This window comes from Streptomyces sp. NPDC030809 (assembly GCF_055572195.1).
This window is the reverse complement of record NZ_JBVIDV010000021.1, coordinates 114,888-169,917: the sequence shown is the minus strand read 5'-3', so window position 1 is coordinate 169,917 and position 55,030 is coordinate 114,888. Positions and strand designations below refer to the sequence as shown.

The 55,030-nt window shown below is 73.2% G+C and carries 52 protein-coding genes, 1 tRNA gene and 2 pseudogenes (1 of these 55 running past the window's edge); 23 read left to right on the top strand and 32 right to left on the bottom strand.

Translation table 11 applies throughout. The features are described from left to right. Positions 1–143: 143 nt before the first annotated feature. Together ACZ407_RS26255 and ACZ407_RS26250 are read left to right on the top strand one after the other, a co-directional pair. Entirely contained in the window at positions 144–428 is a 285-nt protein-coding gene (locus ACZ407_RS26255; protein WP_468132335.1) for a hypothetical protein, read from the top strand. Continuing rightward, positions 425–814 carry a PIN domain-containing protein gene (locus ACZ407_RS26250; RefSeq protein ID WP_468132333.1) on the top strand — a complete coding sequence of 130 codons (390 nt, stop codon included), beginning with the start codon at positions 425–427 and terminating at the stop codon, positions 812–814. Before ACZ407_RS26255 ends, ACZ407_RS26250 begins: the two co-directional genes overlap by 4 nt. A gap of 47 nt (positions 815–861) precedes the next feature. Here the strand turns inward: ACZ407_RS26250 and ACZ407_RS26245 are convergent, their stop codons facing one another. The 3 genes from ACZ407_RS26245 to ACZ407_RS26235 form a co-directional block, all read right to left on the bottom strand. After that, positions 862–1,308: a hypothetical protein gene (locus ACZ407_RS26245; RefSeq protein WP_468132331.1), complete on the bottom strand. Its 447-nt coding sequence runs from the start codon at positions 1,306–1,308 to the stop codon at positions 862–864. Between the two features lie 115 nt (positions 1,309–1,423). After that, entirely contained in the window at positions 1,424–2,425 is a 1,002-nt protein-coding gene (locus ACZ407_RS26240; RefSeq protein ID WP_468132329.1) for a hypothetical protein, read from the bottom strand. A gap of 20 nt (positions 2,426–2,445) precedes the next feature. After that, the gene (locus ACZ407_RS26235) at positions 2,446–3,318 is read right to left on the bottom strand and encodes a papain-like cysteine protease family protein (RefSeq protein ID WP_468132327.1); all 873 of its coding nucleotides are present in this window, start codon (positions 3,316–3,318) and stop codon (positions 2,446–2,448) included. A gap of 509 nt (positions 3,319–3,827) precedes the next feature. On the opposite strand from ACZ407_RS26235, the gene ACZ407_RS26230 reads away from it, so the two are divergent. Beyond that, positions 3,828–5,495 (top strand): carbohydrate binding domain-containing protein, encoded by a 1,668-nt coding sequence (locus ACZ407_RS26230; RefSeq protein ID WP_468132325.1) that lies wholly within the window; start codon positions 3,828–3,830, stop codon positions 5,493–5,495. A gap of 135 nt (positions 5,496–5,630) precedes the next feature. On the opposite strand, the gene ACZ407_RS26225 is transcribed toward ACZ407_RS26230, so the two are convergent. After that, positions 5,631–6,383 carry a slipin family protein gene (locus ACZ407_RS26225; protein ID WP_468132346.1) on the bottom strand — a complete coding sequence of 251 codons (753 nt, stop codon included), beginning with the start codon at positions 6,381–6,383 and terminating at the stop codon, positions 5,631–5,633. A gap of 274 nt (positions 6,384–6,657) precedes the next feature. On the opposite strand from ACZ407_RS26225, the gene ACZ407_RS26220 reads away from it, so the two are divergent. Continuing rightward, complete coding sequence (locus ACZ407_RS26220; protein ID WP_468132323.1) at positions 6,658–7,425, top strand: phytanoyl-CoA dioxygenase family protein; 768 nt, start codon at positions 6,658–6,660, stop codon at positions 7,423–7,425. 54 nt (positions 7,426–7,479) lie between these two features. Then, the gene (locus tag ACZ407_RS26215; protein ID WP_468132321.1) at positions 7,480–8,346 is read left to right on the top strand and encodes an AraC family transcriptional regulator; all 867 of its coding nucleotides are present in this window, start codon (positions 7,480–7,482) and stop codon (positions 8,344–8,346) included. Positions 8,347–8,516: 170 nt separating this feature from the next. On the opposite strand, the gene ACZ407_RS26210 is transcribed toward ACZ407_RS26215, so the two are convergent. From ACZ407_RS26210 to ACZ407_RS26200, 3 genes are all read right to left on the bottom strand, one after another. Further along, positions 8,517–9,041, bottom strand: a complete 525-nt coding sequence (locus ACZ407_RS26210) for a VOC family protein (protein WP_468132319.1) — start codon at positions 9,039–9,041, stop codon at positions 8,517–8,519. 79 nt (positions 9,042–9,120) lie between these two features. Next, the gene (locus ACZ407_RS26205; RefSeq protein ID WP_468132317.1) at positions 9,121–10,005 is read right to left on the bottom strand and encodes an aldo/keto reductase; all 885 of its coding nucleotides are present in this window, start codon (positions 10,003–10,005) and stop codon (positions 9,121–9,123) included. 24 nt (positions 10,006–10,029) lie between these two features. Beyond that, positions 10,030–11,013 (bottom strand): NAD-dependent epimerase/dehydratase family protein, encoded by a 984-nt coding sequence (locus ACZ407_RS26200; RefSeq protein WP_468132315.1) that lies wholly within the window; start codon positions 11,011–11,013, stop codon positions 10,030–10,032. Positions 11,014–11,083: 70 nt separating this feature from the next. On the opposite strand from ACZ407_RS26200, the gene ACZ407_RS26195 reads away from it, so the two are divergent. The 3 genes from ACZ407_RS26195 to ACZ407_RS26185 all read left to right on the top strand — a co-directional run bounded on the left by ACZ407_RS26195 (position 11,084) and on the right by ACZ407_RS26185 (position 14,142). Beyond that, positions 11,084–11,995, top strand: coding sequence for a LysR family transcriptional regulator (locus tag ACZ407_RS26195; protein ID WP_468132313.1), 912 nt, complete (start codon positions 11,084–11,086; stop codon positions 11,993–11,995). Positions 11,996–12,220: 225 nt separating this feature from the next. Beyond that, positions 12,221–13,246: an SPFH domain-containing protein gene (locus ACZ407_RS26190; RefSeq protein ID WP_468132311.1), complete on the top strand. Its 1,026-nt coding sequence runs from the start codon at positions 12,221–12,223 to the stop codon at positions 13,244–13,246. Next, positions 13,243–14,142, top strand: a complete 900-nt coding sequence (locus ACZ407_RS26185) for a hypothetical protein (RefSeq protein ID WP_468132309.1) — start codon at positions 13,243–13,245, stop codon at positions 14,140–14,142. Before ACZ407_RS26190 ends, ACZ407_RS26185 begins: the two co-directional genes overlap by 4 nt. Positions 14,143–14,170: 28 nt before the next feature. On the opposite strand, the gene ACZ407_RS26180 is transcribed toward ACZ407_RS26185, so the two are convergent. Continuing rightward, positions 14,171–14,965 (bottom strand): hypothetical protein, encoded by a 795-nt coding sequence (locus ACZ407_RS26180; protein ID WP_468132307.1) that lies wholly within the window; start codon positions 14,963–14,965, stop codon positions 14,171–14,173. Between the two features lie 199 nt (positions 14,966–15,164). Between ACZ407_RS26180 and ACZ407_RS26175 the strand changes: the two genes are divergently transcribed. After that, on the top strand, positions 15,165–16,028 hold the full coding sequence (locus ACZ407_RS26175) for a hypothetical protein (protein WP_468132305.1): 864 nt from the start codon (positions 15,165–15,167) through the stop codon (positions 16,026–16,028). A gap of 61 nt (positions 16,029–16,089) precedes the next feature. On the opposite strand, the gene ACZ407_RS26170 is transcribed toward ACZ407_RS26175, so the two are convergent. Continuing rightward, positions 16,090–17,352 carry a citrate synthase gene (locus ACZ407_RS26170; RefSeq protein ID WP_468132303.1) on the bottom strand — a complete coding sequence of 421 codons (1,263 nt, stop codon included), beginning with the start codon at positions 17,350–17,352 and terminating at the stop codon, positions 16,090–16,092. An 80-nt stretch (positions 17,353–17,432) separates the two neighbouring features. On the opposite strand from ACZ407_RS26170, the gene ACZ407_RS26165 reads away from it, so the two are divergent. Further along, positions 17,433–18,665, top strand: coding sequence for a citrate/2-methylcitrate synthase (locus tag ACZ407_RS26165; RefSeq protein WP_468132301.1), 1,233 nt, complete (start codon positions 17,433–17,435; stop codon positions 18,663–18,665). 102 nt (positions 18,666–18,767) lie between these two features. Beyond that, positions 18,768–20,093, top strand: a complete 1,326-nt coding sequence (locus ACZ407_RS26160) for an MFS transporter (RefSeq protein ID WP_468132299.1) — start codon at positions 18,768–18,770, stop codon at positions 20,091–20,093. Positions 20,094–20,167: 74 nt separating this feature from the next. On the opposite strand, the gene ACZ407_RS26155 is transcribed toward ACZ407_RS26160, so the two are convergent. The 6 genes and pseudogenes from ACZ407_RS26155 to ACZ407_RS26130 all read right to left on the bottom strand — a co-directional run. Next, a complete protein-coding gene (locus ACZ407_RS26155) occupies positions 20,168–21,070 on the bottom strand; it encodes a tyrosine-protein phosphatase (RefSeq protein WP_468132297.1) in 903 nt (300 codons plus the stop codon). A gap of 435 nt (positions 21,071–21,505) precedes the next feature. Next, positions 21,506–21,907, bottom strand: coding sequence for a PRC-barrel domain containing protein (locus tag ACZ407_RS26150; RefSeq protein WP_468132295.1), 402 nt, complete (start codon positions 21,905–21,907; stop codon positions 21,506–21,508). Positions 21,908–21,955: 48 nt separating this feature from the next. Next, complete coding sequence (locus tag ACZ407_RS26145; protein WP_468132293.1) at positions 21,956–22,117, bottom strand: hydrophobic protein; 162 nt, start codon at positions 22,115–22,117, stop codon at positions 21,956–21,958. A 38-nt stretch (positions 22,118–22,155) separates the two neighbouring features. After that, entirely contained in the window at positions 22,156–22,500 is a 345-nt protein-coding gene (locus ACZ407_RS26140; RefSeq protein WP_468132291.1) for a hypothetical protein, read from the bottom strand. A gap of 51 nt (positions 22,501–22,551) precedes the next feature. After that, entirely contained in the window at positions 22,552–22,683 is a 132-nt protein-coding gene (locus ACZ407_RS26135) for a hypothetical protein (RefSeq protein WP_468132348.1), read from the bottom strand. A gap of 57 nt (positions 22,684–22,740) precedes the next feature. Then, positions 22,741–22,848 (bottom strand): annotated as a pseudogene (locus ACZ407_RS26130) (helix-turn-helix domain-containing protein); the annotation flags it as partial. Positions 22,849–23,000: 152 nt separating this feature from the next. On the opposite strand from ACZ407_RS26130, the gene ACZ407_RS26125 reads away from it, so the two are divergent. Both ACZ407_RS26125 and ACZ407_RS26120 read left to right on the top strand, forming a co-directional pair. Further along, positions 23,001–23,420 carry an ASCH domain-containing protein gene (locus ACZ407_RS26125; protein ID WP_468132289.1) on the top strand — a complete coding sequence of 140 codons (420 nt, stop codon included), beginning with the start codon at positions 23,001–23,003 and terminating at the stop codon, positions 23,418–23,420. Between the two features lie 247 nt (positions 23,421–23,667). After that, on the top strand, positions 23,668–24,351 hold the full coding sequence (locus tag ACZ407_RS26120; RefSeq protein ID WP_468132287.1) for a hypothetical protein: 684 nt from the start codon (positions 23,668–23,670) through the stop codon (positions 24,349–24,351). 172 nt (positions 24,352–24,523) lie between these two features. On the opposite strand, the gene ACZ407_RS26115 is transcribed toward ACZ407_RS26120, so the two are convergent. Next, positions 24,524–24,865 (bottom strand): HopJ type III effector protein, encoded by a 342-nt coding sequence (locus tag ACZ407_RS26115; RefSeq protein ID WP_468132286.1) that lies wholly within the window; start codon positions 24,863–24,865, stop codon positions 24,524–24,526. Positions 24,866–25,037: 172 nt separating this feature from the next. Here ACZ407_RS26115 and ligA point away from each other — a divergent pair, with 172 nt between their 5' ends. Further along, the gene (ligA, locus tag ACZ407_RS26110; RefSeq protein WP_468132285.1) at positions 25,038–27,119 is read left to right on the top strand and encodes an NAD-dependent DNA ligase LigA; all 2,082 of its coding nucleotides are present in this window, start codon (positions 25,038–25,040) and stop codon (positions 27,117–27,119) included. 122 nt (positions 27,120–27,241) lie between these two features. On the opposite strand, the gene ACZ407_RS26105 is transcribed toward ligA, so the two are convergent. Beyond that, complete coding sequence (locus ACZ407_RS26105) at positions 27,242–27,877, bottom strand: VOC family protein (RefSeq protein ID WP_468132284.1); 636 nt, start codon at positions 27,875–27,877, stop codon at positions 27,242–27,244. Between the two features lie 765 nt (positions 27,878–28,642). Here ACZ407_RS26105 and ACZ407_RS26100 point away from each other — a divergent pair. Continuing rightward, entirely contained in the window at positions 28,643–29,137 is a 495-nt protein-coding gene (locus ACZ407_RS26100) for a hypothetical protein (RefSeq protein ID WP_468132283.1), read from the top strand. Between the two features lie 372 nt (positions 29,138–29,509). After that, positions 29,510–31,390, top strand: a complete 1,881-nt coding sequence (locus tag ACZ407_RS26095; RefSeq protein ID WP_468132282.1) for a PAS domain S-box protein — start codon at positions 29,510–29,512, stop codon at positions 31,388–31,390. Between the two features lie 118 nt (positions 31,391–31,508). On the opposite strand, the gene ACZ407_RS26090 is transcribed toward ACZ407_RS26095, so the two are convergent. Next, positions 31,509–32,228, bottom strand: coding sequence for a hypothetical protein (locus ACZ407_RS26090; protein WP_468132281.1), 720 nt, complete (start codon positions 32,226–32,228; stop codon positions 31,509–31,511). A 171-nt stretch (positions 32,229–32,399) separates the two neighbouring features. Here ACZ407_RS26090 and ACZ407_RS26085 point away from each other — a divergent pair. Then, positions 32,400–32,581 (top strand): annotated as a pseudogene (locus tag ACZ407_RS26085) (hypothetical protein); the annotation flags it as partial. 109 nt (positions 32,582–32,690) lie between these two features. Here ACZ407_RS26085 and ACZ407_RS26080 read toward each other — a convergent pair. The 5 genes from ACZ407_RS26080 to proC form a co-directional block, all read right to left on the bottom strand. Then, positions 32,691–33,065 carry an SAV_915 family protein gene (locus ACZ407_RS26080; protein WP_468132279.1) on the bottom strand — a complete coding sequence of 125 codons (375 nt, stop codon included), beginning with the start codon at positions 33,063–33,065 and terminating at the stop codon, positions 32,691–32,693. 182 nt (positions 33,066–33,247) lie between these two features. After that, on the bottom strand, positions 33,248–34,591 hold the full coding sequence (locus ACZ407_RS26075) for an FAD-dependent oxidoreductase (RefSeq protein ID WP_468132277.1): 1,344 nt from the start codon (positions 34,589–34,591) through the stop codon (positions 33,248–33,250). Then, the gene (locus tag ACZ407_RS26070) at positions 34,588–35,538 is read right to left on the bottom strand and encodes an EamA family transporter (protein ID WP_468132275.1); all 951 of its coding nucleotides are present in this window, start codon (positions 35,536–35,538) and stop codon (positions 34,588–34,590) included. Before ACZ407_RS26070 ends, ACZ407_RS26075 begins: the two co-directional genes overlap by 4 nt. Next, complete coding sequence (locus ACZ407_RS26065; protein ID WP_468132273.1) at positions 35,535–36,425, bottom strand: methyltransferase; 891 nt, start codon at positions 36,423–36,425, stop codon at positions 35,535–35,537. The genes ACZ407_RS26070 and ACZ407_RS26065 overlap by 4 nt, the downstream gene beginning before the upstream one ends. 29 nt (positions 36,426–36,454) lie before the next feature. Further along, entirely contained in the window at positions 36,455–37,456 is a 1,002-nt protein-coding gene (gene proC / locus ACZ407_RS26060; protein WP_468132271.1) for a pyrroline-5-carboxylate reductase, read from the bottom strand. A gap of 264 nt (positions 37,457–37,720) precedes the next feature. Between proC and ACZ407_RS26055 the strand changes: the two genes are divergently transcribed. Further along, positions 37,721–38,872, top strand: coding sequence for a hypothetical protein (locus ACZ407_RS26055; protein ID WP_468132269.1), 1,152 nt, complete (start codon positions 37,721–37,723; stop codon positions 38,870–38,872). Positions 38,873–38,996: 124 nt separating this feature from the next. On the opposite strand, the gene ACZ407_RS26050 is transcribed toward ACZ407_RS26055, so the two are convergent. Continuing rightward, a complete protein-coding gene (locus ACZ407_RS26050; protein WP_468132267.1) occupies positions 38,997–39,659 on the bottom strand; it encodes a response regulator in 663 nt (220 codons plus the stop codon). After that, entirely contained in the window at positions 39,634–40,806 is a 1,173-nt protein-coding gene (locus ACZ407_RS26045) for a sensor histidine kinase (protein WP_468132265.1), read from the bottom strand. The genes ACZ407_RS26050 and ACZ407_RS26045 overlap by 26 nt, the downstream gene beginning before the upstream one ends. Before the next feature lie 175 nt (positions 40,807–40,981). Between ACZ407_RS26045 and ACZ407_RS26040 the strand changes: the two genes are divergently transcribed. After that, positions 40,982–43,447 (top strand): MMPL family transporter, encoded by a 2,466-nt coding sequence (locus ACZ407_RS26040; RefSeq protein ID WP_468132263.1) that lies wholly within the window; start codon positions 40,982–40,984, stop codon positions 43,445–43,447. A gap of 58 nt (positions 43,448–43,505) precedes the next feature. Here ACZ407_RS26040 and ACZ407_RS26035 read toward each other — a convergent pair whose 3' ends face one another. Further along, the gene (locus tag ACZ407_RS26035) at positions 43,506–44,075 is read right to left on the bottom strand and encodes a hydrolase (RefSeq protein ID WP_468132261.1); all 570 of its coding nucleotides are present in this window, start codon (positions 44,073–44,075) and stop codon (positions 43,506–43,508) included. 115 nt (positions 44,076–44,190) lie between these two features. Further along, positions 44,191–44,625: a MarR family winged helix-turn-helix transcriptional regulator gene (locus tag ACZ407_RS26030; RefSeq protein WP_468132259.1), complete on the bottom strand. Its 435-nt coding sequence runs from the start codon at positions 44,623–44,625 to the stop codon at positions 44,191–44,193. Between the two features lie 583 nt (positions 44,626–45,208). Between ACZ407_RS26030 and ACZ407_RS26025 the strand changes: the two genes are divergently transcribed. Next, the gene (locus tag ACZ407_RS26025; RefSeq protein WP_468132257.1) at positions 45,209–46,096 is read left to right on the top strand and encodes a hypothetical protein; all 888 of its coding nucleotides are present in this window, start codon (positions 45,209–45,211) and stop codon (positions 46,094–46,096) included. A 104-nt stretch (positions 46,097–46,200) separates the two neighbouring features. Here the strand turns inward: ACZ407_RS26025 and ACZ407_RS26020 are convergent, their stop codons facing one another. The 4 genes from ACZ407_RS26020 to ACZ407_RS26005 form a co-directional block, all read right to left on the bottom strand. Further along, positions 46,201–47,445 carry an MFS transporter gene (locus ACZ407_RS26020; protein WP_468132255.1) on the bottom strand — a complete coding sequence of 415 codons (1,245 nt, stop codon included), beginning with the start codon at positions 47,443–47,445 and terminating at the stop codon, positions 46,201–46,203. A gap of 337 nt (positions 47,446–47,782) precedes the next feature. Further along, a complete protein-coding gene (locus ACZ407_RS26015; RefSeq protein WP_468132253.1) occupies positions 47,783–48,859 on the bottom strand; it encodes a hypothetical protein in 1,077 nt (358 codons plus the stop codon). Next, positions 48,856–50,259, bottom strand: coding sequence for an ATP-binding protein (locus tag ACZ407_RS26010; protein ID WP_468132251.1), 1,404 nt, complete (start codon positions 50,257–50,259; stop codon positions 48,856–48,858). The genes ACZ407_RS26015 and ACZ407_RS26010 overlap by 4 nt, the downstream gene beginning before the upstream one ends. 190 nt (positions 50,260–50,449) lie before the next feature. After that, a complete protein-coding gene (locus tag ACZ407_RS26005; RefSeq protein WP_468132249.1) occupies positions 50,450–50,836 on the bottom strand; it encodes a barstar family protein in 387 nt (128 codons plus the stop codon). Between the two features lie 168 nt (positions 50,837–51,004). Here ACZ407_RS26005 and ACZ407_RS26000 point away from each other — a divergent pair. From ACZ407_RS26000 to ACZ407_RS25990, 3 genes are all read left to right on the top strand, one after another. Continuing rightward, positions 51,005–51,076: transfer RNA gene (locus ACZ407_RS26000), tRNA-Pro, on the top strand. Positions 51,077–51,079: 3 nt separating this feature from the next. After that, positions 51,080–53,635, top strand: a complete 2,556-nt coding sequence (locus ACZ407_RS25995; protein WP_468132247.1) for a hypothetical protein — start codon at positions 51,080–51,082, stop codon at positions 53,633–53,635. Between the two features lie 183 nt (positions 53,636–53,818). Next, positions 53,819–54,385 (top strand): dihydrofolate reductase family protein, encoded by a 567-nt coding sequence (locus tag ACZ407_RS25990; RefSeq protein WP_468132245.1) that lies wholly within the window; start codon positions 53,819–53,821, stop codon positions 54,383–54,385. A 90-nt stretch (positions 54,386–54,475) separates the two neighbouring features. Here the strand turns inward: ACZ407_RS25990 and ACZ407_RS25985 are convergent, their stop codons facing one another. Next, positions 54,476–55,030 carry the 3' portion of an alpha/beta fold hydrolase gene (locus tag ACZ407_RS25985; RefSeq protein ID WP_468132344.1) on the bottom strand. The gene runs 135 nt beyond the window's last position, so the window shows 555 of its 690 coding nt (coding positions 136–690); its start codon lies beyond the right edge, outside the window — the gene reads right to left on this strand; the stop codon is at positions 54,476–54,478.

The window sequence follows — 55,030 nt, the reverse complement described above, 5'->3', positions numbered from 1 at the left end:
ACCCTGTGGGAGAGTAGGACGCCGCCGAACAATCATTGTGGGAAAGCCCCGCACCTTCTGGTGCGGGGCTTTTCTGCGTTTACCGGCAGGACGAGCTCTGCCGACGGCCTGACAGGGTGGTACGGCATCGGTATGGTGCCGGTATGGCGAAGAAGAAGCTCACGATCACGATCGACACCGACAAGGTGGCGGCGATCGAGAAGCTCTTGCAGGCGAACCCGGCCGGGTCGGTCTCCGCGTGGATCGAGGATGCGGTGTCCGCGAAGCTCCACCAGGCCGAGCGCGCCGAGCGTGCGGTCCGCTGGCTCGTGGACCGGGCCCGGGCGGATCAGCAGCCCGACGCGTGGGAAGCGGCGCTCGCGGCGGTGGAGGCGGCCGACCACCGCCACGGCTTCGGCGGCGCGGAGCAGGAGCAGAGCGCCGCGTGAACTCCGGCTACATCCTTGACCACACCGCCCTGGCGGCGCTCGGCCACGGCGACCTGTACATGGCCGCGCGCGTCTTTCGTTCCGTACGGCAGGTCCAGCCCCTCTACGTGCCGGCCGTCGCCTTCACCGACGCGCTCACCTCGGTGGCACAGCCCGAGGTCGCGCAGATGGTCCAGGACGCACTGTCTGCCCCGTGCTTCGTCTTCCGCACCTTGGACGAGCCGGCCTGCTGGGCGGTGGCCCAACTCGCCCGCGAACGTGCCGCCGACCTCCCCACGGCCCACTCCGCCCACCTCGCCCTCGGCTCCGGCCTCCCCGTACTGACCCGCCACCCCGCCACGTACAAGCAGATCGACAGCCGGATCGTGACCGAGGAGATCGGCTGAGAGGTCATCTCATTGGTCGGTCGGCCGGGTTCGGGCCGGGGGAGGGGTCAGTCGAGTTTCGGGGGCTTGTCGGCGGTCTTCTCCAGGCGAGGGGAGTTGAGCCTGTCCGGCGTTTGCAGCTCCAGTGCGCCCTCGTCCACGACGAGCGTGAGCTCGGCTTGGCCGCATCCTCCCACGCCGCGGATCGGTGTCAGCACGAGTGGCGAGCCGGGGGACTTGAGGGTGTAGTCCTCCTGGCAATTGGTGTCATCGACCCAGATCCTCTGCCGTGCCACGTGGTCGCCCGTGCGGCCCTGCCTGATGCTGAACTCGATGGTGAGCGGCGAACCCGCCCCGAGGCTCGAGGAGGCTTTGTACTCCCATACGCCGAGGTACTTCTCGGGAACGGGGCCGGAGGCACGCGTACAGCCGGTGGACAGGGCAACGGCTGCGAGCAGGGCCAGGGCGGCGCGTGCCGTGGGCCGGGTGGTGATGTGTCGATGGTGCAGGCGCATGGGAAAACGGCCCTCCCCCGAACCGTGGGACCACCCTATCCGGCATCTGGCAGACAGTTGCGGGCCCCCGGGCACGCCCCCGTCGGAGGGGCGTGCCCTGCGAGGTCGGGCCGGGTCAGGTCAGGTCAGTGGACGCGGGTGCTGCGGTCGGCCTGCGGCGGCGGGTGTGTACCACTGCGCCGCCCACGGCCGCCAGGACTGCCGTTGCTCCGGCGATGGTCCAGGCCTGGTGGGACGGGCCGGCTGCCGGGGCCGCGGCTGCGGCAGCGGCCTGCTCGGACGCGGCGGACGCGGCGGACCCGGCGGACCCGGCGGAGCCGGACAGGGGGTCGGTCAGGCCGCCGTAGCCGCCGGCCAGGCCCTTGCGGTCGTACGCCGAGCCGGGCATCTTGTCGCCGTAGCGGGCGTGGACCAGCTTCTGGTACGCGGCGAGGGTGACGGAGCGCTTTCCGCCGAGGCCGGCGGTCGCCTCCGAGTTGAGGGGCTCGACCCTGCCCGCGGCGGTGAGCCGGTACCAGGCGTGGATCTGCGGCTCGGTGAAGGCGCGGTTCTGCGCGGTGCCGCGTTCGGCGAGGCTGACGTCGTCGTCGCCGTCGCGGATGCCGGCCAGCTCCCAGCCCGCCGCACCGGCCTGCTGCGGGCTGCTGCCCATCGCGGCGGCGGTCCGCTTGGGCGCGAGGAGTACGGCGGCGTTCTTGCCGTCGGCTGCGGCCACGCGGGAGGCCAGGTAGGTCAGCCGCAGAGCCGTCTTCGGGGTGGCCGGGGTCCTGCCGGTCACGAACTCGGGGCTGATCTCGAACACCGGCACCGGGTCCTTGAGGCCGAACCCGGGCGGCGCGCTGTCCGGCGCGGGTGCGTTCGCGGGTGCGCCGACCGGGCCGCCGTCCGCGGCGGGGGCGGTGCTGCTGCCGTGCTGCCGGGCGGCGACGAGGAAGCGGGAGACGGTGTCGCGGAGCTGGTCGCTGCGTACGGTCTGCCGGGCGGACGCGTAGCCCGGGATGCCGTCCCCGTCCGCGGCGTGCGCGGGAACGACGGTGCACAGGGCGGAGGCGAGCGCGGCCGTGGCGAGGGCGGCGGCCCGGACGGCCGCCCGCCGGGTGCGTCGTATGTGCTGCATGGCTGGTGTGCTCCTCATCCCTAGCCGTGGATGCCGATGCGGGAGTGGGTCCACTGGAACTGGTTGTTGTTCACGTAGGTGGAGTAGTTCCACCAGGTGTACGTCTGGGTGGTCTGCCACGGGTCGCCGACCGCGATCATGCTGCTGGTCTTGTCGTAGCCGTAGATGACGTTCATGTGGCCGCCTCCGCTCCGCCAGCCGAAGCGGACGCCGAAGGGCCGGCCCGCGGAGATCTCCGCGACGGACTCGTCGAACGAGGCGTTGCGGTAGAGGCTGCGGCCGCTGTTCCTCAGCCCCGCCCCGGCCAGGCCGTTGGCCATGTCTTCCAGGGTCGCCGGCTGGTTGTTGCAGTCCACCCAGGTGCCCTGGGCGGCGAGCCGGCAGAACTGCTCCTGACTGACGGGGTGGCCCCAGTACTTGGCGATGGTCACCCCGGAGGCGTCCCAGCACCACTGGGTCCTGACCTGCTTCTGCATGTCGATGCCGAGTGTCTTCCGGGCCGTGGGGGTCGTCGGCGCCGTGGGGGTGGGTCTCGGGTTCGGCGTCGAGCCGCAGACCGGCAGGGGGGAGGTGTTCTCGTAGATGAAGGCGTCGGCGATGTAGTACGAGCCGGTGTAGATCCACCGGGGGTTGTTCTCCACGGTGTCGCCGGTGGTCCGGCAGGTCATCCGGACCTTGTCGCCGACCTTCGAGGAGCCGTTGATCTGCGCCGAAAGGGAGGGCCTGGCGCGGTGGTTGACGGTCTGGTAGCCGCCTTGTCCGCCGGTGACCGTGCCGGTGACCGGATCGGCCTGGGCGAGTGCGCCGAAGCCGAACAGCAGGCCGCCGGAGAGTGCGGTGGTGGCTGCGGCTATGAGCGCCTTCTTGCGGTGGGACGCGCGACGTTTGTGCATCACGCTCCTTCGAGTCGTCGTCATATGCACCTCAAATCCTTGATCGAAGGAAGGTGTGCGGAAGCCTGCCAGACGGGTACGGCGGAGATTTCGGACAAACGGGAATTGGCCTCGATATATCTGACCGTTACCTGGCTATATTCATTTGATGAACAGTCAGTTGGCTTTGAAAAAAGGGGAGTTGCGCTTGGGGGGTGAGTTGGTCCAGGCCTTTTTCGGCGATCTCGTTATCGAATCGAGATAATCGCGGAGTCGCTACTGACGGGAATTCAGTCAAGTATTCATCCAATAACTACCAGCTGAATTAACCCTGTTACGGCCGGTGAGGCGGCAGGTGCCGCGACGGCCGCCCCGCCTCAGGTCATTGGTCCAGACCTATTGACCGGGCCTCTCGCCGCTCCTACGATCCGGACCGGCACGGCCCCACATCCCCACCTCACCCACAGCCGGGCGTCGCGCCCCCCACGAGCCTGTCATGGCCATGGCGTTCGGCGGGAAGGGAGCACCGCATGTTCCGTCGAAGGCCACCCACCCCGCGCACCCCGTCCGTCCTGCGGCGCTCCCTCGCCGCGGGGTGCGCCGCCGCCGTCATCGCCGGGGGCACGGCCCTGGCCGCATCCGTCACGGCCGGGGCCGCCACCGCCGCCGGGGACGCCGCCGCCAACCTGGTGTCCAACCCCGGATTCGAGAACGGGCTCGCCGGCTGGACCTGCTCCGGCGGCTCGGGCGCGGCCGTCGGCAGCCCGGTCCGCACCGGCAGTTCCGCACTCAAAGCCGTGCCGAGCGGCCAGGACAACGCCCAGTGCTCCCAGACGGTGAGCGTCCAGCCCAACTCCGCGTACACCCTGAGCGCGTACGTCCAGGGCAGCTACGTCTACCTCGGCGCCACCGGCACCGGGCTCGGCGGCACCACGTCCACCTGGACCCCGAGCAGCGCGTCGTACGGCCCGCTCACCGTCGGCTTCACCACCGGGCCGAGCACCACGTCCGTCACCGTCTACCTGCACGGCTGGTACGGCCAGCCCGCCTACTACGCGGACGACGTGTCGCTCACGGGCCCCGGCGGCACCACCCCGCCGCCCACGAGCCCCCCGCCGACCACTGCGCCGCCCACCACCGCGCCTCCGACGACCGCGCCGCCCACCACGCGGCCGCCCACGACCGCGCCGCCCACCACGCAGCCCCCGACCACGCAGCCCCCGACCACCCAGCCGCCCGGTGAGACCTGTCCCACGAAGCCCAAGCCCTCGGGCAAGGTGCTCCAGGGCTACTGGGAGAACTGGGACGGCGCCGCGAACGGCGTGCACCCGGGCATGGGATGGATCCCCATCACGGACAGCCGGATCGCCGCCCACGGCTACAACGTCATCAACGCCGCCTTCCCGGTGATCCTCTCCGACGGCACCGCCTTGTGGCAGGACGGCATGGACACCGGCGTCAAGGTCGCCACCCCCGCCGAGATGTGCCAGGCCAAGGCGGCCGGGGCGACGATCCTCATGTCCATCGGCGGCGCCACCGCCGGAATCGACCTGAGCTCCAGCACGGTGGCCGACCGCTTCGTGGCCACCATCGTCCCGATCCTCAAGAAGTACAACTTCGACGGGATCGACATCGACATCGAGACCGGCCTGTCCGGCAGCGGCAGCATCAGCACGCTGTCCGCCTCCCAGGCCAACCTGATCCGCATCATCGACGGGGTGCTGGCCCAGATGCCCGCCGGCTTCGGCCTGACCATGGCGCCCGAGACCGCGTACGTCACCGGCGGCAGCGTCACCTACGGGTCGATCTGGGGCTCGTACCTGCCGATCATCAAGAAGTACGCCGACAACGGCCGGCTGTGGTGGCTGAACATGCAGTACTACAACGGCAGCATGTACGGCTGCTCCGGCGACTCGTACCAGGCCGGCACCGTGCAGGGCTTCACCGCGCAGACCACCTGCCTGAACAACGGCCTGGTCATCCAGGGCACCACCATCAAGGTGCCGTACGACAAGCAGGTGCCCGGACTGCCGGCCCAGCCCGGCGCGGGCGGCGGCCACATGGCACCGGGCCTGGTCGCCCAGTCGTGGAACGCCTTCAGCGGATCGCTGAAGGGGCTCATGACCTGGTCGATCAACTGGGACGGCTCGAAGGGCTGGGGCTTCGGCGACAACGTCAAGTCCCTCCAGGGCCGCTGACCCGCCCGCGCCCCGAGGTGACGTACGTGCAGGCGTACGCAGCACCCGCGGCGGCTGCCCCACGGACCGGGGCAGCCGCTCCGCGGCTCAGGAGCGCGGGTCGGGCGCGGCTCAGGACCGCGGGTCGGGTGCGGCTCAGGACCGCGGGTCGGGTGCGCCCTGCGGCGGGACCTCGGGCGCGCTGCCCGCGGCCGGCTGCTTGGCCATCCGGTCGAAGTAGCGCAGCAGCTCGACCGGGAACGGCATCACGAGCGTGGAGTTCTTCTCCGCCGCCACCTCGACCACCGTCTGCAGCAGCCGCAGCTGCATCGCCTCGGGCGTGTCGGCCATGATGCGCGAGGCGTTGGCCAGCTGCTGCGCCGCCTGGAACTCGCCGTCCGCGGTGATCACCCGGGCCCGCCGCTCCCGTTCGGCCTCCGCCTGCCGGGACATCGAGCGCTTCAGCGACTCCGGCAGCTGTACGTCCTTGATCTCGACGCGGTCGATGTGGACGCCCCAGCCGGCCGCAGGGCTGTCGATCATCAACGCCAGCCCCTCGTGCAGCCGTTCGCGGTCCGAGAGCAGGTCGTCGAGGTCGCTCTTGCCGATGATGGAACGCAGGGACGACTGGGCGACCTGGCCGACGGCGAACAGGTAGTCCTGGACCTCGATGGCGGCCCGCACCGGGTCCACCACCTTGAAGTACACGACCGCGTCCACCTTCACCGACACGTTGTCCCGGGTGATGCCCTCCTGGGTCGGCACCGGAAGCGTGACGACCTGCACGTTCACCTTCCGCATGCGGTCGACGAACGGGATGAGGAAGGTGATCCCGGGCCGGCGGCACTGCGGCAGCGCCCGGCCCAGGCGGAACACCACGCCGCGGTCCACCTGGTTGACGACCCGCATCCCGCTGCGCAGCACCAGCAGGACGGCGACCAACACGACAGCCGATCCGACAACAGCACCATCCACGGCAGTTGACCTCCTCGCGTACCGAACCGGATCCGACACAGACGAGGACACGGGAGGCTCCGGTGCGGATGCAGCACCAGGGTCAGGAGAAGGTCAAACTTGCGCATCGGCGGGGGCCCGGGGACCGTACGCCCGTCGCCAGGACCCGACGAGGTAGGCACGGAAAATGTCGGGTCACCGGCACCCGGGCCCCCGCACCATGGCGGGCATGGATGACACGACCTTGGTCTCCCGTTTCCTCCGCGACGGCTTCGTGAAGCTGGAGGGCGCCGTCGCGCCGCGCGTGGCCGCAGACTGCGCGCGGCTGCTGTGGCGGGAGACGGGCTGCGAGCCCGACGACCCGTCGACGTGGAAGCAGCCCGTGCACTGGGTGGGCGGCATGGCGCAGGGTCCGTTCGCCGCTGCGCCCAACTCACCGTCCCTGCACCACGCGTACGACCTGCTCGTCGGCGCGGGACGCTGGGTGCCGCGGTACTCCCTGGGCACGTTTCCGCTGCGCTTCCCGCACGAGGACGAGCCGGACGACGCGGGCTGGCACATCGAGGGGAGCTATCTGCCGGATGGCGAGAGCTGGTACTTCACGAACCTGCGCTCCCGAGGCCGGGCCCTGCTGATGCTGTTCCTGTTCAGCGAGGTCGGGGACGAGGACGCCCCGACCCGGATCCGGGTCGGCTCGCACCTCGACGTGCCGAAGGTGCTGGAGCAGTACGGGGAGGAGGGGGCGAGCGGACTGACGCTCGGGCCCGATCTGGTGGCGGCTTCCGAGCACCGGCCCACCGCGCTCGCCACCGGGGTCCCGGGCGACATCTTCCTCTGCCATCCCTTCCTCGTGCACGCCGCGCAACCGCACCACGGGGTGCGGCCGCGCTTCATGGCGCAGCCGCCGCTGATGCCGGCTGCGCCGTACGAACTGGAGCGGGCCGACGGTGCGTACTCGCCCGTGGAGATCGCGATCCGCCGGGGTCTGGACGCATGAAGGATGAGGGGTGAGGGATGAGGGACGAAGAGGGACGAGGAAGGGGGGCCGGGCGTGCTGGAGCGGCTGAACCGGGCCATGGAGCACATCGAGGGCCGTCTCGACCAAGATGTCGACGTGGCGGAGCTGGCGCGCATCGCGGCCACCTCGGAGCACCACCTGCGCCGGATGTTCTCTTCGCTCGCGGGCATGCCTCTGTCGGAGTACGTCCGGCGCCGTCGGCTCACCCTTGCGGGAGCCGAGGTGCTCGCGGGGCGTGCAACGCTGCTGGAGATCGCGGTGCGCTACGGCTACGGATCCGGTGAGGCGTTCGCCCGGGCGTTCCGCGCCATGCACGGCATCGGACCGGGTGAGGCCCGGCGTACCGGGGCCGCCCTCAGCTCCCAGCCGCGGATGGCCTTCCGCCTCGTTGTCGAGGGGAGCAGCAGCATGCGGTACCGCATCGTGGACAGGCCGGGCTTCACCGTCGTCGGGTTCAGGACGCGGGTGCCGCTGGTGTACGCGGGCCCGAACCAGGCGATCATGGACTTCGTCCGCGGGATCGACCCGCGGGCCCTGGAGCACCTGGAGAACCTGTCGGACCAGGAGCCGCACGGGATCGTCGCCGTCTGCGACGGCCTGGACCCCGGGCGCGCCGAGGGCACGGAACTCGACTACCACCACGGCGTGGTCACCTCCGCGACTGCTCCGGAGGGCACGTCCACGCTGGCCGTCCCGGCCGGCACGTGGGCGGTCTTCACCACCAGCGGGCCCGTGCCCCGAGCCGTCCAGGAGCTGTGGCGGGACGTGTTCACCGAGTGGTTCCCGTCGAACCCGTACCGCACCCGCACCGGCCCCGAGCTCCTGCGCATCCGCCTGTCGCCGGAGCGGACCGAGGCCGACGCCGAACTGTGGCTGCCGGTGGAGCCGGAGTGCGGCTGACGGCGGCCGGGCCCGGGAGCCTCCTCAGGAACGCGGCTGCCGGCGGCCGGACACCGGGGAGCTTCCCCCGGGCTCCGGGCTCTTCCGCGACGCACACGCGTGGGCCGGTACGCGGACCGGTCCGTGGGAAGACCCCGGGCCCGGCCCGTGGGCAGGCCCCCGGCCCGGTCTCAGTCGGCCGGGCGCTGCGGCGCGCTTGCCACCCCCGACTTCCTGCCGCTGAGTGCGGCATCCAGCGTTTCCTGGGCCGCGCGCATCGCGTCGGCGTACTGCGGCTCGGACAGACGCTCCCAGGCCCGGTCCGGTGTGACGTCCTCGACCCGGCTCGTCACCCACCAGATGTTGCCGAACGGATCCCGTACCCGGCCGCCGCGGTCTCCCCACGCGCTGTCGGCGGCCTCGGTGATCACCTGCGCCCCGTGCCCGACCGCGGCCGCCATCGCGGCGTCCGCGTCCGGGACGTAGACCCGCAGCAGCGAGGGCATCGCGGGCCAGTCGGGCCGCCGATCGAAGGCCAGGAGGACCGTGTCGCCGATGCGGATCTCGCCGTGGCCGATGGTGCCGTCCTCGACCGGCACCCGCGCGAGTTCCTCGCCGCCGAACGCGGCGGTGATGAAGTCGAGCAGCGCGCCGGTGTCGTCGGTGACGACCCACGGCGCAACGCTGGTGTAGCCCTCGGGTGCAGCGTGACTCATCGGTCTCGTCCCTTCTCGTCGCCTCGTGCGGCCTTTCGCGATGGGACGACCCTAGGACCCGAGTAGGACAGATCCGGACCTAGAACACGCAGGACCCGGCGAGCTCCGCCAGTTCCGCCGGGTCCAGTTCGAGGTCCGCCGACCCGGCCGAGTCCTCGATCGACGCCGGCCGACTGGCTCCCGGTACGGGGATGACCGCCGGGGACCGGGCCAGGAGCCAGGCCAGGGCGATCTGCTGGGGGGAGACCCCTCGTACGGCCGCGATGCGGTGGAAGGCGGTGCCGGCGGACGTGGGGCCGGAGGGGCCGTCCAGGGAGCTGCGCGAGATCCCGCCGAGGGGGCTCCAGGGCAGGAAGGCCAGGCCGAGGCGGGTGGCCAGGTCCAGTTCGGGATCGGCGTCGCGTACGGCGGGGGAGTACCGGTTCTGCACGGAGACGAGCGCGTCGCCGAGGATCGTGTGCGCCTCGAGGATCTGGGAGGCGGTGACGTTGGAGATTCCGGCGGCGCGGATGGTGCCCGCGTCGAGCAGGTCCCGCAGCGCGCCGACCGACTCCGCCCACGGCACCTCCGGGTCGGGCTTGTGCAGCTGGTACAGGCCGATGGCGTCCGAGCCCAGGCGCCGCAGTGAGGCCTCGGCGGCGCGCTTGAGGTGGTCGGGGGTGCCCGTGACGGTCCAGCTGCCGTCGCCGGGGCGGCCCCGGCCGCCCTTGGTGGCGACGAGGACGCCGGAGGTGTCGCCGCCGTAGGAGGCGAGGGCGCGGGCGATGAGGAGTTCGTTGTGGCCGCGTTCACCGGCGTGCCAGTGGTAGCTGTCCGCGGTGTCGATGAGGGTGACCCCGGCGTCCAGGGCGGCATGGATGGTGGCGACGGCCCGCTGCTCGTCCGGGCGGTGCTCGAGGGAGAGGGGCATGGCGCCCAGGCCGATGGCGCCGACCTGGAAACGGCCGAGGGTGCGGTACTTCACGGGGGGTCCTTCCGGGTGCGGGGGTCAGGCCGTGGGCGCGGCTGCTGCAGCGGTCGGGGCGGCCGCGGCGGGTTCGGATGCCGCGAGGGCCTCGGTGACGGCTTCGGGGAGCCAGTCGGCGGTCCGGGAGAAGGTGAAGCCCAGTTCCTTCGCGCGGGCGTTGCTCATCGCGTAGTGGCGGTCGAAGGAGAACGGGGAAGCCTCCTCGCCGGCGGCGACGGTCCGGAAGGCCGCCTCCAGACCGGTCCGCTCCGCGACGACGGCGCTCAGCGTCCGCGCGTCGAGCAGCCCGTCCGAGCAGGCGTTGACGGCGCCCGTGAACCCGGTGCCGGTGGCCGCCCACAGCAGCAGCCCGGCCAGCTCCTCCCAGTGGATGAAGACGGTCGGCAGCGCCTCGCCGTGGACGGCGACCGGCACTCCCCGGCCGATGTGCTCCACGTAGTGGGCCAGCCGGCCGGTGAACTCCTGCGCGCCGCCCCCGAGCACGTGCGCACTGCGGACGGAGGCGAACGCGAACTCGCCGCGCTGCGTGAAAACGGCCTCGGCCTGCCGTTTGCCCTCCGCGTAGTGCGCCTCCAGGTAGGAGCCGAGGTGCCAGGGCAGGGCCTCGTCCACCCGCCACCCGGCGGGGTCGACGGTCTCCTCCGGTACGGGGGTGCCGGGCGGTACCGCGGGCAGGGCGGCGGTGGCCGGGTCGTAGACCTCGATGGTGGAGGTCATCACGTACCGGCGGGTGCGGCCGCGGAAGGCGCGGGCGGCGATCGCGGCCTGCACCGGGGTGTAGCAGACCTGGTCGACGACGACGTCGAACGTACGGGACGCGAGGGCGGCGGTGAGGGCGGCCTCGTCGTCGCGGTCGACGACGAGGTGCTCCACGCCGGCGGGCGGGGCGGCCGAGCCGCGGTTGACGAGGGTGACGTGGTGGCCGGCGGCCTGCAGCCGCTGCACCAGGAGCTTGCCGAAGTAGCGGTTTCCGCCGATGACGCAGATCTCTTGCCTCTTTTGCATGCCCTCATCCTGGGCACCTAGAGTCACCAGCAGAAGTGGCGACTTGATGGATGCGTTTAAAGGAAAACTGTTGATCGACGTGCAGCGGCTCCGGATCCTGCGGGCGGTGGCGGAGCACAGCAGCTTCAACCGGGCGGCCGCCGCCCTCCACCTGACCGCCTCGGCCGTCTCCCAGCAGATCGCGGCCCTGGAACGCAGCCTCGGCACGCAGGTCGTGGTGCGCAGCACGCGCGGGGTGAAGCTCACCGCCGCCGGCCGGATCATGGTCGGCGCCGCGGAGGCGGTCGCCGCCGAACTCGCCCACGCCCGGCGTCAGGTGGATCGGCTGGGCACCGGCCGTACGCAGTTCACCCTGGCCACGTTCACCAGCGGCGGCCGCCTCCTGCTGCCCGGCGCGCTGCCGCGCCTGGCGGCCGCCCATCCCGGGACCGTGGTCCACGTCAAGGAGGCCGAGCCGGAGGACAGCCTGCCCCTGGTCCGGCAGGGCGCCGTGGACGCCGCCCTCGCCTACCACTTCGACGGCCCGCTGCCGGGCGGCCCGGGCGGGGGTGCCGGGGTGCAGTGGATCGCGCTGATGGAGGACCCGCTGCACGTCGTGCTCCCCGAGGGCCATCCGCTCGCCGGGCGCGAGGCCCTCGAGATCGCCGAACTGGCCGACGAGCCCTGGGTCCTGGGCTGCCTGAAGACCGAGGCGTACCTGCACCGGTACGCCGAGCGCGCCGGCTTCACCGCGGAGGTCCGCGGCACGACGACGGACTACTTCTTCGCCTGCTCCCTCGCCGCAGCCGGCATCGGCGTCTCCCTGATCCCCTCCGTGGCCCTCCCGCCGGACCTCCCGGGCCTGCGCGTCGTACCGATCCCGGCACCCGCCCCGGCCCGCCACATCGGCATCGCGGTCCTGCACCGCACCGACCATCCGTCCGCGACGACCCTGATCGAGGCCCTGCGGGAACAGGCGGCGGCACTGTCCGCGGGCGGCTGACGGGGGTGAACTTCCAGAAGTGGTGGGGCGTGCACCGAACTGACCGAGGGAGCATGCCCGAACAGGCCCTGCCCCGCCCCCGCCCGGGGTGGGGCGGGGCCGCCCGGGCGCGGCGGCGGTTGCCGGTCGCGGTCGGCGCCCCGCGCGTCCCGATTTTCGTCCTCTTGACGATATGAAGATCCGCCCATTATCGTCGCGCTGACGAAATCGAGGGGGTTTGCTGCCATGGCCGACATCACCCGCCGCTTCGGCTGGCGTCATCTGCGCTCCGCGCCCACCGCACACATCCGCCACCACAAGCGCGGCCGGCTCGTCCACGACGGGCGCGGGCTCAGTTTCTGGTACCGGTCGCTGTCCGCGGCGCTCTCCGAAGTACCGGTCGACGACCGCGAGTTGGCCATGGCCTTCCACGCCCGTACGTCCGACTTCCAGGACGTCTCCGTACAGGCCACCGTCACCTACCGGATCAGCGACCCGGCCCAGGCGGCCGACCGGCTCGACTTCTCCGTGGACCCGGACACCGGAAGCTGGCGCGCCGCCCCGCTGGAGCAGATCGCCACCCTCCTCACCGAGACCGCGCAGCAGCACGCCCTCGACGTCCTGGCCCGCACCCCGCTGGCCGTCGCCCTCGTGGACGGCGTCGCCTCCGTACGGGAGCGGGTCGCGGCCGGACTCGCCGCCGAGCCCCGACTCCCCGCCACCGGCATCGACGTGGTGGCCGTACGCGTCGTGGCCATCCGCCCGGAGGCCGAGGTGGAGCGCGCCCTGCGCACTCCCGCCCGCGAGCAGATCCAGCAGGAGGCGGACCGGGCCACCTACGAACGGCGGGCCGTCGCCGTCGAGCGGGAGCGGGCCATCGCCGAGAACGAGCTCGCCAGCCAGATCGAACTGGCCCGCCGTGAAGAGCAGTTGGTCGAGCAGCGCGGCATCAACACCCGCCGCGAGGCGGAGGAGAAGGCGGCGGCGGACGGCGTGCGCACGGAGGCCGAGGCGGCCCGCAAGGTCCGCCTGGCCCGCGCCGAAGCCGAGGCGGCCCGCGCCACGGGCGCAGCGCGCTCCGAGGCCCAGGCCGCCTGGCTGCGGGTGCACGACGAGGCCGGCCCGGGCACCCTGCACGCCCTGGCCGCGACCCGGCTGGCCGAGAACCTGCCGCGGATCGAGAGCATCACGCTCTCGCCCGACGTCCTCACCGCGCTCCTCTCCCGGCTCGGACGCCCGGCCGCGGCACCGGAAGGCGGCACGGACGCGTGAGCCTGGCCCCGCGGGCGGTGCTCGTCCACCGCAGGACCGAGTACGAGGAACTCCTCGCCCGGCACGGGACGCACGGGCAGGCCGCGTTCTTCCTCTCCAGCCGCGGCCGTTCCATCGACGAGGTGGTCCGCCGCCACGACCGTACGCAGCAGGCGCTGCGGGAGGTGGCGGCGGCGGTGCCGCTCACCTGGCGCGGCGCGCGGGTGGAGCGGGCGGACCTGGACCGCTTCCTGTTCGCCCCGGAGGACGTGGTGGTCGTGGTCGGCCAGGACGGCCTGGTCGCCAACACCGCGAAGTACCTGCGCGGGCAGCCGGTGGTGGGCATCGACAGCGACCCGGGGCGCAACCCCGGGGTCCTGGTCCGCCACCGCTGCGCCGACACGGCCGCCCTGCTGCGCGCGGCGACGGCCGCCGGGGGCCGGGCCGAGGAGCTGACCATGGTCGAGGCCGTCGCGGACGACACCCAGCGGCTGGTCGCGCTGAACGAGATCTACCTCGGCTCGCGCGGACACCAGACGGTCCGCTACCGCCTGGGCTGCGACGGCGAAGAGGGCCCGGAGGAGGCCCAGGCCTCGTCCGGGGTGCTGGTCGGCACCGGCACGGGCGCCACCGGCTGGCTGCGCTCCCTGTGGCTGGAGCGCGGCGGCTCCGCCCGGCTGCCCGCCCCCGAGGACCCGAGGCTCCTGTGGTTCGTACGCGAGGCCTGGCCCTCGCCCACGACCGGCACGACGAAGGTCGCCGGCGAACTGGGCCGGGGGCAGGGGCTGCAGCTGACCGTGGAGTCCGACCGGCTCGTGGTCTTCGGCGACGGAATGGAGAACGACGCCCTGGAACTCACCTGGGGCCAGAGCGTACGCCTGTCCATCGCGGACACCTCCCTGCACCTGGTGACGTGAGCCCCTGGCCGGCCCGGTCGGGCGCCGGTCAGGCCCCGCCGACCGCCGCGAGGACCGTGCCCCCGTGGAAGCGCCGGTAGACGGGCGTGCCGCCCGGCCATTGCGGATGGCGGCCGAAGGGGACCCGGGTCGGGCCGGACGCCGTGCGGAGGTCGGCCAGGAGGGCGCTCTCGGGCAGTCGGGAGCCGGCGTCCGCCAGCACCGGGTCGTCCGAGGCGCGCGCCGCCCCGGCGGTGAGGGGCACGGCGGTCGCGGGTTCGGCCGCGCGCGCCACGACCTCCGGCGCGTCCTCCGGGAACTCCTCGCCGGCGTCGGCGAAGTCCCCGGAGAACCAGTTCAGGAAGGCGGTGGAGAAGCCGTCGAAGTGCTCCTCCGCGTCCCGGGCGGCGTACTTCACCAGTCCGGCGACGGTCAACAGCCAGTGCTGGAGCGAGGGCGCGACCAGCTCGGCGCCGTGGCCCTCCCAGAACCGGAACACCGGCCCCCACGCGCCGGTGGCCGGGTCGACGTCCACGTAGTACGTCTCCGCGCAGGCGTTGGTGTGGACGATGCGGAAGGAGCCGGGGTCCCCGCAGCGCCACGCGGCTCCGCCGCCGGATGCCCCGGCCGGGAACGCGGCCCCGAACTCGCCGTGGCCGCCGACGTGGAGCACTCCGACCCGGCGGCAGATCTCCCGGACCGGCCCGGGCACGGCAACACCCCAGCCGTCCATCTCCTCGTCGCCCACCCCTGGGCCCAGGCGTACGGTCTCCTCGGCCGCCGAGGCCTCCCGCAGGGCCTGCACCACGTCCTGCCACGAGGGGGTTTCGCTGCTCCACGTCATGGTCCGAGCCTGCCATACGGGGTTGGGGGGTCCGGCGCCGCGGGCGGGGCCCGGGCCGGGGGCGGGGCCCGGACCGGCGGAGGGTGAACGTGCCGGTTCCGCTTCCCAGCGGGGCGGTCCGGTGGGACCATGGCGCCACCGGCTGCACCCACCGGCGTGGGGGAGTGCTCGTCCGGTGCGACCGTCCTGGAGTCCCCGCATGAACATCAGGCTCCGCTCCACCCGCCCCTTTCGCTTCCGCTTCCGCTTCCTCTTCCGCTTCCTCGCCGCCGCGGCGGTCGCGGGGCTCCTGTCGACCGGCTGCGAGGGCGGCTCCGGACAGGGCGCGGCGCGCCCGGGTGAGCCGTCCCGGACCCCGAGCGCGGCCACCGGGTCCGCGACGGCGACCGGGCAGCCCACCGCTCCCGCGCCCACCGCCGCCACCCGCACTCCGGGCGCGTCCGAACCGCCCCTCGGGGCGGGCCTGCAGCCGCTGTGGCCGTTCACGACGTACGCGCAGGCGCAGGCATGGCAGAAGTCCTACCGCGAAGGCGGCCACCAGCCCTGGCACCTGGGCGCGGACGACACCGCACTGGCCTTCGTCCAGGGCTACTTGGGCTTCAAGGAGATCGACCGGGTCTCCTCGACCTCCGTCAACGGCCGGCACGCGCGGATCGGCGTCGGCCCGAGCGCCCCCGCGGAGGCCCGCCGCAGCACCGCGGCGGTCATCCACCTGGTCCGGTACGGCACGGGAGCGGACGCCCCCTGGGAGGTCGTCGGCACCGACGACACGACGTTCACCCTGACGGTGCCCGCGTACGGCGCCGCGGCGGGCTCCCCGCTGCGGGTCGGCGGCCGGATCACCGGCGTGGACGAGAGCATCAGGGTGCAGGTGCGCGAGCCGTCCTCGGTCCGACCGCTGGGCACCAGCTGCTGCACCCCCGCCGGTGGCTCGAACCAGCCCTGGACCGCGACCGTCTCCTACACCCGCCCCACCGACCCGGTCCAGACCGTCGTGGCCTCCACCGGCGGCCACATCACGGAGATCGAACGCTTCACCATCACAGCCGTCCGCTCTCGCTGAGGCTCCTCGGCGTTCCGTGCCGGAGGCGGCGTTCCGTGCCGGAGGCGCAGCCGGTGACCCATCAGTCCGCCGGCGCCGGTGTGGGCAAGGGCTGGGGTGGGCGGGGGCCGTGGTACTGGCCGCTCGGGCGCATGCGGAGGGGGCGTTCCTGGTACTCCTCCAGGGCGTGGGCGATCCAGCCTGCCGTGCGGGCCACGGCGAAGACCGTCTCCCCGGCCTCCGCGGACATGCTGCACGAGACGGTCAGGACCGCCAGGGCCAGGTCCACGTTGGGGTGCAGTCCGCCCTGACGGGCCATCACCGCGGCCACCTCGCGGGCCGCGGCCAGCGCGGGACCGGCCTGTTCGAGCTCCTCCAGCCGTGCGAAGAGCGCCACGGCCCGGGGGTCCTCGCCGCGGTAGAGGCGGTGGCCCAGGCCCGGGACCCGGCGGCCCGCCCGGAGGTGGTCGGCGATCACCGGTGCGGCTCCGCCCTGGTCCAGCACGTCCACCAGCATCCGGTGGGCGAGCCGGCCGGCCGTGCCGTGCAGCGGCCCTTCGAGCACGCCGAGCCCCGCCGACACCGCCGCGTACGGATGGGCGCGCGCCGAGGCGGCCACCCGTACGGCCAGCGTGGAGGCGGCCAGGTCGTGGTCGACGAGCAGCGCCAGGGCCAGGTCCAGCACGGCGAGGGCGTCCGGGTCGGGCTCCCGCGGTGTCAGCCGGGACCACAGCTGCCGGGCGATCCGGCCGTCGCCGGCCCACGCGGTACCCAGCGGGGGCAGCGCTCCGACCAGTGTCGGGATCAACGCGCGCGCGGAGTTGAGTACGGCCTCCTCCGACAGGTCGAAACGCAGCGGATCCGCCACCGCGGCCGCGGCGACCGCCACCCGGAGCCGGTCGACCGGGCCGCTGTGCGAGGGCAGGGCGTCCACCGCCCGCCGGGCGGCCTCCAGCGCCTGCGGGGGCGCGCTGAACCGGCTCCCGGGGGGGAGGGTCCCCGTCCAGAGCCACTCGGCGACCTCCTCGTAGCGGTGGCGCGAGGCCAGGGACACGGCATCGACGCCGCGGAAGTAGTACCGGTCGGATTCGATGAGGGTGAGCGCCGTGCGGACGGAGAGTTCCCCGGCGCCGGCGGGCGCGGCCGCCTCGCGCCGACTGCGCCGCGCCAGGGCCTCCACCTCGGTGGCGTCGAAGCTGCTGCCCCGCCCCGATGCCTCCCGGCGACTCGCGAGGAGGCCCCGGCTCACGTACGCGTACACGGTCGCCGGCTTCACCCCGAGCACCCGCGCGGCCTCCTGCGTGCTGAGCCTGCGTCCTCCGCGGTCGGCGGTCTGGTCAGTCATGCCTCACACCCTACAGAGGGATGACGATATTGATCCAATCAACATTGACAGCGATTCAATCCATCATGGATGGTCCATGCATGAACACCCACACGCATGCACACCCGAACGCCGACACGAACGCGGCCACGATCGACGTCACAGCCGGAGCGGACCTCGCCGCCCGCACCACCGAAGTACCGCGCGGCCTCGCCGGAGTCGTCGTCACCGAGACCGAGCTCGGCGACGTCCGGGGCCGCGAGGGCTTCTACCACTACCGCCGCTACTCGGCCGTGGAGCTCGCCGCCGGCCGCAGCTTCGAGGACGTCTGGCACCTGATGTTCCGCGGCACCCTGCCCGCGGACGCCGCCGAGCGCGAGGCCTTCACCGCCGAGACCGCCGCCCTGCGCAGCCTCCCCGCGGCAGTACGGGCCGTGCTGCCGGACCTGGCCCGCGCCACCCGCCCCTCCGGCCCCCTCGCCGGGCTGCGCACCGCACTCTCGCTGCTCGGCGCCGCCGCCGGCTTCGAGCCGGTGTACGACCTCACCCCCGACCGCCGCGCCGCGGACGCACTCGCCGCCTGCGCCGCCGTACCCACCCTGCTGACCGCCCTGCACCGGCTGGGCCGGGGCCTGAAACCGGTCGAACCGCGCGCGGACCTCCCGTACGCCGCCAACTACCTCTACATGCTCACCGGCGAGGTGCCCGACCCGGCCCGGGCCCGCGCGATCGAGCAGTACCTGATGCTGACCGTCGACCACGGCTTCAACGCCTCGACCTTCACCGGCCGGGTGATCGCCTCCACCGGCGCCGACGTCGCCGCCTGTCTCACCGGGGCCGTCGGCGCGCTCTCCGGCCCGCTGCACGGCGGTGCCCCCAGCCGCGCCCTGGACACCCTCGACGCGATCGGCACCGTGGACCGGATCGGACCGTGGATCCGCGAACGCGTCCTCGCGGGCGACCGGATCATGGGCTTCGGACACCCCGTCTACCGCACCGAGGACCCCCGCTCCCGCATGCTGCGCGAGATCGCCCTCGGCTTCGGCGGCCCCCTCGTGGACTTCGCGGTGGAGGTCGAGCGGCAGGTGGTCGAGATCCTCGCCGAGCTCAAGCCGGGCCGCGAACTGCACACCAACGTGGAGTTCTACGCGGGCGTGGTCATGGAGCTGTGCGGACTGCCGCGGGAGATGTTCACCCCGACCTTCTGCGCGGCCCGCGTGATCGGCTGGAGCGCGAACGTCCTGGAACAGGCCACCGATTCGAAGATCATCCGACCGGCCGCCCGGTACACGGGACCCACCCCGCCCCAGCCCGTACCGCCGCTCCCGGCCTGACGGCTCCCGGCCTGACGACTTGGCCGACCGGGCCCGCCCCACCGGCACCGCGTCCCATAAATGATTTGTCCGATTCCCCCGACTCGCGGACGATGATCCGTCGTGAGTACTCCCCGCCGCCGCGCCGCCCTCCTGCCCGACCTCGCCCCCTGGCGGTCCAGCCGGGACTTCCGGCTCCTGTTCTGGCAGGGCACGGTCACCTTCTTCGGCTCCTTCATGGCGATGATCGCCCTGCCCCTCCAGATCAAGCACCTCACCGACTCCCCGCTCGCGGTGGGCGCGATGGGCGCGGTGGAGCTGATCCCGTTGGTGGTCTGCGGCCTCTACGGCGGGGCCCTCGCGGACGCGGTGGACCGGCGGAGGCTGATCCTCCTCACCGAGGCCGGACTCGGCATCCTGGCCCTGATCCTGCTGGTCAACGCGATGCTGCCGGACCCCCTCCTGTGGCCCCTGTACGTGGTCGCCGCCGGGGTCTCCGGCCTCGCGGGCCTCCAGCGCCCGGCCCTCGACTCCCTGATGGCCCGGATCGTCCCGCACGACCAGATGACGGCCGCGGCCGCCCTGAACTCCCTGCGCTACAACATCGGGGCCATCGCCGGACCCTCCCTGGCGGGCCTGGTCGTCGCGTACGCGGGCTACGCCTCCGCCTACACGATCACCGTGGCCGGCTTCGCGGCCTCCGTGCTCCTGTGCAGCCGGCTGGCACCCGCGCCCCCCGCCCACGGCGCCGACCGGCCCTCGCTGCGCTCCATAGCCGAAGGCGCGCGGTACGCGTGGAGCCGGCCCGTGCTGCTCGGCACGTACGCCGTGGACCTCGCCGCGATGTTCTTCGCCTTCCCCAACACGATCTTCCCCTTCCTGGCCGACGAGCTCGACGCGGTGTGGGCCCTGGGGCTCATGTACGCGGCGGGCGCGGTCGGATCCCTGCTGCTGGGCCTGACCAGCGGCTGGACCTCCCGGGTCCACCGGCACGGGCTGCTGGTGATCGGAGGGGCGAGCGTCTGGGGCCTGGCCGTGGCCGCGGCGGGCTGGACCGGCAGCATCTGGGTGGTCCTCGGCTGCCTGGCCGTGGCCGGCGCGGGCGACATGCTCAGCGGCCTCGGCCGCGCCACCATCTGGAACCAGACCATCCCCGAGGAACTGCGCGGCCGCCTCGCGGGCATCGAGGTCCTCTCGTACAGCGTCGGCCCGCAGCTCGGCCAGGTCCGGGCGGGCACGATGGCGGGCTGGACCGGCACCCGCTCCGCGTTCTGGACCGGCGGCGTGGCCTGCGTGGCCTCGGTCGCCATCCTCTCCGCCCTGCTCCCGAAGCTCTTCACGTACGACGCCCGCACCGACAAGGACGCCCTCCGCCGCCGCGCCGCCCGCGAAGCCGCCGCCCGCGAAACCCCCGGTCACGAGCCCGACGCCCAGGTCCGGGCCGCCTGACGGGGGATCAGTGGGCCCGGGGCGCAAAGCCCCCGCCCCGGCGGCGGCCGGTCGGCGGGGGCTTGGGGCGGGGGTCAGCCGACGGTGCGGGAGCGGAGCTTCACCAGGTCGGACGCCGTGAGCCCGAGCCCCTGGGTGAGGAAGTTCCCGAAGCTGCCGTACGAGGCGACTGCCTGGTCCCGGAACGCGGCGAGGTAGTCGGAGCGGACCTCCTGGAGCGGGATCAGCAGGTCGGGGTTCTGCATGTACCCGGCGGCCTTCACCTGGTCGCGGAGCGCCTTGTCCACCCCCGCCCGCAGCGGGTTCGACAGCAGGTAGTCGCCCTCCGACGTGGAAGCGGGCACACCGACCGCGCGGAGAACGGTGTCCGCGAGGACCCCGGTGCGGTCCTTGCCCGAGGAGCAGTGGAACGCCACCGGCTTCGTCGAGTTCGCGACGTTCCTGATCGCGGCTCCCAGCGCGGCCCGGTTCGCCGAGTTCGTCACGAACCCCTTGTACAGCGCGATCATGCGCGCCTCGGCGGCGCCGTTGCCGAGCTGCTGCTGCTGGTAGTTCGGATCGCCGGAGCGGACGACCTGTCCTATGAACGCGAACAGGTTGGTGTCGTCCACGGGAAGGGAGGTGGCGACGACTCCGGCCGGGAGCCGGTCGAGGCCGTCGGCGGAGCGCTCGGCGCTGACGCGCAGGTCGATCACGCTGCCCAGACCGAGGCCCGCGAGGGCGCTCGTCCCCTCGGCGGGGATCTTGGAGAGCCCCTCGGAGCGGTAGACGGTCGCCCACTTGGTGGTCTTGCCGTCGTAGGTGGTGTAGCCGCCCAGGTCGCGGAAGTTGACCGTACCCGGAACGGAGACGACGCGGCTTGCGGAGGCGGCCGCGGCCGTGCGGGCGTGGGGCTGCGCGTAGGCGGCGGGAGCCAGCGGGACGGCGAGGGCCAGGACGACGGCGGACGCGCTGAGGACACGGGTGAGGGATCGCACGCGAAGGGTTCCTTCCTGTAGCGGGAGCGGGACCGTAACGCGTGGATCCTCAAAGCTGAAGATGTTGACACGGTGATCAGCGAAAAAATTGTCAGCGTCTGCAGGATGGCAATCCCTGTCATCACGTCTCGGACTGCCGACCGGTCCGAAGGAGGCGGCAAGCCGCTGACTGCGCACGTTCCGCCTGCCGTCGGCCGTGGTCATCACGTACGGGCCCCAGGCAGGCCGCTCCGCGGACGGGACGTACGAGTTGAGGACGGCGCTGTCGGCCTGACGGCAGACGGAGGCGGGCAGCGCCGCCCGCCGGGATCGGTGCCAGGGCCGCACCGCACACGCACGTGCCCCCGCCCGCGGACTGCGGGCGGGGGCACGTCCCCGGCGTTCCCGGCCCTGGCGCAGGAAGGGCCGGCAGGGAACGCGGGGGCGGGTCGGCGGTCAGAAGTCGCGGCCCATCGGGGCGTCGCCCCAGTACCCGCCGATTTCGCGGTGGTAGTCGGGGTTGCCGAGGTGCTGGGAGCGGTCGAATTCCGGGGCGTCCTTGACCTGCTCCCTGGTCCGGTCGACGTACACCTTCTCCTCCGTGGGGTCGATGCGGGTGATCGTGCCCGCGGGCAGGAGGACTTCCTTGCCGAAGATCCACGGGCCGGTGTCCACGACGATCCACGAGGAGCCGGTCTCGGCCGAATGCTTGTCGATCTTGCCGATGCTGCCGTCCAGGGCCTCCACCTTGAAACCCGTCAGGTCCACCCCTTCGAGGCGGCCGACGGCGAGGCGGTAGGCCCAGATGCTCTGGCGGTGCGCGGTGCCGGAGTCGTTGTTCGCCTGGTTCTCGTACATGAGGGCTTCCTTTCTCTGCGGCTTGGTGGGTTCCTCCTGTCGGCGCTGCTACCAGCGGTACCAGCGGCCGGAACTGCCCGTGGGGCGGGCGACGAAGCCGAGCAGCCAGAGGACCAGCACGGCGAGAGCCACCCACCACAACACCTTCACCGCGAATCCGGCGCCGAAGAGGATGAGGGCGAGGAGCAGTACGAGGAGCAGGGGGACCATGTTCGTTTGCCTCCGTGGGCTCGGGGTGCGCGTGGGTGTCAGCGGTTGTGGCTACGGCTGTGGCTGTGCCTGTGCCTGTAGTCGTGACTGCGGATGCGGCCGTGACTGCGGATGTGGCCGTGGCCGTGGCTGCGGCTGCGGATGTAGCGGCGGGTTGTCCGGACGCACCGCCCGGCGAGTTCTTCGGCCCGGCGGGCGGTGCGGGAGGCCGCGTCGGTGATGAGGCGGGCGAGGGACGCCGCGCGGCGCTGCGGGCGGGAGCCCTTGCGGGACCGGCTGCGGAACCGGTCGCGCAACCGGGTGCGGGAACGCGGTGGGGTGGTGAGCGCCTCGATGGCGGCGCCCAACGGGTTCCGTGCCGCGGGGGAATGTCGGAGTGTCATGAAGCCTCTCTTCCTTTCCTTCCGTGGGCGGTGCGGCCCGCGGGGGCCGCTCTAGCGGCCGCGGCCGCTGGTCAGGCTGCTGACGAGCACGCCCAACGCAAGGGCGAGCAGGAGCAGATGGAGCCAGATGGGACCCGGCGGGTCGGTGGCGACGGCGAGTTCGTGCAGTGTGTTCGGGGTCATGGACCGCGCATGCCCGGGTTCCCGGATTTGACGCACGTACGTTTTCGACCGGTCCGCCTGACGGGCGGACCTTCGGGCGGCCAGCGCATCGTTGTAGACCACCCGGGCGCACCCGACGTGCGAGCCGGCGCGATGTGCTGACCCGCAGTCGGCTCGATTGACCACCCCGTGCTCCTGCGCCACTTCCCGGAACTGCGGGGAACCCTGCGCACGGTGGAGAACGCCTTCGCGCCGTGGGCGCCGGCCCGCCAGTGCGGTGACCGCGAACGTCCACCGGGGCGCCCGGCCGGGAACCGCGCACGAGTAGTGTCTGTCGGATGGACAACACGATGCACCTGCCGACGGAAGCGGATCCGGAACGTGTCCGGGGGGAGCAGTCCCCGGCGTCCGACGGAGCGCCGTGCCCGGCCGCGACGCAGTCCCTGCATTTCCATCGCGCCTATCTCGACGCCGTACGCACGGGGCGGAAGACCAGCACGGTGCGGTTCCGCGACCCGGTGGAGAGGGGTCCGGTGAACATGGTGTTCGAGCTGGACGACGAGGTGGTGCTCTCCGGTGTGGTCACCGAGACCACGTCCAAGAGCGTTGCCGAGCTGACCGAGGCGGACGCCCTCGCCGACGGCTTCCGCGACCTTGCCGAACTGCACGACAGGCTGCGGTTCCACTACCCCGACATCAAGCCCGCCGACCCCGTCACCGTCGTCCGCTTCCGCCTGGCGCTCGCGGCGAGCGGCTGACCAAGCTCAAGCCTCCGTCGCCGGCCGCTCCTTCGGGCACCTCGGCTCGTCGAGCGCCCGCGCCCCGGCGGATGCGCCCCGGCGGATGCGCTCCGGGGCCGGATCCGCATGGCCGGCGCGGGCGTCCAGCGCGCGGGGAACCGCCGGGCGTGCGAGCACGTCCGAGTCTCGAAGCACGGTCCGGAGCCAGGACCTGGCCCCGCCGTGGAGGGCAAGACGGGAAACCGGAAGACCGGGAAACGGGGACATGATGCGCATCTCCACACGGGCGTTACGGGCGGCCGCGGCGGCCGCAGCCCTGGCCTTCGCAGCGGGCTGCGGTACGGCCGGAACGGGTGAGTCGGGCGGCACGGGCGAGACGGGCACGACCTTGGTGAAGGGCGGCAGACAGCCGTCGGCCGAGGCCGGGGCGGGTGCCCCGGCGGGGAAGGACTGCCCCAAGGCCGAGGCGTGGATGGACCGCCCCGCACCCACCACCATCGACGGCACACCCGCCAACACACCCGAGACGAAGCCGCTCACCGAGGCCATTGCCAAGGTCGTGGAGGGGCCGCTCGCCGATGTCTACGGGACGGCGATCCACGACTATCCGGCGGGCCGCGTCGCGATCTGCCTCACGGACCCGGCGCGCGGAGCGGAACTGGTTGCGGCCACGAGGAAGACCGACCCGTCCGTGGACGTGACCCTGATCGACGTGTACAAGAGCCGCTACACCGAGCGCACCCTGGCGGCGGCCCAGGAGAAGGTGAGCATGGAGCTCGGCGCGTACGCGCTCCCGGTGCACAGCATCGGCGCCTCCCCGGACGCGTCCGGCCTGGAGGTCACGAGCACGGCCGCGGGAGCGGCATCGGCCGAGTTCCGCGCCGAACTGGCCGCCGCGGCAGGCGTCCCGGTGACCGTCATCGAACGGGAGATGCCCAGCCTGCGCTGACCGACCAACCGGCCAACCGGCCAACCGATCGACGGGCCGACGGGCCGACGGACCGCCCGACCGACGGACCGACGGACCGACCGCACCGCCCCGGACCCGGCCGGCAGCGCCGACCGGGTCCGACCGGCCGCCGGGGCCGCCGCCGGGGCCGCCGCCGGGGCGATCCGGTCGCTCAGCTCTTGCGGGACAGCGGCGGACCGGCGAAGCGCACTCCCGCCAGGCCGTGGGCCATGAGGTTGCGGATGTTGCCGTGGTCGGTGCCGTCCGGGGTGGCCAGGACGCTGCGGTAGTGCTCGCCGAAGGCCAGCAGCGCCTCCTGGTCGCTCAGCCCTTCCAGCAGCGCCAGGCCCAGGGTCTTGCAGGAGCCCTCGTTCTCGCCCGCGGCGTTCTCCGCCTCCCCGTTGCGGAAGGCCTGCGGCCGGTACGCGTAGTGCGCGGCGATGAAGGACAGCGTGTCGGCGAACTCGTGCTCGCCGGACGCGAGGCTGGCACGCAGTGCGTTGAGGTCGGTCATCTCGGCTCCCTGGCATCGGACGGACGGTCCCGTCGCCGTCCATGACCGCACGACCGTACCCCCTCCGGGCTGGCCGGCAGGAATCGCGCCACATGCCGGAACACGCGCGAAGACGAGCCGTATCCGTGCAGGTCACGGGCCATTGTCAGTGGTGGGGAGGATGATGACCTTCATGACCGAAAACACTGCCCTGCTCTCTTCTGCCGCCTACGCGGAGGCCGTGGCCACCGCCCTGGCGGCCTCGGCCGCGTACTACGGGGACGGCACCACCCCGCTCGGCGACGACGAGTACGACGGTCTGCTGCGCGCCATCGCGGCCTACGAGGAGGCCCACCCGGAGGAGGCGCTCGCCGAGTCGCCCACCGGGAAGGTGGCGGGCGGGGCCGTGCAGGGCGACGTACCGCACTCGGTGCCGATGCTCTCCCTCGACAACGTCTTCGACGCCGACGAGCTCGCCGAGTGGGCCGCGGGCCTGGAACGGCGGCTGGGGCACCCCGTGGCCGGATGGTGCGTGGAGCCGAAGCTCGACGGCCTCGCCGTGGCCGCCCGCTACCGGGGCGGCAAGCTCGTCCAGGTCCTCACCCGCGGGGACGGACTGGCCGGCGAGGACATCACCCACGCCGCCGACGCCGTCCTCGGCCTCCCGCCCGTCCTCACCGAGCCGACCGACGTCGAACTGCGCGGCGAGGTCCTGCTGACGACCGCGCAGTTCGAGGAGGCCAACCGGATCCGCCTGGCCCACGAGGCCACCCCCTTCGCGCACCCGCGCAGCGGAGCGGCCGGCACCCTGCGCGCCAAGGACCGCCCGTACCGCATCGAGCTGACCTTCTTCGCCTACAGCGCGATCGGCCTGGACGAGGAGCTCGGCCACCTCGCCCTGCTGGAGCAGCTGGCCGCGCTCGGCGCGAACACGGCCGCCAGCACGGCCGCGACCCCCGTGCGGTGCGAGACCCTGGAGCAGGTGCAGGAACGTATCGACACGATCACCGGGCTGCGCGCGGACCTGCCCTTCGGGATCGACGGAGTCGTCGTCAAGGCCGACACCGCCGAGGACCAGCGGCAGGCCGGCAACGGCTCGCGCGCCCCGAGATGGGCGGTGGCCCGGAAGCTGGCGGCCGAACACAAGGTGACCCGCCTGCTCGCGGTGGAGTGGAACGTCGGCCGCACCGGGATCATCGCCCCGCGCGCCGTCCTGGAACCCGTGGTCATCGACGGGGTGACCGTCACCTACGCCACCCTGCACAACCCCTCCGACATCACCCGCCGCGGGCTCATGATCGGCGACCGGGTGTACGTCTACCGGGCCGGCGACGTGATCCCCCGGGTCGAGGCTCCCCTCGCCGACCAGCGCACCGGCGCCGAGACCCCGATCGCCTTCCCCGAGGCCTGCCCCCGCTGCGGCGACGCGATCGACACCACCGAGCAGCGGTGGCGCTGCGTACGCGGCCGGAGCTGCCAGGCCGTGGCCTCGGTCATCTACGCGGCCGGCCGGGACCAGCTCGACATCGAAGGCCTCGGCGGCACCCGCGCGGTCCAGCTGGTGGAGACCGGCCTCGTCAAGGACATCGCCGACCTGTTCACGCTGACCCGCGAGCAGCTCCTCGGCCTGGAGCGGATGGGCGAGACCAGCGCCGGCAACCTCCTGACCGCGATCGAGACCGCCCGCGGGGCCGCGCTGAACCGCGTGTTCTGCGCCCTCGGCGTCCGCGGCACCGGGCGCACGATGTCCCGCCGGATCGCCGCGCACTTCGGCTCGATGGCCGCGATCCGGGCCGCCGACGCGGAGACGCTGGCGGAGGTCGACGGCATCGGCACGGAGAAGGCCCGCGTCATCGCGGCCGAACTCCTCGAACTCGCCCCGCTCCTCGACAAGCTCGCCGCCCAGCAGGTCGGCACGCAGGTGACCGAGCCGCAGAAGCCCGCGTCCGCCGCGACCGGTGCGGCCGCCTCGGCCGACGCGGCCGACGGCGGGGCGGAGGGCGGGGTGGCGGCGGCCGGCCCGCTGGCCGGACAGGCCGTCGTGGTCACCGGCTCCATGACCGGGCCCCTCGCAGCGCTGTCGCGCAACGAGATGAACGAGCTGATCGAACGGGCCGGCGGAAAGGCCTCCTCCTCGGTGTCCAAGCGCACCACCCTCCTGGTGGCGGGCGAGAAGGCCGGATCCAAGCGCGCCAAGGCCGAAGAGCTGGGCATCCGCATCCTCACCCCGGAGGAATTCGCCACCCTCGTCGCCGACCACCTGCCCGCCGCCTGACGAGTTCGCCTGCCAGGGGACCGGGGACCGGGGACCGGGGACCGGGGGCCAGGGGACCCCTGCCAGGAGACCCCGACCAGGAGACCAGGCCCGGCTGTTCCTGCGGGGCAGCCGGGCCGGGGTCAGATCGTGACGGGGCCGCGGGGCGTGGCGAACTCGACCGAGACCAGGCCCGGTTCCTCGTCCTCCACCCAGGTGACGTCGATCTGGTCGAGGGGGTGGTCGGCCGGTTCGCCGAGGAATTCGGCGATGGAGGCGGCGTCGCCGGCGATGGAGACCCCGTGGATGGTGGTGGACGTGCGCGGACCGGCGCTCGGGCGCTCCTCACTGGGCACCAACCACTGCAGGAAATAAGGAAGTTGGGGGTCCTCCATCAGTTCCAGCAGGCCGATCTGCTTCCACCTCAGGTCGAACCCGTCGGGGCGGACCCGGTGGCCCTCCGCCGCGGTGCGGCCGAGGCGGGCCTCGACCGGGGCGATGTCGTCGACGGAGACCACCCAGCCGAGCCAGCCGCCGCCCTCGGCGGCGCGGCGCGCGACCGCCTGGCCGAAGGGTGCGCGGTCGGCGGCGGGGTGGTCGAGGGTGGTGACGACCTCGACGTAGGTGCCGCCGCTCAGCGGGAGAATGAAATTGCGCGTGCCGAACCGCGGGTGCACACCCCCGTCGACGAACCCGGCGCCGAGGGCCGATCCGATCCACTGGACGGTCGAGACGAAGCTGTCGCGGGCCACCGCATAGGACACGTGATCAAGTCGCACGGCGCGATCATCACCCGGCAACCCGCACAAGTCCCGCCGCCACGCCCGCCACCCCGGCCGTGTCGGCCACGGATTCAGCCGGGAAGCGGATCGCCGACCCGCCCGAACTGCCGTCCCCTGCCCATCCTGCTCTGCTCGATCTGCGTCAGCACTGCACCCTGCATGCGGCTCGAAGCTCACCGGCCTGCCCCGCGGCGGCTGGGACAGGCGCCGAGCCCACTGCACCGTCTGCGGACGAACGTGCGGTATCCACCCGGGCACCGCCGACGCCCCCGTCTGCGGCCCCTGCACCACGCCGGGCGCCGAGCTCTGGCGCCCCTGTCCCGCCTGCGGACAGGGGCAAACGGCTGCACGCACCGGGACCATGCCCCCGCTGCACCCTCAAGCAGCGGCTCCACGAACTCCTCGCCGATGACACCGGCCACATAAACCCGAAGCTTCGGTCCCTTCACGACGCCTTGCTCGACACCGTCCTCGGCCGGACAGAGCCGCCCTGGCCCTTCCCCGGCGGCCGGCCCGGCCTGCCGATCAGTGCCTGGGCCATGGGTGAACGCCTCGGCAAACTCGGCATCCGGCTCGCGCGAGCCCGCTCGACGGCACTGTTCCAGCTCGCCACTGAGCTGCCCACCGCGGTCCTCGCCCGCCACCCTCGGCATCGACACGACCGTCGCCGTCACATGGCAACGACCGCTGCCGGAGACTGGGCCGCATACGCAGCCGAGATCAGCCAACGCGCCACCCACCACCTCCAAGGAGAAGACGTACGTGCCCCTCGATGATCGGAACACTTGGACTCTGCTCCGGCAACTCGATGACCCGCAGCACATGGAGTTTCCCCGCAGCTACGACCACGAGGCCACCCGAGCACGGTTTGAGCAGCTCGCAGCCCGTTTGGACGCGTGCTTCCAGTGCACGTGCACCGTCGACCGCCAGGTCCAGGACGCCAGCCACCACGGGACGATCGTGATCCCGGCAACCGCGGCCGACAGCGCAGAACACATCACGGTGACCATCAGCAACTTCGGGGACCTGGCCGTCGTGACCTTGGGCAACCCCGGGAGCTACAACGAGGAAGAAGAGCGTGAGCTCTTTCACGCCACCGACCGACTCCGAGTCGAGGGAGAACTCGACGCCCTCGGCTACACCGTCATCTCCGAGCACCTGCTCTGGACGAGATACGACGGCGTCAGCGACCTCGTCTCCTACTACCCGCCCGAGCACCCCCCGACGTGGTGGATCCGCTTCTTCGACTACCTGTGATCCCCGCCTGCGCTGTCCTCGGCAGGGGCATTCAGAGATACCTGCGCGCCCAGTACACCGGCCGTATCAACCGCGTCGGTCTCGGCTCCGCGTTCTGGTCCCGCTCCTACTTCGCAGGCTCGTGCGGCGGCGCACCGGCGGCCCTCATGTACATCACCTGGGGTCAGCGCACCGCGGACGCCCGGCCGTGGTTCCTGCCGGGCGACGGCAAGGACCTGGTGTTCGGCGGCGGTTGGAACGGCATGACGCAGCTCGCAGCTCGTAGCTCGTATCTGGTCAATTGGCAATGCTTTTCGATCAAACGGGCTAGCGGGCGGCGCGGGCGTGGTCCGATGTCTGCTTCGGTGGTGTTCGGCGAGTGCGAGGCGCGACATGACGACAACGGCCGAGGAACCCTTCCGCGCGCTTCTGGAAGCGGCGCCGGACGCGATGGTGATCGTGGACGACTCCGGTGTGATCCGGCTGGTGAACGCGCAGGCGGAGGCACTGTTCGGATACCCCAGGCAGGAGTTGCTCGGCCGGTCCGTCGACGTCCTGGTGCCCGAGCGGTTCCGAGGGGTCCACCCGGGGCACCGGCTCGGCTATGCGGCCAGCCGTCAGGTCCGGCCCATGGGGGCAGGCCTGGAGCTCTACGGGCTGCGCCGGGACGGGCGGGAGTTCCCCGTGGAGATCAGCCTGAGTCCCTTGCAGACCGCCGACGGCCTGCTCATATCGGCGGCGGTACGTGACGTGAGCGAACGCAAGGCTGCTGAGGCGCTGTTCCGGGCGCTCCTGGAGGCCGCCCCCGACGCGATGGTGATCGTGGACGATCGCGGCACGATCCAGCTTGTGAACGCCCAGACCGAGGCGCTCTTCGGGCACACGCGGGCGGACCTCCTGGGCCGGCCCGTAGAGGTCCTCGTGCCGGAGAGGTTCCGGGGACACCACTCCCGCTTCCGGCACGGCTACTTCGTCGACCGCCAGGTCAGGCCCATGGGTGACGGGCTGGAGCTGCACGGGCTGTGCCGGGACGGGCGGGAGTTCCCCGTGGAGATCAGCCTGAGCCCTCTTGAAACGCCGGACGGGACGCTCGTGTCGGCGGCCATCCGTGATGTGAGCGACCGCAAGGCTGCCGAGGACAAGCTCTCCGAACTCTACGAACAGCAGCGGCACGTCGCCCTCACGCTGCAGCGCAGCCTCATGGGCTCGCCGGCGGACGTGCCGGGGATGGCCACGGCGAGCCGGTACTTCCCGGCCCGCCAGGGTGCGGGCGTCGGGGGCGACTGGTTCGACCTGATCCCCCTGGGTGGCGGCCGGGTCGGCGTCATGATCGGCGACGTGATGGGGCGAGGGCTGGAAGCCGCCGCGGTGATGGGCCAGCTGCGCTCGGCTTCGCACGCGCTGGCGAAGACGGGGATGCCGCCCTGGCAGCTGATGCGGGCTCTCGATGCGGTGGTCAGCGAACTCCCGGATCAGTTCGTCACCTGCTGCTACCTGGTCGTCGACGCAGACGCCGCGGAAATCACCGTGTGCTCGGCCGGACACCTTCCCGTACTCCTCCTCGCCCCCGACGGCCAGGTGGTGCGCCTCGCCGTGGACGTCAGCGTGCCCTTGGGTGTCGGCGAGGTACCGCACCACGAGAGTCGCCACAGTGTGGAGCCCGGCTCCGTACTCGCCCTCTACACCGACGGACTCGTCGAGACGCCGGGCAGTGACATCGAGGAACAACTCGACTGCCTGGCCGTGGCACTGGCCAAGAGGGGCGCCCCTGCCGAGGGCCTGGAAGCGATGGCCGACTGCCTCCTCGACGAGATGCTCCCGGACGCGGACGACAACGCGGACGACGTCACCCTGCTCCTCGTCCACATCCCCGATTCACCGGTGACTTCGCAGAGCGTGGTGCTGCCCGCCCAGCCCAGCAGTGTCGGCGAAGGCCGGCGCTTCCTGCGCGCCACGCTCGCGCGGTGGGGGAGCCGGGACGACCAGCTCTGCGACACCGCCTGTCTGCTCGCCTCGGAACTCCTGTCCAACGCGGTGAACCACGGCTGCGGTCCCGTCCACCTGCGTGTGCGGCGGGCGCGGCGGGAACTCAGCGTCGAGGTGTGCGACGGCAGCCCGGTCCTCCCTCAGGCACGGTTCGCATCGCACGACGCGGAATCCGGTCGGGGACTCCTGCTGGTGGACTCGCTCGCCGAGGCCTGGGGCACCCTGCCGACGGCGGAGGGCAAAGCCGTCTGGTTCTCCCTTCCTTTGCCCCCGGCCGCGAGAGGATGAGGTCGAGAGGTTGCCCCCTCGATACGCCGGACCGGCAACGAAGCCGCGGCGGGACGGCCGCCGGGGTGCCGGGCTCTGCCTGGGCTGCACGCGCCACGCCGCAGGCACGGGCCGGGCGTTACGGGGTGGTGACCCGGGCGGTGGGCCGGCGGTCTGCCAGGACGGCGTGGAGGCGGCGTTCCAGTACCGAGGCCCATGCGGGGGCCGGGGGGTTGTTGCCCTCCTTCGGAGTGTTGATGAAGACTTCGGTGCCGCCCACGCGCATCAGGACGTGGCGGAAGCGCGAGGTGCTGAAGCTGAGGCTCTCGTCGCCCAGGCCGGGGTCGGTCGGGCGGAAGCACTTCCACACCTCGCGGCCGACGGCCTGGTTGTGCGCGGCGGCGCGCTCGCCGAGTGCGGTGAGCTGGAAGTGGGCCCCGTCCCCGGCGCCCCCGTTGCCCACGCTCATGGTCACCGTGTCCTTGCCGCCGACGCGCACGCGTGCACCCCGCGGACGCGCGCCGCACACCGTCTGCCCCGCTTCCGCGAGGGCGTCCGCGGCATCCCGCCAGCCCGCCGCCCGCCCCCGCCCGGCGCGCCAGCCGTCGGGCAACTCGGCCCGCGCCGGCAGCGCCGGCCGAAGCCGCTCCGCGGCGGACAGCGCACCCGCACCCTGCCCCAGGTGCCCGACGTCGGAAGGGCCTGAGACCCCAGGGTCCGGGGACTGCTGCGTGACGGCCGTACCGGCGCAGCCGGTCAACACCGCCGCCACGACCGCGACGGCGGCCCACCCCCGCCAACCGGCCCTCGTACCGCGCAACACCCGGCCCCCCGCGCCCTCGCCCCATCGCTGCTCCACGCGTACGACGCTAGCGGCGCCGCGCACCCGCCGGGCCCCGCACGTCAGTCCTTCGCCCACTGCACGGCGCGCGACACCACACCGTTCGCCTGCCGTCCACCCCGGCCCCCGGCAGTCGGCCGCGCGCGGCTGGACCGTCGGCTTCGGGACCATCTCCGCGCCGGCAGGACCCGGAGGAGTACCGGCAGAAGAAGGCGCAGATCCGCCTACTTCGCGTGGACCGAGGGCGACCCGATGGCCAACTTCCTGCGCTTCTTCCTCTTCGGCCAGGGCGAGGTCGCCCCGTCACCCGCGAGGTCATCCGCGGAGCCGAACCGGACCGCTCCCGCCGCCCGCACGTCCACGCCGGCTGAACGCACGCTCCGCAGTCCGGGTCGGGTGAACCGAGGCGTACGCGCGGTCCGGGCCAGCCGATCCGACGCGTACGCGCGGTCCGGGTCGGCCGAACCGACACGTACGCGGTCAGGCGGCCGGGGCCGACGATCCGCGGCTCGGGGCCGGGACCGCCCCGGGAACGGCCGTGGCGGAGCCCGCCGCGACGGACCCGGCGACCGCCGGAGCGGTGAGCGTCGGGTCGATCGTCAGCAGGGCCGCCCCGAGCGGCTCGCACATCGCCCGCAGCGCCGACTCGGAGAGCCGTATCCACGGCTGCTCCGCGCCGAGCGTGGCGGCGAGCCGGTGCCGGTCGCTGAACCCGACGGCGGTACGTGCGCCCAGCGGGGTGCGGAACATGCGTACCACCACCCCCGCTGCTCCCGGCCGGACAGGGACGCAGAGGAGCCCGGCCGGGCCCGGTTCCTCGGGTTCGGGATCGTCGTCGTACCGGAACAGGCACATAGGCCCTCCTCAAGAGCCGTCAACGGAAGCCGGTGCGTGCCCCGGGAGCAGGGAGGCGTCCGGGGGCCGCGCACCCCAAGCTTTCCCCGCACCGGCAGCCCCGTGACCCGCCCCTGACGGGATCCTGACGGGGAACGGCACGGTCCATACGGATCGCTGACGGGGCCGGTCGGCCGGTCCGCTCAGCGAGGCTCGGGGAAGCGGGCGGCCGGGAAGCGGGCGGCCGTGAAGGCGGACGTGTCCACCGCAGGCGCTTCGCCGAGCGCCAGCGCGGCCGCCGCCTCCCCGACGGCCGGGGCGAACTTGTAGCCGTGCCCGGAGCAGGCCGACACCCGGACCAGCCCGGGCAGCTCCGGGTGGCGGTCGATCACGAAGTCTCCGTCCGGGGTCAGGGTGTAGAAGCAGGAGCGGCTGCGCACCGGCCGCGGGTCCACGCCGGACAGGATCCGGGAGACCGCCGTACCGATCTCCTTGCGGAAGTCCTCGGAGACCTCCGGCGGCGGGATCCGCGCGGGGTCGTCCGGCTGCTGCTGCCGGTCGTGGAAGCCGATCTTCACGTACCCGCCGCCCTCGCCCCACTCGGGCAGCCCGTAGAGCACGGCCCCGCCACCACCGGTACCCGGCCCACCACCGGTACCCGGCCCACCACCGGCATCCGGTCCGCCGCCGGCATCCGGCCCGTCACCGCTCCCCGCCGCGCCGCCGGGCTCCTCGTACAGGAAGACGGGGAACCCCTCGGTGCCCAGCGCCGGGGCCGCGCGGAACCAGTGCACGGCGATGCGGACCGGCTGCAGCAGGGCGCCCAGGCCGCTGGGCAGCGGGCCCGCCATCCAGGGCCCCGTGGCCAGCACCACCGCCCCGCAGCCGACCTCCTCCCCGGAGGACAGCCGGACCGTCACGGGACCGCCCGCGGCCCCGGCCGGCCGGATCTCCTGCACGGCCTCGCCGAACCGCAGCCGCGCGCCGTGCCGGGCCGCGGCGTCCAGCATGGCCAGCCGGGCGCGGGTGGCGAGGATCCCGTACGCGCCGGGCTCGTACAGCGCGGTCAGCTCCCGGCCCGCCCGGTCCGCCTCCTTCCGGCCGCCGCCCGGAAGCGGCCCGTCCCCGTCGAGCACCGGCCGGAACCAGGGGAAGCGCTCGGCGAGCTGGCCGCCCGTCCAGATCTCGTGCGGGATCCCGCCGTGCACGGCCGTCCGCCTGCTGAGCTCCACCACCCCGCCGGGGTCCGAGCCGGCGCCGGAGCGCAGCCCGATGAACACGCCCCCGCTGCGCACCAGCAGGGTGTCCCCGTGCTCCTCCTCCAGCCCGGTCCACAGCGCGTCGGCCCGGTCGAGCAGCGGCAGGTAGTGGGCGCCCTCGCGGTAGGCGCGGCGGAAGATGCGGCTCTCGCCGTGCGAGGAGCCGTAGCGGTGCGTGGGCCCGTACGCGTCCACGGCGAGGGTCCGGACCCCCCGCCGGGCCAGCGCCCAGGCCGCGGCGCTGCCGAAGGCCCCGAGTCCGGCCACCAGCACGTCACAGGTCTTCAAAGTCGGGCTCCTTCCCCGGCCGGGGTGGCGGCCGGGTGTGCCGCGCTGCCGCGGGTGCGGCGGGCGCGTACGAGGGATTCGGCGACGATCGCGATGAGGGACAGCCAGACGAGCACGAAGCAGACGACGGTGTTGCCCGAGGGGCGCTGCCCGTAGAAGGTCAACGCCACCACGAACTGGGTGGTGGGAAGGACGTACTGGAGGAATCCGGCCGCCGTGAGGGTGACCTTCTTCGAGCCGGCGGAAATCAGCCACAGGGGGGTGACGGACACCAGCCCGCAGGTCGCGAGGAGGGCGAGCTCGCCCGGCCCGGCGGCGGGCCCGGGGTCGAGGCGGTACGGGGTGGCGGCGACGGCCGCGAGCAGGACGAGGGCCAGGACGGCCGTCTCCAGGGTGAGGCCGGTGGCCGGGTCGGCGGTGGTGAGCTTCTTGAGGAAGCTGTAGAGCCCCCAGGTCGTGCCGATCGTCAGGTACACGCGCCAGTCCAGCTCCGCACTGCGGGCGACGAGCAGGCCGATGCCGAGGAGGATCAGGCCGAGGGCCACGATCCGCACCGGCCCCAGGCGCTCGCGCAGCACCAGGGCGGCCATGAGGATGGTCACGGCGGGAGCGACGAGGTAGCCGAGGCCGGTCTCGATGACCCGGCCGTGGATCGAACCCCAGATGAAGGTCAGCCAGTTGGTGCTCACCAGGACGGCGGCCGCGACGTGGACCGCCAGCAGCCGGCGGTCGGCGGCGGTGGCGAGCGCGGCCCGGATCCGGCCGAGCACGGCGAGCGCCACGGCGAGGGTGACGAGGGAGACGAGGATCCGGTAGCCGAGCAGGGTGGCCGGCGGGATGTCGGCGAGCGCGTGCCAGTAGAGGGAAGAGGTGCCGAGGATGACGTTCGCCGTCGCCAGGGCGGCGACCCCGGCAGCCGTCCGGCCGGCGGCGCGCGCAGCGGTCATGGGGTCCCTTTCGCTGTGCTGCCGGTGATCCCGCCGGTCCGGTCCCGGTCGGACGGGGCCGGGCGGCGGCGTACGGGCCGGCATTCGACGATCTCGTACGACCAGTACGGGGTGCCGTCCGAGGCCAGGCCGAAGGCCGCTCCGGCCTCGTCGCGCCAGCGCCCGAACTCGGTCAGGAGGACGTCGCGTGCCGCCCGCCATTCCTCCGTGTAGAAGAACAGCGGGAAGGCGTGGCGCTCGACGAGCCGGAAGCTCAGCGATTCATCCTGTACCTCGGAGAGTATCCGGCCGATTCCGGCGAGGGAGTTCATTCCGATCACGGCTCGCCCGGACGGGGTCAGATGGTGCGGGAGTTGACTCAGGAATTCCGCCAGGACCCGTTCCCCGGAGAACATGGCGGACAGGTCCAGGCCCGCCGCGCCGATCCGTTCGAGATCACGTCGGCATTCCTCGGAAGGGGTGCGCCAGCCGGGCGGGTTGAAGACGATCAGGTCGAATCTCCGTCCGGTGGCAGGGGATTCGAAAAGGCTGCCCTCGTGGAACCGGACGCGGCTGTCAGTGAAGTTCAGCAATTCGTTCTCGGCGGCCGTCTTCACCGCGGTGACGGAGACGTCGGTGGCCACCACCTCCGCGACCCCGAGGCTGCGCAGCAGCAGGGCCAGCGCGCCACTTCCGGTTCCCATGTCGAGGGCCGCGCCGGGGAGGGCGTACGGGTCGATCGTACGGACCAGGTGCTCGCCGAGGGCCAGTCCGGCGGGGCTGATCCGGAAGACGTCGGGACGGTCGATCAGGCGGAGGGTGCGGCCGAGTCCGAAGTAGGCCCGGTAGACGGAATGCCGGCCGGGGGGAGCGTCACGGAGCAGGTGGTGCGGGGCCACCCCCAGCATGGGCTCCCCGGGGGGTGACGGCTTCCCGTTCACGTGTGCCGGCCGGCAGGACCGGAGGGCGGGCGGGGGACGGGCCGCTGCGTGCCCGGCTCGCCCGTGCGGTCCGGCGCGCCCGCGGCATCCACCGCGCCCGCTGCACCCGCTGCATCCGCGGCGCCCGCCGCGCCCGCCGCGCCCAGTTCGCGCGAGCGTGCGGCGGACCGGGTGAGGGCCTGCACCAGGGTCTCGCGTACGCCCCGGTCCCGCAGGTGGAAGACGCCCCGCTCGGTGGTGCCGCCCGGGGTCATGACCTGCCGGCACAGCTCCTCCGGGTCCCGCCCGGTGGCCTCCAGCAGGTCGGCGGTGCCGCGCAGCACCTGGCCGGTCATGGCTCGGGCCTGCTCCAGGGTGAACCCGGCCTTGATGGCGAACTCCACGAACCCGCCCCCCAGATGCGCGACGAAGGCGGGGCCGCCCCCGCACAGGCCGGTGGCGTCGTCGATGAGCGCCTCGTCGGCGACCGTCAGGACGCGGCCGACCGCCGAGAGCACGTGCGCGGCCCGGCCGGTGTCGGCCTCGCCGAGGCCGGGGGCCGGGCACATGACGGTCATCCCGCGCAGCACCTCGGAGGGGGTGTTGGGGATGGCCCGGACCAGTCGGCCGGTCGGCAGCAGTGCGGCCATGGTCGCGAGGTCGACCCCGGCCATCACGGACACCACGAGGGCGTCGCGGAGCGCGTCCGCGGTGCCGGGGTCCGCGGCGAACGCCGGGAACTGCTGGGGCTGAACGGCCAGCACCACCAGGTCCCCGGGCCGGGGCAGGTACCGCGCTGCGGGCAGGATCCCGAATTGTGCGTGGACGTATTGCCTTCGGCTCTCGGATATCTCCACGACTTCGATCGGAAAGTGGTCGGATGCAGGTGGGGAAAGGGGTGCGGTATCGGCGGTGGTGTCTTCCTGCGGTCCCGGCCATCCTTGCCGGATTCCGGCGATGATGGCGGTTCCCATGTGACCGGCGCCGATGATCACGACGCGATCGTTCACGGCTGTCATTGTCCCCCCGTTTTACGGCTGGGCGTTTTCGACGGAGGTAGCCTCGCGGACCGCCGACCACCGCGGTAGGAGGGAATCCGGACAGGACGGATTTGGCAAGGACACGTGCCCGGAGGCCGAAAACAGCTCGGGAGCCGGGGCGGGATGAACGGCCACCGCTGCGCGGAACAGGGAGGCCGTCCGTACGGCCGTCAGGTGGAAGAACGCCCGCCCACGTGGCCGGGGTGGCCGTGCGGGGCGGGTGCCGGGGTCAACCTGGGCGTTGTGGACGTGGATGCGGTGATCGAGGAGCTGTACGGTCTCCACCCCCGCGATTTCGTCACGGCACGCGACGCGCACGCGGCCCGGGCCCGGCGCGACAAGGAGCCCGAGGCGGCCCGCCGCATTGCGGCCTTGCACCGGCCCACCCTCGCGGTGTGGGCCGCCAACCAACTCGCCCGCGCCCAGCCCGCTCAAGCCGGTGCCCTGCACGACCTGGGCGCGCAGCTCCGGGCCGCGCACCGGCAGCTCGACGGCCGGCAGCTCCGCCGGCTCGCGGGGGAGCAGCACCGGCTGATCGCCGCCCTGGCCCGGGAAGCGGCGGATGTGGCGCGGCGGTCGGGGGAGCGGCTCAGTGACCCCGTACAGGCGGAGGTCGAGCAGGTCCTCCACGGGGTCCTCGCGGACGAGGACTCCGGCCGGGACTGGGTTGCGGGGCGTCTGCAGGCGGCTCCGGAGCGGACGATCGGCTTCGCGGGCCTGGCCCCCGAACCGGGCGCCACCCCGCGCCCGCCGAGGCCCGGACCCGCCCGTCGGAAACCGGAGGAGTCCGGCCGGAAGCCGGGCTCGGCGAGGTCCGGTTCGGAGAAGCCCCGTACGGACAAGCCCGGCCCGGGGGAGTCCGGTACGGAGAGGTCCGGTACGGATGAGCCAGGCCCGGGGGAGTCCGGTACCGAGAAGGCCGGTACGGATGAGCCAGGCCATGAGCGGTCCGGTCGGCCGGCACCCGAGTCCGCCCACGAGGCGAAGCGCCGGGAGCAGGCCGCGGCCGCCCGCGCCGCAGCCGCCCGCGCCTCAGCCGCCCGCGCCTCAGCTGCCCGTGCCGCGGCCGCCCGTGCCTCAGCCGCCCGCGCCGCGGCCGCCCGTGCCTCAGCTGCCCGTGCCGCGGCCGCGAAGGCGGCGGACGAGCTCGATCGGTCCCGGGCCGCCCTCGCGTCCGCCGTCCGGGACAGCGAGCAGGCGCGCGATGCCGCCGACCGCCTCCGCGACCGGCTCCACGAGCTGCAACTGCGCCTGGAGGAGGCCGAAACGCTCGCCGCGCAGGCGCAGCAGCGACGGGACGGGGCCGAGGAGGAGGTCCGCTCCGCGGAGCGGGCGGCCCTGGCGGCGGAGAAAGAGGCCCGCGAAGCGGAGCGAGGTGAGGCGTCCGCGGGGTGAGCCGCCAGGGCGCGTAGCGACCCCGTAGCCCGGCACCCCGGTCGGGTGCCCCGGCACCCGGTCCGGTGACCGGAGGGGACTCCCAGACCTCGTGCAATCGAGCCTTCGAGGGAGGGAACCCGGCTCAGCTTCCGGGGAGGATGCGGCGCGTTTCGTAGGCCCACATCGCGATCTCGACCCGGTTGCGGGCGCCGAGTTTGGCCATGAGGCTGGCCAGATGCGTCTTCACCGTGCTGAGGCTGATGTGCAGGGCATCGGCGATCTCGGTGTTGGTCAGCCCGCGGGCGACGGCGAGGAGCACCTGCTCCTCGCGGGCGGTGACGGGGGAGACCGGCTGGGCCACGGGCCGGCCGGCGGGAAGGTCCGCGAAGGCCTGGAGCAGGCGGACGGTGACGCTGGGCGCGATGAGGGCCTCACCGCCGGACGCCGACCGCACGGCCTGGGCCAGCAGCTCGGGTCCCGTGTCCTTGAGGAGGAATCCGCGGGCGCCGGCACGCAGCGCGCCGTAGACGTACTCGTCGAGGTCGAACGTGGTGATGACGACCACGGCAAGCGGGTCGGCGACGCCCGGGCCGGCGAGCAGCCGGGTGGCCTCCAGCCCGTCGAGCACGGGCATGCGGATGTCGAACAGGCAGACGTCGGGACGCAGTTCGCGGGCCAGACGTACCGCCTCCCGCCCGTCGGCGGCCTCGCCGACCACCTCGATGCCGGGCTGGGCGTTCAGCATGATCCGCAACCCGGTGCGGATGATCGTCTGGTCGTCAGCGACGAGGACGCGTATGGACACCGCTCTCGCTCCTCGCTCTCGGCAGTTCGGCATCGACGTGCCAGCCCCGGTCGGTACCCGGGCCGGCTCGTAGTGTGCCGCCGAGCAGCGTCGCACGCTCGCGCAATCCGGTAAGTCCGTATCCGTCGCGGCCCCGCCCGGTGCGGTGGCCGTCGTCGCGCACGCTCACCCGTACCGCGTGCCGTTCCGCGGTGACCCGGACGACGACCTCGGTCGCGTTGACCGCATGGCGCACGGCGTTGGTCACCGACTCCTGCACGATGCGGTAGACGGCCGCGTCCACGGCCGGGGGCAGCGCGTCCAGTTCCCCGTCGAGCCCCAGGTCCACCCTGAGGCGGCCACCCGGGGTGCGCACCAGGCGCTCCAGATCCGCGACTCCGGCAGGGGGCGCCAGCTCGGCGCCGACCCCGCGGTCGCGCAGCGCGGCCACCATGGCGCGCATCTCCTCCAGCGTGCGCGCCCCTTCCTCCTCGACCCCCTCCAGCGCCTCGACGGCGGCGGACGGGTCGGTGCCCGCGAGCACCCGGCCCGCCTGGGCGATGATCACCATGGCCGACACGTGGTGGGCCACCGTGTCGTGCAGTTCCCGGGCGAGCTGCTCGCGCTCGCGGGACCGCACCTGCTCCAACTGCCGGTCGCGGGCGGTCACCCGGAACCGCACGGCAGCCCCGACCACGCCGGGCAGCAGCAGGAAGACGAAGCCCACGGCCTTTTCGACGACCGGGGTCCCGTCCGTGGCGACGCACAGCGCGCCGACCGCGATGATCACCGCGCCGCCCAGCACGATCTCCCGTCCCGATCCCCATCGGGGCAGCGCGTACACGAGCACGAGGACGACCGCGCCGGTGTACAGGCCGACGGGCTCGGGCGGTGCGGAGACGAGCGAGGCCACCGGAAGCAGGAGCACCGAGCCGAACGCCAGCGTCACCGCCGCCAGCGGGCGGGTCCGGCGCCACAGCGGCAGCAGGCACAGCCAGACGGCCGACACCACCGCCACCGGCCGCCACACGACGTCCTCGCGGAGGGCGGCCTCCAAGGCCACACCGGCCAGACCCGCGGCGAGCAGCGCCCAGTCCCGCCACACGCGGGCGGGCGCGCCGGGCGGCCGGGGTTCGGTCCACAGGGTTCGCAGGTCGTCTCGTAGCACGGTTCTCAGCCTAGGCACCGCGCCGTGCCGCGCATCGGCCGAAAGAACGGGGTGTCACTCCGCCCCGGGGCCGACGGATCCGCGGCCCGCGAGCCGATGCCGCAGAACGCCGTGGCGAGGAGTCTCGGCAGCGGCGGCCGTACAACGACGGCCGCGGTAGCGGTTGGAGGACCCGATGCTCTCGAAAGCCCTGTTGCGCCTGGGCGCAAGCGCCGCCCGTCATCCCTGGCGGGTGATCGCGGCCTGGCTGGCCGCCGCCACGCTTGCCGTCCTCGCCGCGATCGCCCTCGGCGGGCGGACCGCGGACTCGATGACCGCTCCGGGACTGGACTCCCAACGGGCAGCGGAACTGATCGAGCGGGCCGGCACCGGCCAGGAGGGGATGACCGCCCAAGTGGTCGTCACCCCGCTCGACGGCGGTGCGACGTTCTTCGACCAGGGCAGCGCGCGCACCGCTCTCACGCGGCTGCAGACGGAGGTGCAGCGGCTGCCGCACGTGCTCGGCACGAGCGACCCGGCGGGGGCACTCGGTGCGGGCCGGGACACCGCCGTGCGCGGCGGCCTCGTCTCGGCCGACGGGCGGATCGCGGTCGTCCGGGTGCAGTACCCCGACCAGAGCCGGCTGTCGGCCGAAGACCTCCACGCCCTCGTCGATCTCGGGGGCCGGCTGCGCGCCGAGCTTCCGCTGCGCATCGAGATGGGCGGGAACCTCTTCTACGCCTTCTCCGACCCCGACGGCGGCGCGAGCGAGCTGATCGGCCTCCTCGCCGCGGCCGCGATCCTGTTCCTGGCGTTCGGCTCGCTCGTCGCCGCCGCACTGCCGATCGGCATGGCGGTCTTCGGGCTGACCGTCGGGGTGGCCACGATGACGGTACTGGCGGGGGTGACGGACGTCCCGACCTTCGCCCCCGTCCTGGGCAGCATGGTCGGGCTCGGAGTGGGCATCGACTACGCGCTGTTCGTGCTCGCCAGGCACCGGGAGTACCTCGCGGGCGGGCTCGATCCCCGCGAGGCGGCGGGGCGGGCGGTGGCCACGGCGGGCAGGCCCGTGGTCTTCGCCGGCGGCGTGGTCGTCGTGTCGATCCTCGGCCTGGCGGTCGCGAACGTGCCGTTCATGACGGTGGGCGGGCTCGCCGTCTCGATCGTGGTGCTGACCATGGTGCTCGCGTCGGTGACGCTGCTGCCGGCCTTCCTCGGCGCGGCGGGCCCGCGGCTGGGCCGGGCCGGACGAATCGGTGGGATCCAACGGATTGGCCGGATGGGATGGATGGGACGGATCGGCCGGATGGGACGGATCGGCCGGACCGGTTGGAGCGGCCGGGCGGTGCAGACCGGGCAGCCGGGCCGACGCGTACGGAGGCGGGACGCGGAGGCGGGCACCGCTCCCGCCGCCGGTTGGCGTCGCTGGATCGGGCACGTCAGCCGTCACCCGGTGCTGTACGCGGTCGGCGCGGCGGGGCTGCTGCTGACCGCGACGCTGCCCGTGCTCGGGCTGCGCGTCGGCCTGCCCGACGACGGCTCAATGCCCCCCAGCCGCACCGAGCGCCGGGCGTACGACCTCGTCGCCGAGGGGTTCGGCCCGGGCACCAACGGTCCCCTCGTCATCGCCGCGGACCCCGCCGGTGATCCCGGAGTTGTGGACCGACTCGTCGGGGCGGTCGCGGCTGATCCGGGCATCGCATCCGTCGCGCCGACGCACATCGACCGGGCCACCGGCATTGCCACCCTCGTGGTGTTCCCGACCACCAGCCCTCAGGACAAGGCCACCGCCGACACGATCGCCCGGCTGCGCACCGACGTACTGCCCGCGGCGATCGGGCCCGGCCCGGCCAGGGCCCACGTCGGCGGCGCCGCGGCGAGCCTGTCCGATGTGGGACGGCGCACCAGCCAGCGCCTGCCGGTCCTCGTCGCCGCCGTGCTGGCGATGTCGTTCCTGCTGCTGATGCTGGTCTTCCGCTCGATACTCGTACCGCTCAAGGCGGTACTGCTGAACCTGCTGAGCATCGGCGCGTCCTACGGCATCATGGTCGCGGTCTTCCAGTGGGGCTGGGCCGGCGCACTCATCGGGCTGGAAGCGACGGTTCCGATCGTTTCGTTCATCCCGATGTTCCTCTTCGCCATCCTGTTCGGCCTGTCAATGGACTACGAGGTGTTCCTCCTGTCCCGCGTACGCGAGGAGTACGTGCGCACCGGCGACAACGGCACGGCGATCGTCGAGGGCGTCTCGGGCACCGCCCGGATCATCACCTCGGCCGCCCTCATCATGGTGGCGGTCTTCCTGTCCTTCGCCGTCGCCGAGGACCCCTCCACCAAGATGTTCGGACTCGGCCTGGCCACCGCGATCTTCATCGACGCCACGGTCGTACGCATGGTGCTGGTACCGGCGACCATGACACTCCTCGGCCCGGCCAACTGGTGGCTGCCGCAGTGGCTGGACCGGCTGCTTCCCCGCGGTCCGGTGGGCGCTGACGGCGCCGACGACGGCGACGACGGCGACGACGGCGAGGACGGCGAAGACGCCGACGACGGCGAGGACGGCGAGGACGGCGAGGACGGCGAGGACGGCGAGGACGGCGACGAAGCCGAGGCGGACGTGGAATCCGCGGGTGGGGCCCCGCGTCCACCGCTGGTCGGCCGTTGACCCGACTCCCGCCCGCCCTTCGGCTCGCCCCGGCGCCGTGTCCGGTGAGGCGCGCGCGTCAGGTCCCGAGGGCCGCGACGATGTCGTCCGTGCTGCGCACCCGGCCGAGCCTGGGGAAGATCTTGCCGAAGGTGTGGGCGTGGGAGTCGGCGTCCGTGTCCGTGGTGGCGTCCTCGGCGAACGTCAGGTCGTAGCTGTGCTCCCACGCGGAGCGCGCGGTGGATTCGACCCCGATGCTGGTGGAGATGCCCGCCAGCACGAGGTGGTTGATGCCGCGTCGGCGCAGCTGGAGGTCGAGCTCGGTCCCGGTGAAGGCGCCCCAGTGGCGCTTGGTGATGACGATGTCTCCGTCGGCGGCGAGACCGGGCGGGAAGGCCGAGTACTCGGCCGGGGGCGCGGCCGCCGGGCCGGGCCGGTCGGCGTGCCGGGTGGGCAGGTCGCCGCCGTCGGGGGACCAGGCGACTTTGACCAGGACGACGGGCAGGCCATGGGTACGGAAGGCGTCCGCGAGCCGGATGCCCTGCTTGAGGATCTGGTCGGAGGGGGTGACGGTGGGCAGGGCCAGGACGCCCTTCTGGAGGTCGATCAGGACCAGGGCGGTGTGTTCGTCGAGGCTGGGCTCGGGCATGCGTGACTCCTCGGTCGTCGGTCCCCCCGGCGGTCGTGGTGGTGCGCGATGGTGCGTGGTGGGGTGCTGTGGTGTGCTTTGGTGCCCCTGCCGGCGGTGGGCGGTGGCGCTGGGATCAGTCCTCGGCCAGACGCCGCAGCAGGGCGGCGGCCTCCGCGATGACCTGCTGTTCGGCCCCGGTGAGCCGTTCGGCCATCAGCTCGGCGAGCCGCCCGTGGCCCGCGGCCCGCCGGTCGCGGAGGTAGCCGCGGCCCTGGGCGGTCAAGTCGATGAACTGGCGCCGTCCGTCGGTCGGGTGCGCGGTGCGCTCCACGTACCCGTCGGCCTGCAGGGCGTTGACCGTGGCGATGACCGACTGCGGGCGGATGCGCTCCGCCTTGGCCAGGTCGGTGGCGGTCATGGGCCCCTCGCGGTCCAGGCGCTTGAGTACGGAGGTCTGCGACAGGGTCACCTCTCCGGACGCGGAGGCCGCGCGCATCTGCCGTACGAGCAGACTCACGGCCAGTTGCAGCTCCTCGGCCGTCTCGCGCAGGTTCCGGTCGGCAGTCATGCCATGACAATAACGGACAAACAGCCAAACTGACAAGCTTGCCTTGTTATAGGGGAAGAGCCGCCGCCCGCCGCCCGCCGCCAGAAGCAGTGCCTGCGTGCGGGGTCGGTCCGCTGCCGTCACCCGGCCGGGGCGTGCGGGCGTGCGCGCCGCGGAACGGAGTGCGAGGGTGAGGGCGCGAGCCGCGGTGGCTCCACCATGAGGACAGGACCTGGCCGGGCCCGTAGTCACCTCGGCCGGGTCCTGTCTCGGTATCCGGGCAGGGCGACCGCTCCGTGAGCGCCGGGGTCGGCTGCGGCGGGTGCTGACCGGACTCGGACCGGCGCCCTCCCGGGCAGCTCCCACGGCCGTGGAGATCACGTCGGCGGACAGCCCGCAGCAGCCGCCGCCGACCCGGCAGGCGCTCGTCCAAGCCGCCTGCGGGTGCCGGACGCGCATCAGCCTCGGCGGGAACAGCGGACCCGAGCGCCGGACCCGAGCGCCGGATCCGAGCGCCGGATCCGAGCGCCGGTTTCCGACTGCGGGGCCGCCGTGCTCCCCGGCACGGCTAAGGTGGCTCCTCGGCGATCGACGGGGGGCGACCGTGAACTGGGCCGCAGAGGCAGCGCTGACCGACTTCCAGCGGAACCTGATCGTCGCCCTCGCGGGCGCACTCGTCGGCGTGCTCGGCACGATGGCGATCGAGTACGTGAAAGCCCGCCGCGAGCCGACCAAGCGGCTCTCGTACGACGCGGAGACGCGGACGGCCATCGTCTCCGCGGACGAGCAGGTACGGCCCCGCCTCGGACTCACGTACGACGGCCGGTACGTCGAAGACCTCAGCTCCGTCGAGTTCACGGTGGAGAACACCGGCAACCGCGTCGTCCAGCAACAGCAGCTGCGGTTCCGGTTCGCCGACGGGACCCAGGTGCTCGACGCCGCCGCGACCTCCGCCCACGAGGCCGAGTGGGGCGTACAGCGACGCGCGGACCTCGAACACAGCGCCCGGGAGGCCGTCTTCGCCATCGGCCACCTGGAGCGCGGGCAGCGCGTGACCTTCCGGCTGCTCGCCTCCGGCCGCGACTCCGGCAGCTGGGAGGTCGTCCCGCACAACCCGCTCGGGGACGTCGACCTGCGCGAGCGCTCGGCCGCCCGGATGAAGGACGACCGGGAGCACATGCCCACCTTCTTCTGGCTGTCCTTCCTGCTGTTCACCGTCCCGCCGGTGTTCACCGCCTTCGGCTCCGTCGGCCGACTGGCCGCGGCGCTCGTGAGCGCGGGCTTCATCGCCGCAGTCGTCCCCCACCTCGCCCCCACGGCCCGGGCGCTGCGCGACGTACTGGTCAGGTCTCACCAGCCCGGAAACACCTACACGTTCAACGGCGAGGTACACGGCACCGCCCTCACCTTCGGAGACAGCGGCACCCTCAACTACACCTCCACCGGGGCCGATCCGGCCGGGTCCCCGCCCGATCCGGCGGACGCGCCCTGATGAGCTTCAATCCCCCGGACGTGCACCGCTGCCGTTGACTCCTTGCCGCAGGACACCGTCCCTCCGGACGGTCGGCTCACGCCGCGGGGGTCATGACACGGGGGCTATGACACGGGCTGGCGCAGCCCTCGGAGCGGGGCCGAGGCCAAGCCGGTGACGGCGGCGGCGCCGCCGAGGAGGGCGCACAGGGCGATCGCCGTCCTGACCCCGGCCGTGCTCGCGAGCCGGCCCAGTACGGTGTTCGCGATCACCAGGGCCATGCTCTGGACGAGGGTCAGCAGCGAATGGATCCGGGACACGTGCGTGTCCGGGGCGCAGGCCAGCACCAGTGGGCCCACGTGGCAGGCGAACATGCCGGAGCCTGCACCGACGACCACGGCTGCGGTCACGGCTGCGGCCGGGGCGGGCGACGCCGCGAGTCCGGCCAGTCCGACCGTGGCGAGCGCCAGGCCCAGGCCCGTGCCCCTGCCGATCCGGCGCATGGAACCCAGGCGGGAAGCCAGGAGTGCGGCCAGGAGGGTTCCGGCGCCCTGCCCTGCGGCGACCAGGCCCGCCGGTCCCGGTCCCCAGTCGTTGGAGCGGGCCAGCAACGGGCCGAGCAGGGCGACCGCGGGCAGCAGTCCCGCCGCGGCCGCTGCCGTCAGCAGCAACGCGGTGCGCAGTACGGGATTCCGCACCGCGAGTCCCACACCGTCGGCGATCCCGGCAACCAGCCTCTGCGGGCGCAGGGAGCGCTCCGCCTCGGCCGCCGGCCGCACCCACAGCATCACGGCCAGGACCGCGACGAAGGTGCCCGCGTCGACCAGGGCCGTACCGCTCAGGCCCGCCGTCGTCACCAGCACCGCTCCCACCGGGGCGCCGAGCAGTGCGGCCACCTGGCCGCCGGCCTGCTGCAGGGCCACCGCCCGGGGCAGTTGCTCCCTGCTGACCAGGCGGCGGGGCATGGATCCCGTCGCGGGGAGGTAGAACGCGTCGATGCTCCCGAGCGCCACGGCGAACCCGAGCAGCATCCAGGGCTGCGTCCCCCGGATCCCGGTCGCCGCGGCCAGCGCGAGTACGGCTGCGAGCATCGCCACATCGCCGATGATCATCATGCGGCGGGCGCCGAAGCGGTCTCCTGCCGCCCCGCCGAGCAGCAGGAGCAGGGTCCGCGGCAGGGTGATCGCCGTCAGCACCAGAGCAGCCGTCTGGCCGCCGTGGGCACTGGCAGCCCAGCCGAGGGCGAAGGCGAGGGCTGCGTCCCCGACCAGTGAGACTCGGGTCCCGGCGAGCCAGAACAGGTACGAGCGGGGGAGAGGTATGCGGGAGCGACCGGAGACGGCGGATCGCGTGGTGCCAAGTGATGCCATGACCGCCGACCGTAGGGCCCTCAACCTGGTCGAGGGCTAGTGACGGACCATCAGTCCCTGCCGGGAAACAACGCTCCTGCTCGCCGGCCGGCGTCAATCCAGGAGGAACCCGATGAGCCGGCCGACCAGGTACTGCACGCGGTGCCGGTTTCCGCAGAACCGTTTCGGGGTCCACCAGCGGGGCTGGTCACGCAGCCGACCGCACAGCTTGCACGGTAGTGGATCAAGCTCGATCTCGATGGCCCTCATGCCGCCACTCCAGGATGGTCCGAGCAACTCTTCCGTTCCGGCTCCCGCCCCCCGGCCCCGGTCATCCCGGCCCCCCCGGGTCGTCAGGTCAACCGCTCTTCCTGCGGTCGTACAGCATCGTCGAAAGCGGTATCGCCAGGCCGATCCAGAAGAGGATGGCGGGCACGTCGCGTTCGGTCCACGGGATCTGGGAGATCAGGAGGGCGCAGAGCATCGTGCACGCAGCCTGGCCCAGGACGACGGGGGCCCACGTGCCGCGGCGTACGAGGGAGCGGATGTTGAGCTGCACGCCGGTGCGCATCCGGCGGTAGCGCAGCAGCGCGCCGAAGCCCCAGACCGCGGCCATGATCGTCAGCACCCAGAGCCGGTTGCCGAGCGGTACGGGCAGCTCCCGCAGGACCGGGTCCTTGGACGTGGCGAAGAGGTCGATCATCGCTCCCGCCGCTGCCAGGCAGACCAGCGCGAGCCAGCGCGTTCCCCGCAGCAGGCGGAACGTGGCCTGGTCGAGGCCGGTGCGCAGCATCGGGGACTGCGGTGCGCCCGCCAGGCCTGCCGAGTAGATCTCCGCCGCCCGGGCGGCCGGGACGTCCGGACCGCCGGCCATCGCGTCGGTGTACATGGCCTGTGCCGTCTTGTTGGACGGGTCGAGGCGCAGCCATTCGACCAGGGCCTGCTTCGCGATGTCCTGCCGCTGCGTGCGTACGGCCGTGAAACACACCGCCTGGTGCGCGTCGGGCTCCTCCGGGGCGAGGCGCAGCGCCTCGCAGGCCGCCTCGTACGCCCGTTCGTGGTCGGCGGGCGGGGCCGTCGCATGGGCGACGAGCACCTGGGCCAGCGCGAAGTGCGGGGACCACACGTCCGGCGCCCTGCGGACGGCCTCCTCGGCCGCCGCCCGGGCCTCGGGCTGCCGGCCCAGGCGCAGCAGCACCCGGGACAGCAGGATCAGCCCGCCGACGTGCCCGGGCGTGATCCGGAGCATCTCGGTCGCCGCCCGCTCCGCGAGCTCGTACTCGCCGAGCTCCTCGTGGGCGACGGCGAGCAGCTGCCAGGCCCACTCGTCGTCCGGCTCCTCCGCGAGGTGCGGTGCCAGCTCGGTTTTGGACTCCTCGTACCGCCCCGCCGCCTGCAGTGCGCCCGCGCGCCCCAGTACCGGGTTGCCGTTCACAGCTTCCGCCTCTTCTTCAGGTACGTCACGAGGTCGTCGTACATACCGCCCTCGTTGGCGAACATCGCCACGTTCCGCGCCGCCGCGAACCAGGGTTCGGTCGAGGGGACCACCGATTTCGCCGCGCCGAGCAGGTCCTTCATCCCGATCATGCGGACCTGGCCGGTACGGACCGAGTCGAGCAGCGCACTCTCGGCCGCCGACTCGCACACATGGGCCAGGTCCGCGCCCGAGAGGCCGTCCGTCGCCTTGACGAGACGTCCCAAATCGATTGCCTCGATGGGGCGTTCGCGCAGGTGGTAGCGGAGGATCGCCTCGCGGGCGGTGGCGTCGGGCGGCAGGACGAGGAGGGTGCGGTCGAGCCGTCCCGGGCGCCGCAGCGCGATGTCCACGTCCCAGGGGACGTTGGTGGCGGCGAGGACGAACACGCCTTCGTTGGCTGCGGAGTCGATTCCGTCGAGCTCGGTGAGGAGCTGGTTGACGGTGTTGCGCATGCCGCTGTGGTGCGTACGGCTGCGCTTGGCGCCGAGCGCGTCCAGTTCGTCGAGGAAGACGACGCAGGGCGCCTGGCGGCGGGCGGTCTCGAAGACCTCGTGCATGTTGCGCTCGGAGTTGCCGATCCACATGTCGAGGACGTCGTTGACGGACACGGACAGGAAGTTCGCCCCGAGCTCGCCGGCGACGGCGCGGGCGATGAAGGTCTTGCCGCAGCCGGGCGGACCGTAGAGGAGGAGCCCGCCGCGCAGGCTCTTGCCGTACAGCTTGCGCAGTTCGGGGTTGCGCATCGGCGCGAGGAACGCGGCTTCGAGGCGGTCCTTGACCTCCTGCATGCCGCCGACGTCCGCGAGCCGTACGACGCCGGGGGCGGACACCTCCCAGGCGTCGGCGTCTCCGGGGTCGCCGCTCCCGTCGACGCTGAGCGGGGGCTCGACGAAGCGGGGCTCGACGATGCCGTCGACTTCCTGCTCGGCCGCCTGCCAGTCGAAGGCGGGGGCGGGGGCGGGGGACGGGCCTTGGGGGGTGACGGGCGGTGCCGGGAGTGGGGGTGCCGTTGGTCCGGCGGGGGCAACCGGTTCCGTGGGTTCAACCAGTTCCGTGGGTTCAACCGGTTCCGCGGGGGGAACCGGTGCCGCGGGTTCAACCGGTTCTGCGGGGGCAACCTGTGCCACGGGCGCCGCCTGCACACCCATCGCCCGCACCATCAACTCCCGCACCGCCGCGTCCCCCGGCGCATGCTGCAAGGCCACCGCGGCCTCGGCCACGGCAGCGTCGTGCAGCCCCGCGGACAGCAGCAGCTCCGCGAGGTGCAGCCGCAGAGGCACGTCCCCGGGTGCAGCGGCCACCGCTGTGCGAAGGCTCTGTATCAGAGGGGATTCAGGGGCAGGAGACTCTTCCGGCATGATCCATGTTTACGCGGGACCGCCGACGAGAGTCCAATCGGGGTGTTGTGCGGTGGATCACGAAGCCGGCGGGGCAGCTCGCAGCCCTCCGCGCCGCCCATGAGGTCGGCGGCCCTGAGGAGGAGTACGGCCGAGGAGTCCGGCGCACCGGCTCGCGCACGGGACTGCGGCGGTCGCGCACGCGCGAGGGTCAGCGCAGGACCAGAGCGCCGGGCACCTGTTCCTCAAGGATCTCGACCAGCCAGTCGAAGACCGAGGGGCCCTTGCCGGCACGTGCCGCGGCGAGCTGCTCGGCCACCGCGGGGCGGTTCGTGTGGTGACAGCGCGCCAGGCGGATCTCCAGCTGACGGGCCGTCTCCGCATGCCCGAGGGCCTGCCGGGAGGAGGCGTGGTCGTGCCACTCGACTGCGAAGTCCCCGTCCTCCGGCGTACCGAATCCGCCTCTCAGACAGTCGTTGAAGGCGTCGAGGTTCCGTCCGAAGTAGCCGCCGGGGCCGTTGACCGCCTCGCCCATGACCAGCCAGAAGTCCTCCAGCGAGTGGATACGCCTGCCGTTCAGCACGTAGATCGTCGTCATACCGCGACGCTACGGGATGGCTTCAGGCCCGGAACAGCTCCCACTGCATCCGGTGGCGAAGGGTCAACCAGCGCTCCCCGAAAGGTCGTTCGAGCCTCCGGCTGCACCCGGGGCTCCGGAATTCGGTTGCCGCCGGGAACGCCGCATTCCTAAGGTCGTACGCACCGACGGCGTGTAGCTCAGCAGAAGAGCACCGGACTTGGGATCCGGAGGGCGCAGGGGCAGGACCTGCCACGCCGGCTCATGGACGAGATCGCTGACAAGCAGCCCTTCGCACCGCACCGGACGCCGCCGCCCGCACCGCAGGCCGCCGCGTCCCCGACCGGCGCCGCAGCCCCGACCGATGCCGCGTCCCCGACCTACGCCGCGGCCCAGCTCGCGCGGGCCCTGCGTACCGGCGCCACGCACCCGGACTCCGGTACGCGCCGCCGCGCCGAGAGCAGGATCCGGCAGTGGCGGGCCGTGCTGTCCGGCATGGCCGACGGCCGGCTCACCGTCGGCTCCCGCACCCCGGTCGCCGGCCTGCCCGCCTGGGTGACACCGGAAGTCGTACGCGGCGGCTTCGCCACCGGCACCCCCGCCGCGGGCGGGCCGCTCACCGCGTACGAGGAACAGGCCGCGCGGCGGGCCGGCGTGCCCGCGACCCGCGCCGCGCTGTTCGACCACGCGCTCACCGAGGACGGCCTCGCCCGCCTGTGGGAGCTGCTGGACAGCGGCCGCTACGAGGTGGCGCTGCCCGAGGAGGCCGCGCTGCTGACGGTGGCCTGGCTGGTCAGGGCCGGTGACTTCGAAGGGGCGGTGGCCCTGGTGACCGAACTCCGGCCGTTCGCGGACCGCCTCCGCTTCCTGCCCCGCCCGACGGACCGGCCGGCCGCCGACGCGACCGCCGTGCACCGCCGCACCGTCGGCGAGGTCGCCGTCGCGCTCCACAACCGGCAGCCCAAGGCCGCGATCGAGGCACAGCGCGAGGCGCTGACCGTGTGGCGCCCGTTCGAGGACGAACTCCTCGCCTTCTGGCTGCGGCACGGCACGGCTCCGTCGGCCCCGGCTTCCGGAACGGACCCCGACGGGCGGGAAAATGCAGCCCCGCCGGCGTTCCCCCGCACGGCCGAGGGCCCCGCCGCGCCGCCCCGCACGGCACGCGCCGGGGAAGCCGCCGCGCTCCTGCGCCGCTACCGCACCCTCGCCGACGCGCACCCGCTCTGCGGCAAGCACCGCAATCCCAAGTCCAACGCGGCCATCCTGCGCCGCGCCCTGGAGGAGACCGCCGCCGGCCGGCCGGTGCCGCCCCGGCTGGCCGGGCTGCTGCGGCACGCCGTCACCTCCATGGTGGCCAAGCGCGGCCGTCCCGGCTCCCCCGAACACACCGCACTGCGCCGCGAGCAGGTCCGGCAGGCCGCCCTGCCCTCCCACCACCGCATCGCCGCCCTGGTCGTACGCCGGCTCGGCGTGCTGGACCAGCTCACCGGCACCCCCGACGTCGAGTCCCCGGTCCTGCCGGTCACCGCCGCGGAGGCCGCCGCCACCGGACTGCCCGCCGGCACTCCCGTACCGCTCCGCCTGCAGCAGGTCGTGCGCGCGGCGCTCAGCGCTCCGCTGGAGACCCTGGTCGAGCGCGGACTCGTACCCTCCGCCGAGGTCCTCGCCGAACTTGTACCGCAGCTGGTGGCCGCCGCCACCGCCCAGCGCCACCCCGACCCCGCCCTGCGCACCCTGTCCGCCGCCACCTACCGGGCGTTCCGCAACCGCCGCTCCCTGCTCCTCCTGAACCTCGCCCACCAGGTCCGCGTGGACGAGCTGCCCTGGGTCGGTGCGCTCGCCGCCCACAGCACCGACCCGGACGCCGCCGCCCGGGCCAGGGCCGCGGCGGGGGCCACGCTGCGCCGGCTCGGCGAACTGGCGATCGGCACGTTCCCGGGGACCCTGCTGCCCAACTCCCTGGTGAGCGAACTGGCCCACCTCGCGCGCCAGGCGGAACTTCCGGCGCCGTTCGTGGAGGAACTCGCGGCCGACATCTTCACGGGCACGTTCACCCCGAAGTTCCTGACCGCCGCCCGCGTCGCCGCCGACCTGCTGGAAGGCAGCCTGTACGCGCGCTACTACGGGATCGACTGCGCGGCGGTGCGCAGCATGGCGGTGCTCCAGGCGGCCGAGGGCCTCGCCCGCGGCACAGGGGGCGCGGGCGCTCCCGGCTCCGGACGGCCCGCAGCCGGAGCCGCGTTCGCAACGATGTGCGCGGAGCGTGCCGAACGGGCCGCGGCGGGCGCCGTGTCCGCGGTCCCTGGCACATCCGCCACATCCGCCACATCCGCCGCCGCCCCCGCCGTCCCCGTCCGCTCCTGGTCGCCGGCCGCGAACGGCACCGTGATCGAGCAGGCGCAGATCCTCACCACCCACAACCTCGCCGTCCTCGTCCGGCACGCCGGGGTGGAACCGGCGGCGGGCTGGGAGCACCTGGCCCGGGCCGCCTTCACCACGACCTGCCGACTGGTCGCCCGCGCGCATGACCACCCGTACCCCTTGGCCACGGTGAAGGACGCGGCGTACGCATGGCGCCAGATGCTGTTCCACCTCTCGCTGTGCACCCCCGAACGCCAGGCGGCGCTGGTGGACTGGATCGCCGCGGAAGCCGCCCGCCAGCCCTGGCACACCGCGGCCCGCCTCGCCCCCGCCGTCGCGGGCCTGTGCATGGTCGCCTCCGGCGGCGCCTTCCTCCCGGACGGCACCGCCCTCGGCGGCCTCTCCCGCCGCTTCCTCGCCTGGACCACGACCGCCCACTGGCTCACCCGGCACCCGTGACCACCGACCTCCCGGCCGGGCCGCACCGCACCGCACCGCCCCTGGGGTCGGCTTTGCACGTGAATTGCACGGAGTGCCGCATCATGGACGCATGGTGATCGGGAGGCGGCTCGCCCGTGAAGGCCGGGCACACCGCCTCTCGCTGGTCTGTACGCCGGACACCCACGCACGGAAGGCTGGGCCATGCGGAAACTGATCTACGGCATGAACCTGACCCTGGACGGCTACATCGCCGCTGCCGGCGATGACATCGGCTGGAGCGGGCCACCGAGCCCCGAGCTGTTCGAGTGGTGGCTGGGCCACGAGCAGGCGAGCGGCCTGACCCTGTACGGGCGCAAGCTCTGGCAGACGATGAGCTCCTACTGGCCGACCGGCGACCAGCAGCCCGACGCCACCCCGGCGGAGATCGAGTTCGCGCGGAACTGGCGGGACACGCCGAAGGTCGTGTTCTCCTCCACGCTCGACGAGGTCGGCTGGAACGCCCGCCTGGTCACCGGCGACGCGATCGCCGAGATCACCCGGCTCAAGGCCGGGGACGGCGGCCCCATGCACATCGGCGGCGCAACGCTCGCCGGGGCCGCCGTGCGCGCCGGGCTGATCGACGAGTACGTGATCGCCACCCATCCGGTCCTGGTGGGCGGCGGCACGCCCTTCTTCCCGGCGCTGGACAGCTGGGTGAACCTGAACCTGCTGGAGACACGGACGATCCCCGGCGGCGTGGTCCTGACCAGGTACGAACCGAAGCGCTGAGCAGCTTCCCGCCGTCTCCCGCCCTGTTCAGCAGCCCGGGCACCCCGTTCAGCAGCCCGGGCGCTCCGTTCAACAGTGCGGGCGCTCCGTTCAGCAGCCCGGATCACGGGTCCCGGCGCGGATCAGGGCGTCGGCCAGTTCCACGGGGCGGCTCAGCGCAACGCAGTGGCCCGCGGCGATCTCGTCGGGGACGACCCCGAGACGCTCCCGCACGAGACGGCGCAGGAAGCCGGGAGGGAGGAAGCGGTCCTCGGTGCACAGCACGAACCCGGTCGGCACGGACGGCCAGGCATCCAGCGGCCAGGGCTGGGCCGACGCGGCGGGCGAGGGGTGGGCCCGTTCCCGGCCGATCGCCTCCGCAGCCAGTTCGCGGGGAACGTCGTGGTAGAACGCGACGTAAGGGTCGGAGCTCCCGGTACGTCCGCCGTCCCGCAGCGCCTGGCGCCGCACGGCCTCGGCGTACCCCGTGGCACCCCACCACTCGTCGGCCGACTCGCCGGGCGCAGGGACCATCCCGGCCACGAGCACCAGCGCCTCCACCGGTCTCCGGGCCGCCACCAGCGGCGCCGTGAACGCACCGAAGGACTGCCCCACGACCACCAGATCGCGCCGACCGCCGACCGCCCCCAGCACGGCATCGGCATA

Bases quoted from the DNA above. Each gene is read 5' to 3' on its own strand.
- ACZ407_RS26255 (WP_468132335.1), top strand. From the start codon at position 144: ATGGCGAAGAAGAAGCTCACGATCACGATCGACACCGACAAGGTGGCG.
- ACZ407_RS26245 (WP_468132331.1), bottom strand. From the start codon at position 1,308: ATGCGCCTGCACCATCGACACATCACCACCCGGCCCACGGCACGCGCC.
- ACZ407_RS26240 (WP_468132329.1), bottom strand. From the start codon at position 2,425: ATGCAGCACATACGACGCACCCGGCGGGCGGCCGTCCGGGCCGCCGCC.
- ACZ407_RS26235 (WP_468132327.1), bottom strand. From the start codon at position 3,318: ATGCACAAACGTCGCGCGTCCCACCGCAAGAAGGCGCTCATAGCCGCA.
- ACZ407_RS26230 (WP_468132325.1), top strand. From the start codon at position 3,828: ATGTTCCGTCGAAGGCCACCCACCCCGCGCACCCCGTCCGTCCTGCGG.
- ACZ407_RS26225 (WP_468132346.1), bottom strand. From the start codon at position 6,383: ATGCGGGTCGTCAACCAGGTGGACCGCGGCGTGGTGTTCCGCCTGGGC.
- ACZ407_RS26220 (WP_468132323.1), top strand. From the start codon at position 6,658: ATGGATGACACGACCTTGGTCTCCCGTTTCCTCCGCGACGGCTTCGTG.
- ACZ407_RS26210 (WP_468132319.1), bottom strand. From the start codon at position 9,041: ATGAGTCACGCTGCACCCGAGGGCTACACCAGCGTTGCGCCGTGGGTC.
- ACZ407_RS26200 (WP_468132315.1), bottom strand. From the start codon at position 11,013: ATGCAAAAGAGGCAAGAGATCTGCGTCATCGGCGGAAACCGCTACTTC.
- ACZ407_RS26190 (WP_468132311.1), top strand. From the start codon at position 12,221: ATGGCCGACATCACCCGCCGCTTCGGCTGGCGTCATCTGCGCTCCGCG.
- ACZ407_RS26180 (WP_468132307.1), bottom strand. From the start codon at position 14,965: ATGACGTGGAGCAGCGAAACCCCCTCGTGGCAGGACGTGGTGCAGGCC.
- ACZ407_RS26175 (WP_468132305.1), top strand. From the start codon at position 15,165: ATGAACATCAGGCTCCGCTCCACCCGCCCCTTTCGCTTCCGCTTCCGC.
- ACZ407_RS26170 (WP_468132303.1), bottom strand. From the start codon at position 17,352: ATGACTGACCAGACCGCCGACCGCGGAGGACGCAGGCTCAGCACGCAG.
- ACZ407_RS26165 (WP_468132301.1), top strand. From the start codon at position 17,433: ATGAACACCCACACGCATGCACACCCGAACGCCGACACGAACGCGGCC.
- ACZ407_RS26150 (WP_468132295.1), bottom strand. From the start codon at position 21,907: ATGTACGAGAACCAGGCGAACAACGACTCCGGCACCGCGCACCGCCAG.
- ACZ407_RS26145 (WP_468132293.1), bottom strand. From the start codon at position 22,117: ATGGTCCCCCTGCTCCTCGTACTGCTCCTCGCCCTCATCCTCTTCGGC.
- ACZ407_RS26140 (WP_468132291.1), bottom strand. From the start codon at position 22,500: ATGACACTCCGACATTCCCCCGCGGCACGGAACCCGTTGGGCGCCGCC.
- ACZ407_RS26135 (WP_468132348.1), bottom strand. From the start codon at position 22,683: ATGACCCCGAACACACTGCACGAACTCGCCGTCGCCACCGACCCGCCG.
- ACZ407_RS26125 (WP_468132289.1), top strand. From the start codon at position 23,001: ATGGACAACACGATGCACCTGCCGACGGAAGCGGATCCGGAACGTGTC.
- ACZ407_RS26120 (WP_468132287.1), top strand. From the start codon at position 23,668: ATGATGCGCATCTCCACACGGGCGTTACGGGCGGCCGCGGCGGCCGCA.
- ACZ407_RS26115 (WP_468132286.1), bottom strand. From the start codon at position 24,865: ATGACCGACCTCAACGCACTGCGTGCCAGCCTCGCGTCCGGCGAGCAC.
- ligA (WP_468132285.1), top strand. From the start codon at position 25,038: ATGACCGAAAACACTGCCCTGCTCTCTTCTGCCGCCTACGCGGAGGCC.
- ACZ407_RS26095 (WP_468132282.1), top strand. From the start codon at position 29,510: ATGACGACAACGGCCGAGGAACCCTTCCGCGCGCTTCTGGAAGCGGCG.
- ACZ407_RS26080 (WP_468132279.1), bottom strand. From the start codon at position 33,065: ATGTGCCTGTTCCGGTACGACGACGATCCCGAACCCGAGGAACCGGGC.
- ACZ407_RS26070 (WP_468132275.1), bottom strand. From the start codon at position 35,538: ATGACCGCTGCGCGCGCCGCCGGCCGGACGGCTGCCGGGGTCGCCGCC.
- ACZ407_RS26065 (WP_468132273.1), bottom strand. From the start codon at position 36,425: ATGCTGGGGGTGGCCCCGCACCACCTGCTCCGTGACGCTCCCCCCGGC.
- proC (WP_468132271.1), bottom strand. From the start codon at position 37,456: ATGACAGCCGTGAACGATCGCGTCGTGATCATCGGCGCCGGTCACATG.
- ACZ407_RS26040 (WP_468132263.1), top strand. From the start codon at position 40,982: ATGCTCTCGAAAGCCCTGTTGCGCCTGGGCGCAAGCGCCGCCCGTCAT.
- ACZ407_RS26035 (WP_468132261.1), bottom strand. From the start codon at position 44,075: ATGCCCGAGCCCAGCCTCGACGAACACACCGCCCTGGTCCTGATCGAC.
- ACZ407_RS26030 (WP_468132259.1), bottom strand. From the start codon at position 44,625: ATGACTGCCGACCGGAACCTGCGCGAGACGGCCGAGGAGCTGCAACTG.
- ACZ407_RS26020 (WP_468132255.1), bottom strand. From the start codon at position 47,445: ATGGCATCACTTGGCACCACGCGATCCGCCGTCTCCGGTCGCTCCCGC.
- ACZ407_RS26010 (WP_468132251.1), bottom strand. From the start codon at position 50,259: ATGCCGGAAGAGTCTCCTGCCCCTGAATCCCCTCTGATACAGAGCCTT.
- ACZ407_RS26005 (WP_468132249.1), bottom strand. From the start codon at position 50,836: ATGACGACGATCTACGTGCTGAACGGCAGGCGTATCCACTCGCTGGAG.
- ACZ407_RS25995 (WP_468132247.1), top strand. From the start codon at position 51,080: ATGGACGAGATCGCTGACAAGCAGCCCTTCGCACCGCACCGGACGCCG.
- ACZ407_RS25990 (WP_468132245.1), top strand. From the start codon at position 53,819: ATGCGGAAACTGATCTACGGCATGAACCTGACCCTGGACGGCTACATC.